The organism is Kocuria sp. KH4 (assembly GCF_053711175.1).
Map to the genome: position 1 here is coordinate 1 of NZ_JBSJYX010000024.1, position 54857 is coordinate 54857.

The 54857-nt window shown below is 75.5% G+C and carries 54 protein-coding genes and 1 tRNA gene (1 of these 55 running past the window's edge); 27 read left to right on the forward strand and 28 right to left on the reverse strand.

Going from position 1 to position 54857, the window contains the following annotated elements:
* Window positions 1-227 precede the first annotated feature (227 nt).
* The 4 genes from ACWCOM_RS15120 (at window position 228) to ACWCOM_RS15135 (ending at window position 4727) form a co-directional block, all read left to right on the forward strand.
* Window positions 228-488, forward strand: a complete 261-nt coding sequence (locus ACWCOM_RS15120; protein WP_047802707.1) for a type B 50S ribosomal protein L31 — start codon at window positions 228-230, stop codon at window positions 486-488.
* A 163-nt stretch (window positions 489-651) separates the two neighbouring features.
* On the forward strand, window positions 652-1719 hold the full coding sequence (locus ACWCOM_RS15125; protein WP_454549578.1) for a lipoate--protein ligase family protein: 1068 nt from the start codon (window positions 652-654) through the stop codon (window positions 1717-1719).
* Window positions 1720-1834: 115 nt separating this feature from the next.
* Window positions 1835-2866 carry an LCP family protein gene (locus ACWCOM_RS15130; protein WP_454549579.1) on the forward strand — a complete coding sequence of 344 codons (1032 nt, stop codon included), beginning with the start codon at window positions 1835-1837 and terminating at the stop codon, window positions 2864-2866.
* 100 nt (window positions 2867-2966) lie between these two features.
* The gene (locus ACWCOM_RS15135) at window positions 2967-4727 is read left to right on the forward strand and encodes a glycosyltransferase (RefSeq protein WP_454549580.1); all 1761 of its coding nucleotides are present in this window, start codon (window positions 2967-2969) and stop codon (window positions 4725-4727) included.
* 78 nt (window positions 4728-4805) lie between these two features.
* Here the strand turns inward: ACWCOM_RS15135 and ACWCOM_RS15140 are convergent, their stop codons facing one another.
* The 3 genes from ACWCOM_RS15140 to ACWCOM_RS15150 all read right to left on the reverse strand — a co-directional run bounded on the left by ACWCOM_RS15140 (window position 4806) and on the right by ACWCOM_RS15150 (window position 7428).
* Complete coding sequence (locus tag ACWCOM_RS15140; protein ID WP_454549635.1) at window positions 4806-5696, reverse strand: oxygenase MpaB family protein; 891 nt, start codon at window positions 5694-5696, stop codon at window positions 4806-4808.
* A gap of 188 nt (window positions 5697-5884) precedes the next feature.
* Window positions 5885-6559: a hypothetical protein gene (locus tag ACWCOM_RS15145; protein ID WP_454549581.1), complete on the reverse strand. Its 675-nt coding sequence runs from the start codon at window positions 6557-6559 to the stop codon at window positions 5885-5887.
* A gap of 167 nt (window positions 6560-6726) precedes the next feature.
* Complete coding sequence (locus ACWCOM_RS15150) at window positions 6727-7428, reverse strand: SDR family oxidoreductase (RefSeq protein WP_454549582.1); 702 nt, start codon at window positions 7426-7428, stop codon at window positions 6727-6729.
* A 224-nt stretch (window positions 7429-7652) separates the two neighbouring features.
* Here ACWCOM_RS15150 and ACWCOM_RS15155 point away from each other — a divergent pair, with 224 nt between their 5' ends.
* The gene (locus ACWCOM_RS15155) at window positions 7653-9047 is read left to right on the forward strand and encodes an aldehyde dehydrogenase family protein (RefSeq protein ID WP_454549583.1); all 1395 of its coding nucleotides are present in this window, start codon (window positions 7653-7655) and stop codon (window positions 9045-9047) included.
* A 75-nt stretch (window positions 9048-9122) separates the two neighbouring features.
* Here ACWCOM_RS15155 and ACWCOM_RS15160 read toward each other — a convergent pair whose 3' ends face one another.
* The 4 genes from ACWCOM_RS15160 to ACWCOM_RS15175 form a co-directional block, all read right to left on the reverse strand.
* Window positions 9123-9830, reverse strand: coding sequence for an AfsR/SARP family transcriptional regulator (locus ACWCOM_RS15160; protein WP_454549584.1), 708 nt, complete (start codon window positions 9828-9830; stop codon window positions 9123-9125).
* A 168-nt stretch (window positions 9831-9998) separates the two neighbouring features.
* Entirely contained in the window at window positions 9999-10946 is a 948-nt protein-coding gene (locus tag ACWCOM_RS15165; protein WP_454549585.1) for a hypothetical protein, read from the reverse strand.
* A 260-nt stretch (window positions 10947-11206) separates the two neighbouring features.
* Window positions 11207-12889: an ABC1 kinase family protein gene (locus tag ACWCOM_RS15170; protein ID WP_454549586.1), complete on the reverse strand. Its 1683-nt coding sequence runs from the start codon at window positions 12887-12889 to the stop codon at window positions 11207-11209.
* Complete coding sequence (locus ACWCOM_RS15175; RefSeq protein ID WP_454549587.1) at window positions 12886-14043, reverse strand: hypothetical protein; 1158 nt, start codon at window positions 14041-14043, stop codon at window positions 12886-12888. Before ACWCOM_RS15175 ends, ACWCOM_RS15170 begins: the two co-directional genes overlap by 4 nt.
* Window positions 14044-14259: 216 nt before the next feature.
* On the opposite strand from ACWCOM_RS15175, the gene ACWCOM_RS15180 reads away from it, so the two are divergent.
* Complete coding sequence (locus ACWCOM_RS15180) at window positions 14260-15672, forward strand: hypothetical protein (RefSeq protein ID WP_454549588.1); 1413 nt, start codon at window positions 14260-14262, stop codon at window positions 15670-15672.
* Window positions 15673-15738: 66 nt separating this feature from the next.
* Window positions 15739-15942 carry a hypothetical protein gene (locus ACWCOM_RS15185; protein ID WP_454549589.1) on the forward strand — a complete coding sequence of 68 codons (204 nt, stop codon included), beginning with the start codon at window positions 15739-15741 and terminating at the stop codon, window positions 15940-15942.
* 221 nt (window positions 15943-16163) lie between these two features.
* On the opposite strand, the gene pepN is transcribed toward ACWCOM_RS15185, so the two are convergent.
* Entirely contained in the window at window positions 16164-18776 is a 2613-nt protein-coding gene (gene pepN / locus ACWCOM_RS15190; protein ID WP_454549590.1) for an aminopeptidase N, read from the reverse strand.
* Between the two features lie 98 nt (window positions 18777-18874).
* Between pepN and ACWCOM_RS15195 the strand changes: the two genes are divergently transcribed.
* Both ACWCOM_RS15195 and ACWCOM_RS15200 read left to right on the forward strand, forming a co-directional pair.
* Window positions 18875-19372 carry a DUF2243 domain-containing protein gene (locus ACWCOM_RS15195; protein ID WP_454549591.1) on the forward strand — a complete coding sequence of 166 codons (498 nt, stop codon included), beginning with the start codon at window positions 18875-18877 and terminating at the stop codon, window positions 19370-19372.
* The gene (locus ACWCOM_RS15200) at window positions 19369-20148 is read left to right on the forward strand and encodes a cytochrome c oxidase assembly protein (protein WP_454549592.1); all 780 of its coding nucleotides are present in this window, start codon (window positions 19369-19371) and stop codon (window positions 20146-20148) included. The genes ACWCOM_RS15195 and ACWCOM_RS15200 overlap by 4 nt, the downstream gene beginning before the upstream one ends.
* A gap of 10 nt (window positions 20149-20158) precedes the next feature.
* Here ACWCOM_RS15200 and ACWCOM_RS15205 read toward each other — a convergent pair whose 3' ends face one another.
* Window positions 20159-20431 carry a hypothetical protein gene (locus ACWCOM_RS15205; RefSeq protein WP_454549593.1) on the reverse strand — a complete coding sequence of 91 codons (273 nt, stop codon included), beginning with the start codon at window positions 20429-20431 and terminating at the stop codon, window positions 20159-20161.
* Window positions 20428-20550, reverse strand: coding sequence for a hypothetical protein (locus ACWCOM_RS15210; RefSeq protein WP_454549594.1), 123 nt, complete (start codon window positions 20548-20550; stop codon window positions 20428-20430). Before ACWCOM_RS15210 ends, ACWCOM_RS15205 begins: the two co-directional genes overlap by 4 nt.
* Window positions 20551-20728: 178 nt before the next feature.
* On the opposite strand from ACWCOM_RS15210, the gene ACWCOM_RS15215 reads away from it, so the two are divergent.
* The 9 genes from ACWCOM_RS15215 to ACWCOM_RS15255 are packed head-to-tail and all read left to right on the forward strand — an operon-like array spanning window position 20729 to window position 32396.
* Window positions 20729-21700, forward strand: coding sequence for a polysaccharide pyruvyl transferase family protein (locus ACWCOM_RS15215; RefSeq protein ID WP_454549595.1), 972 nt, complete (start codon window positions 20729-20731; stop codon window positions 21698-21700).
* A 49-nt stretch (window positions 21701-21749) separates the two neighbouring features.
* The gene (locus ACWCOM_RS15220) at window positions 21750-23387 is read left to right on the forward strand and encodes a carbamoyltransferase family protein (protein WP_454549596.1); all 1638 of its coding nucleotides are present in this window, start codon (window positions 21750-21752) and stop codon (window positions 23385-23387) included.
* Window positions 23384-25012, forward strand: a complete 1629-nt coding sequence (locus ACWCOM_RS15225; RefSeq protein ID WP_454549597.1) for an HAD-IIIA family hydrolase — start codon at window positions 23384-23386, stop codon at window positions 25010-25012. Before ACWCOM_RS15220 ends, ACWCOM_RS15225 begins: the two co-directional genes overlap by 4 nt.
* A gap of 2 nt (window positions 25013-25014) precedes the next feature.
* Complete coding sequence (locus tag ACWCOM_RS15230; RefSeq protein WP_454549598.1) at window positions 25015-26124, forward strand: glycosyltransferase family 9 protein; 1110 nt, start codon at window positions 25015-25017, stop codon at window positions 26122-26124.
* Window positions 26112-27071, forward strand: a complete 960-nt coding sequence (locus tag ACWCOM_RS15235; protein WP_454549599.1) for a glycosyltransferase — start codon at window positions 26112-26114, stop codon at window positions 27069-27071. Before ACWCOM_RS15230 ends, ACWCOM_RS15235 begins: the two co-directional genes overlap by 13 nt.
* Window positions 27068-28927 carry a glycosyltransferase gene (locus ACWCOM_RS15240; protein ID WP_454549600.1) on the forward strand — a complete coding sequence of 620 codons (1860 nt, stop codon included), beginning with the start codon at window positions 27068-27070 and terminating at the stop codon, window positions 28925-28927. Before ACWCOM_RS15235 ends, ACWCOM_RS15240 begins: the two co-directional genes overlap by 4 nt.
* Entirely contained in the window at window positions 28924-30330 is a 1407-nt protein-coding gene (locus ACWCOM_RS15245) for a PfkB family carbohydrate kinase (protein WP_454549601.1), read from the forward strand. The genes ACWCOM_RS15240 and ACWCOM_RS15245 overlap by 4 nt, the downstream gene beginning before the upstream one ends.
* Window positions 30320-31345: a glycosyltransferase family 9 protein gene (locus tag ACWCOM_RS15250; RefSeq protein WP_454549602.1), complete on the forward strand. Its 1026-nt coding sequence runs from the start codon at window positions 30320-30322 to the stop codon at window positions 31343-31345. The genes ACWCOM_RS15245 and ACWCOM_RS15250 overlap by 11 nt, the downstream gene beginning before the upstream one ends.
* Before the next feature lie 49 nt (window positions 31346-31394).
* On the forward strand, window positions 31395-32396 hold the full coding sequence (locus ACWCOM_RS15255; RefSeq protein ID WP_454549603.1) for a UDP-glucuronic acid decarboxylase family protein: 1002 nt from the start codon (window positions 31395-31397) through the stop codon (window positions 32394-32396).
* A gap of 43 nt (window positions 32397-32439) precedes the next feature.
* On the opposite strand, the gene ACWCOM_RS15260 is transcribed toward ACWCOM_RS15255, so the two are convergent.
* Entirely contained in the window at window positions 32440-33372 is a 933-nt protein-coding gene (locus ACWCOM_RS15260; RefSeq protein ID WP_454549604.1) for a glycosyltransferase family 2 protein, read from the reverse strand.
* Window positions 33369-34337: a glycosyltransferase family 2 protein gene (locus ACWCOM_RS15265; RefSeq protein WP_454549605.1), complete on the reverse strand. Its 969-nt coding sequence runs from the start codon at window positions 34335-34337 to the stop codon at window positions 33369-33371. The genes ACWCOM_RS15260 and ACWCOM_RS15265 overlap by 4 nt, the downstream gene beginning before the upstream one ends.
* Before the next feature lie 227 nt (window positions 34338-34564).
* On the opposite strand from ACWCOM_RS15265, the gene ACWCOM_RS15270 reads away from it, so the two are divergent.
* The 3 genes from ACWCOM_RS15270 to ACWCOM_RS15280 are packed head-to-tail and all read left to right on the forward strand — an operon-like array spanning window position 34565 to window position 37973.
* Entirely contained in the window at window positions 34565-36202 is a 1638-nt protein-coding gene (locus ACWCOM_RS15270) for a circularly permuted type 2 ATP-grasp protein (RefSeq protein WP_454549606.1), read from the forward strand.
* A complete protein-coding gene (locus tag ACWCOM_RS15275; protein ID WP_454549607.1) occupies window positions 36196-37122 on the forward strand; it encodes an alpha-E domain-containing protein in 927 nt (308 codons plus the stop codon). Before ACWCOM_RS15270 ends, ACWCOM_RS15275 begins: the two co-directional genes overlap by 7 nt.
* A complete protein-coding gene (locus tag ACWCOM_RS15280) occupies window positions 37119-37973 on the forward strand; it encodes a transglutaminase family protein (protein WP_454549608.1) in 855 nt (284 codons plus the stop codon). The genes ACWCOM_RS15275 and ACWCOM_RS15280 overlap by 4 nt, the downstream gene beginning before the upstream one ends.
* A gap of 54 nt (window positions 37974-38027) precedes the next feature.
* Here the strand turns inward: ACWCOM_RS15280 and glgC are convergent, their stop codons facing one another.
* A complete protein-coding gene (glgC, locus tag ACWCOM_RS15285) occupies window positions 38028-39272 on the reverse strand; it encodes a glucose-1-phosphate adenylyltransferase (protein ID WP_454549609.1) in 1245 nt (414 codons plus the stop codon).
* Between the two features lie 212 nt (window positions 39273-39484).
* Between glgC and glgA the strand changes: the two genes are divergently transcribed.
* Window positions 39485-40678, forward strand: a complete 1194-nt coding sequence (glgA, locus tag ACWCOM_RS15290) for a glycogen synthase (RefSeq protein ID WP_454549610.1) — start codon at window positions 39485-39487, stop codon at window positions 40676-40678.
* Window positions 40679-40805: 127 nt separating this feature from the next.
* Window positions 40806-40891: transfer RNA gene (locus ACWCOM_RS15295), tRNA-Leu, on the forward strand.
* 119 nt (window positions 40892-41010) lie between these two features.
* On the opposite strand, the gene ACWCOM_RS15300 is transcribed toward ACWCOM_RS15295, so the two are convergent.
* The 5 genes from ACWCOM_RS15300 to ACWCOM_RS15320 all read right to left on the reverse strand — a co-directional run bounded on the left by ACWCOM_RS15300 (window position 41011) and on the right by ACWCOM_RS15320 (window position 43854).
* Window positions 41011-41259, reverse strand: coding sequence for a hypothetical protein (locus ACWCOM_RS15300; RefSeq protein WP_454549611.1), 249 nt, complete (start codon window positions 41257-41259; stop codon window positions 41011-41013).
* 140 nt (window positions 41260-41399) lie between these two features.
* Window positions 41400-41687 carry a hypothetical protein gene (locus ACWCOM_RS15305; RefSeq protein ID WP_454549612.1) on the reverse strand — a complete coding sequence of 96 codons (288 nt, stop codon included), beginning with the start codon at window positions 41685-41687 and terminating at the stop codon, window positions 41400-41402.
* 505 nt (window positions 41688-42192) lie between these two features.
* Window positions 42193-42396, reverse strand: a complete 204-nt coding sequence (locus tag ACWCOM_RS15310; RefSeq protein ID WP_454549613.1) for a hypothetical protein — start codon at window positions 42394-42396, stop codon at window positions 42193-42195.
* A gap of 42 nt (window positions 42397-42438) precedes the next feature.
* Window positions 42439-42738 carry a hypothetical protein gene (locus ACWCOM_RS15315; protein ID WP_454549614.1) on the reverse strand — a complete coding sequence of 100 codons (300 nt, stop codon included), beginning with the start codon at window positions 42736-42738 and terminating at the stop codon, window positions 42439-42441.
* Between the two features lie 282 nt (window positions 42739-43020).
* Window positions 43021-43854 (reverse strand): hypothetical protein, encoded by an 834-nt coding sequence (locus tag ACWCOM_RS15320; protein ID WP_454549615.1) that lies wholly within the window; start codon window positions 43852-43854, stop codon window positions 43021-43023.
* 316 nt (window positions 43855-44170) lie between these two features.
* Here ACWCOM_RS15320 and ACWCOM_RS15325 point away from each other — a divergent pair, with 316 nt between their 5' ends.
* Window positions 44171-44398, forward strand: coding sequence for a hypothetical protein (locus tag ACWCOM_RS15325; protein WP_454549616.1), 228 nt, complete (start codon window positions 44171-44173; stop codon window positions 44396-44398).
* A 74-nt stretch (window positions 44399-44472) separates the two neighbouring features.
* Here the strand turns inward: ACWCOM_RS15325 and ACWCOM_RS15330 are convergent, their stop codons facing one another.
* The 3 genes from ACWCOM_RS15330 to ACWCOM_RS15340 all read right to left on the reverse strand — a co-directional run bounded on the left by ACWCOM_RS15330 (window position 44473) and on the right by ACWCOM_RS15340 (window position 46443).
* Window positions 44473-44898 (reverse strand): hypothetical protein, encoded by a 426-nt coding sequence (locus ACWCOM_RS15330; RefSeq protein WP_454549617.1) that lies wholly within the window; start codon window positions 44896-44898, stop codon window positions 44473-44475.
* Window positions 44899-45054: 156 nt separating this feature from the next.
* A complete protein-coding gene (locus ACWCOM_RS15335) occupies window positions 45055-45240 on the reverse strand; it encodes a hypothetical protein (protein ID WP_454549618.1) in 186 nt (61 codons plus the stop codon).
* A 96-nt stretch (window positions 45241-45336) separates the two neighbouring features.
* Entirely contained in the window at window positions 45337-46443 is a 1107-nt protein-coding gene (locus tag ACWCOM_RS15340) for an excalibur calcium-binding domain-containing protein (protein WP_454549619.1), read from the reverse strand.
* A 262-nt stretch (window positions 46444-46705) separates the two neighbouring features.
* Here ACWCOM_RS15340 and ACWCOM_RS15345 point away from each other — a divergent pair, with 262 nt between their 5' ends.
* Window positions 46706-47482: an HAD-IIA family hydrolase gene (locus ACWCOM_RS15345; RefSeq protein ID WP_454549620.1), complete on the forward strand. Its 777-nt coding sequence runs from the start codon at window positions 46706-46708 to the stop codon at window positions 47480-47482.
* Between the two features lie 129 nt (window positions 47483-47611).
* Here ACWCOM_RS15345 and ACWCOM_RS15350 read toward each other — a convergent pair whose 3' ends face one another.
* From ACWCOM_RS15350 to ACWCOM_RS15370, 5 genes are all read right to left on the reverse strand, one after another.
* Complete coding sequence (locus ACWCOM_RS15350; protein WP_454549621.1) at window positions 47612-48169, reverse strand: GNAT family N-acetyltransferase; 558 nt, start codon at window positions 48167-48169, stop codon at window positions 47612-47614.
* 103 nt (window positions 48170-48272) lie between these two features.
* Window positions 48273-49052: an MBL fold metallo-hydrolase gene (locus tag ACWCOM_RS15355; RefSeq protein ID WP_454549622.1), complete on the reverse strand. Its 780-nt coding sequence runs from the start codon at window positions 49050-49052 to the stop codon at window positions 48273-48275.
* Window positions 49053-49183: 131 nt separating this feature from the next.
* Window positions 49184-50323, reverse strand: coding sequence for a PP2C family protein-serine/threonine phosphatase (locus tag ACWCOM_RS15360; protein ID WP_454549623.1), 1140 nt, complete (start codon window positions 50321-50323; stop codon window positions 49184-49186).
* 137 nt (window positions 50324-50460) lie between these two features.
* Window positions 50461-50871 carry a hypothetical protein gene (locus tag ACWCOM_RS15365; protein ID WP_454549624.1) on the reverse strand — a complete coding sequence of 137 codons (411 nt, stop codon included), beginning with the start codon at window positions 50869-50871 and terminating at the stop codon, window positions 50461-50463.
* A 151-nt stretch (window positions 50872-51022) separates the two neighbouring features.
* Window positions 51023-51625, reverse strand: a complete 603-nt coding sequence (locus ACWCOM_RS15370; RefSeq protein ID WP_454549625.1) for a TetR/AcrR family transcriptional regulator — start codon at window positions 51623-51625, stop codon at window positions 51023-51025.
* Window positions 51626-51729: 104 nt separating this feature from the next.
* On the opposite strand from ACWCOM_RS15370, the gene ACWCOM_RS15375 reads away from it, so the two are divergent.
* Window positions 51730-52926 carry a low temperature requirement protein A gene (locus ACWCOM_RS15375; protein WP_454549626.1) on the forward strand — a complete coding sequence of 399 codons (1197 nt, stop codon included), beginning with the start codon at window positions 51730-51732 and terminating at the stop codon, window positions 52924-52926.
* A gap of 140 nt (window positions 52927-53066) precedes the next feature.
* Here ACWCOM_RS15375 and ACWCOM_RS15380 read toward each other — a convergent pair whose 3' ends face one another.
* Window positions 53067-53714: an FAD-dependent oxidoreductase gene (locus ACWCOM_RS15380; RefSeq protein ID WP_454549627.1), complete on the reverse strand. Its 648-nt coding sequence runs from the start codon at window positions 53712-53714 to the stop codon at window positions 53067-53069.
* A 20-nt stretch (window positions 53715-53734) separates the two neighbouring features.
* Here ACWCOM_RS15380 and ACWCOM_RS15385 point away from each other — a divergent pair, with 20 nt between their 5' ends.
* Complete coding sequence (locus tag ACWCOM_RS15385; RefSeq protein ID WP_454549628.1) at window positions 53735-54325, forward strand: helix-turn-helix domain-containing protein; 591 nt, start codon at window positions 53735-53737, stop codon at window positions 54323-54325.
* A gap of 39 nt (window positions 54326-54364) precedes the next feature.
* Here ACWCOM_RS15385 and opgC read toward each other — a convergent pair whose 3' ends face one another.
* Window positions 54365-54857, reverse strand: partial view of an OpgC domain-containing protein gene (gene opgC, locus ACWCOM_RS15390; RefSeq protein ID WP_454549629.1) — the final stretch only. The gene runs 1973 nt beyond the window's last position; 493 of the gene's 2466 nt are visible here — the last part of the coding sequence; its start codon lies beyond the right edge, outside the window; its stop codon occupies window positions 54365-54367.

The window sequence follows — 54857 nt, forward strand, 5'->3', positions numbered from 1 at the left end:
CCGGGCGCCCGCGGGGGGGGGCGGGGGCCCGGGGTGCGGCGGGGCCCGCCGCCGTGCGGGGTGTGACCTGGCGGCCCGGATCCGGTACGCTGGACCGCTGGTGCCTCCCGCACGGGACCGCGCGCGCGTCCCCCGCACGGGACCGCGGCCGGACGACGACGGCGCACCGTCCACCGAGCGAAGCCGTGCCTGGCAAAATCCAGGCACCGACAGAAGGTTTGAACCCCATGAAGACTGACATCCACCCGGACTACCACCCGGTCCTCTTCCGCGACCTGGCCTCCGGCAAGACCATCCTGACCCGCTCCACCGCCACCTCGCAGAAGACCGAGACGTGGGAGGACGGCAACGAGTACCCGATCATCGAGGTCGAGATCTCCTCGGAGTCCCACCCGTTCTACACGGGCAAGCAGCGCATCATGGACTCCGCCGGCCGCGTGGAGCGCTTCAACGCCCGCTTCAAGAACTTCGGCAAGTCCGGCAGCTGACGCCCCTCCCGCACGCGGGACCCCGCAGCGCCGCCCGCAGGCCCGGACCGGTTCGGTCCGGGCCTGCGTCGTGCCCGGGGGCCGGTCCGCGCGCCGGGGCCCCGGGCGCCCGCCGGGCGTAGGCTGGCCCGGGACCGAGGGCACGCGAGACGGGAGAGCACGGATGGACCAGCACGAGCGGCGGCACGGGGAGTTCAAGGTGGTGGGCGGCAAGCTCGTGGTCGCCGACCTCAGCGTCGTCGACGGCCGCCTGGCCGACGTGTCGATCAACGGGGACTTCTTCCTGGAGCCCGACGAGGCCCTCGAGGACATCAACGCGGCGCTCACCGGGCTGGAGGAGGACGCGTCCCCGGCGCGGATCGCCGGGGCCGTGCGGGCGGGCCTGGCGGACGACGTCGTCCTGTTCGGCTTTTCCCCGGAGGCGATCGCCACCGCGGTGCGCCGCGCCCTGGCCCGGGCCACCACGTGGGACGACCACGCGTGGGAGGTCATCCCGCCCACGGTCCGCCCGACCGTGGAGAACCTGGCCCTGGACGAGGTGCTGGCCCGGGAGGTGGGCGCGGGCCGGCGCCGGCCCGCGCTGCGGCTGTGGGACTGGGACGAGCCGTCCGTGGTGATCGGCTCCTTCCAGTCCCTGCGCAACGAGGTGGACCCGGAGGGGGCCCGGCGGCACGGCATCTCCGTGGTGCGGCGCGTGTCCGGCGGCGGCGCCATGTTCATGGAGGCCGGCAACTGCATCACCTACTCCCTCTACCTGCCCCAGACCCTCGTGGACGGGCTGAGCTTCTCGGAGTCCTACCCGTTCCTCGACCAGTGGGTGATGCAGGCGTTCCACGAGATGGGCCTGGAGGCCTTCTACGTCCCGCTCAACGACATCGCCACGGAGCACGGCAAGATCGGCGGGGCGGCGCAGAAGCGCTTCGCCGGCGGCGGCATGGTCCACCACGTGACGATGAGCTACGACATCGACGCCCGGAAGATGACCGAGGTCCTGCGGATCGGCCGGGAGAAGCTCTCGGACAAGGGGCACCGCTCGGCCAAGAAGCGCTTGGACCCGCTGCGGCGCCAGACCGGCATGGCCCGGGCCGACGTCGTGGCGAAGCTGATGGAGGTCTTCACCGGGCGCTACGCGGCCGTGCCCGGAGCGGTGGGCGAGGACGAGCTCGCCGCGGCCCGCGAGCTCGTCGACACGAAGTTCGGCACCCGGGAGTGGCTCACCCGCGTGCCCTGAGCCGCGGCGGCCCCCGTTCCCAGGGATCCCGCAGCGGCGGAGGCCTAGCATGGGCGGCGGGGCGCCGCCCGGCGCGGCGCCCCGCCCGCCGTCCCCGCCGATCCCGGAGCCGTCCATGTCCCTCGCCGACCACGACCGCGTCCCCGCGCCGGTCCCGCCCCGCCCCCGGCACCCCGTGCGGCGGGTGCTGCTCGTGCTGCTGGGCCTGGTGCTCGTGCCGACCCTGGCCGCCGCACTGTTCCTCGGGAACCTCGGGCGGACCTTCGACGCCCGGAAGCAGACCCTGGCGGACGCCTTCCCGGCCGAGTCCACCCGCCCCGCCGCGGGCTCGGCCCAGGACCGCGGCACCACCGTGCTGGTGCTGGGCGCCGACACCCAGCCCGGCGGACGGGCGGACGTGGGCGTGGAGGGGCAGCGGGCGGACACCATCATGCTCGTGCACCTGCCCGAGGACGGCGGCGAGGCCTACGTGCTCTCGATCCTGCGGGACACCTGGGTGCCGATCCCCGGCGTGGGGGAGGCCAAGATCAACGCGGCCCTCGACGTCGGGGGCGTGCCCCTGATGGTCGAGACGGTCGAGGAGCTCGTCGGCACCCGGGTCGACCAGGTCGCCGAGGTCGACTTCGCCGGGTTCCAGGCGCTGACCGACGCGCTGGGCGGGGTCACGGTCGACGTGCCCCAGGACTTCGTCTCGAACGAGGGCATGACGTTCGAGCAGGGCCCCGAGCACATGGACGGGGCGCGGGCCCTCGAGTTCGTCCGGGAGCGCAAGGCCTTCGCCGACGGCGACTTCCAGCGGGTGGCCAACCAGCGCACCTACGTCCGGGCGGCGCTGGAACGGGCGCTGGCCCCGCAGACGCTGCTCAACCCGTTCCGGCTGCACGCCGTGGTCGACGACTTCTCGCCCTACCTGGTGGTCAGCGAGGGTCTCGACGCCCGGTGGGTCGCCGGGCTGGCCCCCGACCTCCTCGGCCTCTCCGGCGGGAACCTGCACATGGCCACCGCCCCGCAGCTGGGCCTCGGCTGGTCCCCGGACGGGCAGTCGGTGGTGGTGCCGGACCTCGAGGCGATGGCCGGGGTCGGCGAGGCCATCGGGGAGGGCCGTCTGGGCGGATATCTTGCTACGCTGAGCCCCGACGATCAGTAGTGCCCCGCCGGGTTCCCCGCTCCGGCGGGTTTCCCTTCCCCGCCCGCAGCACGCCCCGTGATCGACCGGGACGGCCCCTCTTGACCCCCGCGAGAGAGCCATGCCGCACACCCCCCGCCCCTTGTCCCCGGACGACGCGACCGCGCCCCCGCGGCCGTCGCCCGCCCGTCTGCTGACCACCCTCGCCGCCCGGCCCGCCGCCCGGGTGCTGCTGCGCAGCCCGTGGCCCCAGGCCGGTGCCGCGGTGGCCCGCGGCCCGGCCGCCGGCCCGGGCATGGACCGGCACCTCGCCGCCCGGCTGCGGCGCGCCGAGCACGCCCGGCCCGGCCCCCGCACGGCCCACCGGCTCGCGGAGCTCGCCCTCGCGGCGGGCAGGGTCGCCGAGGCGGACCGCTACCTCGCCCTCGTGCCCCCCGGCACGCGGGGCCTCGCCGGGACGCGCGCCCGGCGGCACCGGCACGTGGGACGGGTCTCCGAGGCGGTGGTCGGGCTGCGCCGGGCGGTGTCCGCCGGCCGGGCCACCGCCCGCGAGCGCCGGCAGCTGCACCGCTACGAGGAGGAGCTGCGGCTGCTCTCGGGCTGGCGTCCCGCCCTGACGCCGGTGGTCGGCTACCGGCCGAACCCGGCCTCGGTGCTGCACGTGCTCGCCGGGGCCCCGCCGCACCGCCGCGCCCCCCGGGCCCACTCCCTGCTCTCCGCGACCGCGGCCTCGGGCTGGGCCGTGACCGCCGTCGTGCGCCCCGGCCCGTCCCCGGACGCCGCGCCCCGGCGTGCCGCGACCGGCTGGACCGTGGACGGCGTCGCCTACCACCGCATCCTCCCCGCGGACCGGACGGGCACGGTCACGGGCCGGCTGCAGCAGGAGGCGCAGGCGCTCCTGGAGCTGGCGCTGCGGGCCCGTCCCGCGGTGCTGCGCACCACCAGCCACACCGGCAACGCCCTCCTCACCCGGGCGGTCGCGGAGGCCCTGGGGGTGCCGTGGGTGTACGAGGTGGGGGAGCTGCCCGCCGACCGGTGGGCGGCCACCCGTCCCGCCGAGGCCGCCGTGAGCGAGCGCTACCGGATGTCCAGCGCCCGGCAGGCGGAGCTGCTGTCCGCCGCGGACGACGTGGTCGCCCCGAGCCGCGCCATGCGGAACCGGGTCCGGGACCTCACCCGCGCCCTGCCGACCGGCCCGGTGCCGGCCCGGGTCGCGCCCCCGGCCGTGGACGGGCCCTACCTCGCCGACCCGCGCCCCCGGCGGGAGGCCCGTCGGGTCCTCGGGCTGCCCGCGTCCGTCCCGGTCGTGGGCGCCGTCGCGGACCTGGTCGGGCGCGAGGGCCTCGACGACCTGCTGCGCGCCGCGGCGCTGGTGGCCGAGCGGGTGCCCGAGCTGGTCGTGGTGGTCGTCGGCGACGGTCCCGCCCGGACCGAGCTGGAGGCGCTGGCGCAGCGGCTGGGGCAGGCCGGGCGCGTGCGGTTCACCGGGCCGCTCGCCGGCGAGGAGGTGCTGCTGCACCACCAGGCCTTCGACGTGTTCGTGGCCCCGCGCCGGGACGAGCCCGCCACCCGCTCCGCGGTCCCGGTCGCGGCCGTGCAGGCCCTGGCCACCGGCACCCCGGTGGTCGCCTCCCGGCTGCCGGCCCTCGCCGAGACGGTGGCCGACGGGATCACCGGGCTGCTGACCCCGGCGGGAAACCCGGAGACCCTCGCCACGGTCCTGCAGATGCTGCTCGAGTGCCCCGCGGTGCGCCGCTGCCTGGGCGAGGAGGCGCGGCGCCGGACGGTCCCGGCGCGGACCTGGCAGGCCGTGGCGGCCGAGGCCGCCGAGGTCTACGACCACCTGACCGGCCGGGCCGGGCCGCAGGAGGCCACGGCCTGAGCCGCGGCGCTTCCGGGGTCGCGGCGGAGGAGCCCGGCGGACGTCACGGGCCGCGGCGGGCCCGGAGCCACGGCGCGGTCAGAGCAGGCCCAGGCGCCGCAGCCGCCGCCGGGCGGCGGCCTCGCTCGGCCCGGTCCGCCCGAGGGCGCGGCCGACGACCGCGAGGGTGAGTCCCGCGGCCCCCCGGGTGGGCAGGGGCACGGGGCCCAGGCGGGGACGGCGCAGGCCGAGCAGCTCCCGCCGCTCCTCGGGCAGGGCGTCCACGACGGCCGCGAAGAGCGCCCGGTAGCCCGGCAGGAGCATCGGGTCCAGGGGCGGGCGGCGCAGGAACCCCACGACGTCGTCCACCCGCGCCCCGCCCGCGAGCTCGGGGCCGAACGCCCGCATCCGGGCGGCGAGCGCCGCCTCGGACCGCGGCGGGTCGGCCACGCCCATCAGCCGCCCGGCCACCGCCCACTCCCGCACGTAGGCGTCCGGGCCGCCCGGGATCGGCCCGCCCCACCGCTGGTGGGAGCGCAGGAACGCGTCCGTGAACGCCAGGTGCACCCACTCGGTGAGGTCGGGGTCGTTGGCGCAGTAGGGCCGCCGGAGGCCGTCGGCCCCGGTGTAGGTGCCGCGCACGCTCTCGTGCAGCCTGCGCACGTGGGCGGAGGCGCGCTGCGCGGCGCCCGTGTCCCCGTAGGTGACGGTGAAGATCCAGCGGATGGTCCCCGCCAGGCGTCCCAGCGGGTCCCGCCGGTAGTCGGAGTGCTCCACCACGCCCGCCAGCGCGCCCGGGTGGAGCGCCTGGGTGAGCAGCGCCCGCACCCCGGCCGGGATGGTGGCCATGGAGCCGTGCACCGCCCACACCGCGGAGCCCGGCCGGAAGTGGCCGGCGTCCTCGCCGTCGGCCAGGGCCAGCTCCCACGCGGGAATGCCGTCCGCCTGCCCCGCGAAGGTGGTCCGCAGCCGCTCCTGCAGCGGCGCCATCAGTCCCACGTGCCCGTCCTCCCGTCCCGTGCGGTGTCCCGGCCCAGTATGCGCACCGGCTCCGACACCCGGTGCGCCGGGCCCGGGCGGGCGCCGGGGCGGGCGCCGGGGCGGGCGCACGGTGCGGCACCGGCGGGTCCGGTTCCGTCGGCGGGCGTCCCGCCCGCACCGACGGGCGGGACCGGCGCTCAGTCCCGGTCCGGGTCCGCGCCGCCGAGCGGCGGCGCGCCCTCCAGGAAGCGCAGCAGGGCGGGGGAGCGGGAGACCACCGACTCGTGGTACCGGCCCAGCATCTCCGGGTCCCGGCCGATCACCAGCCGTTCCACGTCGTCGTCCAGGAACATGGCCAGCACGCCCCGCAGCGACTCGAGGGCCTCCTCGTCGCACAGCAGCGTGCGCACGGCCGCGGGCACGCGCACGGTGCGCACGCCGTCGAGCACGACGTCGGCGAAGTCCGGGTTGTCGCCGTCGCTCCACCGCGCCGCGGCCGCCGAGGAGAGCACCCCCAGGATGTCCACGGCGCCGGCCACCACGAGCGCCGCCTGCGCCAGCGCGCGCTGGCTGTCCCGCGCGCGGTCCCGGGCGCGGCGCCGGCCGCGGAGGCCGCGGTGGCTCCGGGTGCGGTCCACCACCAGGTACTCCAGCTGCAGGCTCCCGTCCTGCTCCTCGAGGAAGGACACCGTGACCTCCTCGGTGGGCGCGTCGCCGCGGACGCCGGCGTAGGCCCTGCGGAGCAGCTCCTGCAGCTGGGTGGAGGAGCGGCTCAGGGTGCGCCCGGAGAGGCTCACGGGACGCCCGTGGGCGTCGAGGCAGCGCACGATGCGCGGCAGGCCGGCCAGCGCGGTGGCGAGGGGAGTGTCCACGGTGGGATCGCGCCTTTCTGCCGGGACGGGGATCGACCCCCATTCTAGATGCGCATGCATCCGATGTGCCGTGGGATCTGTGGTCGGTTGTGGGGACAGCACCCCCGCTCATCAGCGGCGATGCGGCGGCTCCCGGGGACCGGGGGCCGCCGCATCCGCTCAGCCGGTCACGGCCAGGAGCCCTCCTCGGCGTGGGCGATGAACAGCTCGCGGATCTCGCAGCCGGCCGGCTGGGCGAGGGCGAACAGGACCGCGTTGGCCACGTTCTCCGGGTCGTTGAGCTGGGAGTCGTCCTGGGGCTTGTACTGCTCGTCGCGGTCGTCGAAGAACCGGGTCTTCATCCCGCCCGGGATGAGCTGGGTCACGCCCACCTCGCCCTTGAGCTCGGCGGCCAGGGCCTGGCTGAAGCCGAGCACCCCGAACTTGGACGCGCAGTAGGCGGTGGCGTCCGAGACGCCCTTCAGCGCCAGGGTCGAGGCGACCGTGATCACCCGTCCGCGCGACTCCCGCAGCGCGGGCAGCGCCGCCCGCACGGTGGAGACCGTGCCGAAGAGGTTGACCTGCACGACCTTCTCCCACTCGGCGGTCTCCACGTCCTCGAGCCGGCCGCAGCGGTCGATGCCGGCGGCGGTGACGACCGCGTCCAGGCCCCCGGCCTCCTGCACGGCCCGCCGGACCGTCTCGGTGACGGCGGCGGTGTCGGCGACGTCGACCTCGTAGGCGCTCACGCCGCTCAGCGCGCTGATGTCCCGGTCCAGGACGATGGGGGTGCCGCCGTTGTCGCGGACCGCCGCGGCCACCGCGGCGCCGAGCCCGGAGGCACCACCGGTGATCAGGACGCGACCGGGGTTGGTGGGCTGGAAACTCATGCAACTTCCTCTCTGCTGGGCACTGCTCCGCCCGCGGACGGCGCCGCGGGCGGACGTGCTGCTCCTCGTCGGAACAGGGGGCAGGCCCCCGCGGGTGCGGCGGCCTGGTCACTGCTACCGTAACCGCTCCCGGGCCGTCGGTAAGTATGCTCATCGGGACAGCCCCGGACCTCCCGGCTCCTTCTCGCGGCCGGAGGGCGTCCTCCCGACGGAACAGGAGATCCATGACCACCGCAGCACCGACGACCGACCCGACCACCGAGCTCACCGTGCTGGACCCGCGGGACGGGTCCGTGGTGGGCACCGTGGCCGCGGCCGGCGAGGACGAGGTCCGCGCCGCGGTCGCCGCCGCGCGCGCCGCCGCCCGGGACTGGGCGCGCACGGCCCCCGAGCAGCGCGGCAGGGCCCTGCGGGCGGCCGCCGACCGCCTGGCCGAGCACGCCCGGGAGCTCGCCGAGCTCAACACCCGCGAGACCGGCAAGCCCTTCGAGGAGGCCCTCGGCGGGGTCGAGGCCGGGATCGGCACCCTCTACCAGTACGCCGAGCTCGGGCCCGTGCACCGGGGCCGCAGCCTGCGCGGCGACGTGCTGGCGTCGGACTACACCGTGGCGGAGCCGCGCGGCGTCGTCGTCGCTCTCACCCCGTGGAACGACCCCGTCGCGGTGGCCGCGGGCCTGCTCGGGGCGGCCCTGGTCTCGGGCAACACCGTGGTGCACAAGCCCAGCGAGCGCTGCCCGCACGTCGGGGCCCGCCTCGGGGAGGTCCTCGCCGAGGCCCTGCCCGCCGGGGTGCTGGGCACCGTGAGCGGCGGGGCGGCCGTCGGCGAGCTGCTCACGGGCCTGCCCGACGTCGACGTCCTGGCCCACGTCGGCTCCACGGCCACCGGGGAGGCCATCGCCCGCGCCGCCGTGGGCACGGGCGCGCACGTCATCCGCGAGAACGGCGGCAACGACGCCCTCGTGGTCGACGACGACGTCGACCCCGCCTGGGCCGCCGAGCAGGCGGCCCTGGGGGCCTTCGCCAACGTGGGGCAGATCTGCGTGGCGGTCGAGCGCATCTACGTCCACCGCGCCGTGGCCGAGCCGTTCCTGGCGGCCCTGGCCGAGCAGGCGCGCCGGCGCAACGCCGAGGGCTCGCTCGCGCCCCTGGTCGACGAGCGGATGCGGGAGGAGGTCCACCGCCAGGTCGCCGACAGCGTCGCCGCGGGCGCCGTCGTGCTGGAGGGGGCGCGGGTGCCCGAGGGCCCCGGGGCCTTCTACCCGGCCACCGTGCTGCGCGAGTGCGGCCCGGGAATGACCGTCATGGCGGAGGAGACCTTCGGGCCCGTGGCCCCGGTCCAGGTGGTGGACAGCTTCGCGGAGGGCCTGCGGCTGGCCGCGGCCGACCGCTACGGGCTGGCCGCGACCGTCCTGACCGGGCGGATCGCCCATGCCCAGCAGGCCGTGGCGGAGCTGCCGGTGGGCACGCTGAAGGTCAACAACGTCTTCGGCGGCGCCCCGGGCGGGGCGGCGCAGCCGCGGCGGGCCAGCGGCGCGGGCTTCGGCTACGGGCCGGAGCTGCTGGACGAGATGACCCAGGTCAAGGTCGTGCACATCGAGATGCCGCCGACCCGCGGCTGAGCCCCCCGTGGCGGTCCGGCCCCCGGGCCGGGACCGCCACGACGGCGCCCCGGGCGGGTCCGGGGCGCCCGGGCGTCAGCCCCGGTGCAGGGGCTGGAGCAGCCCGCGCACGCGCTCGGAGGGCTGCTCGCCCAGCTCCTGCGCCACCAGGGCGCGGAAGCTCTCGAACGTCCGCCGCGCCTCGGCACCGTTGCCCAGCCCCAGGTGCGCGCGGATGAGCAGGCACACGGTGCTCTCCCGCAGGGGCGCGGCGTCGCGGACGGTGCGGGCCAGGGCCAGGGCGTGGTGGATATCGCCGTGGGCCAGGCAGAACTCGGCGCGCTCCTCCACGGCGTTGACGTAGAGCTCCCGCAGCCGGGCCTGCTCGGTGAGGACCCAGTCGTCGTACCACCCCGGCAGCAGCTCCACGCCGGGGCGGTCCAGCACCCACGCGTCGTCCCGCGCCGTGGACCAGGACGCCACCGGGCGCACCACCAGCTCGAGCAGGCGGTGCAGGTCCACCTCGACCGCCTCGGACAGCGCCAGGGTGCCTCCCCGGCACACCACCGCCCCCGGCAGGCGGCGGGACAGCGTGAAGACGGCGGCCCGCAGACTGCCCAGCGCGTGGTCCTCCGGGACCTCCGGCCACAGCAGCCCGGCGAGGTAGGCCCGGGAGCGGGGGCCGTGGACCGCCAGGGCGGCCAGCAGCCGCTGCTGCCGCGACCCCGTCGGCACCCGGGTGCCCCGCACCGTGGCGTCCCAGCATCCCAGCAGCCGCAGCGCGATCGTCGCCCGCTCGCCCATGACCTGCCTCCCCCCGGCTGACCAGGCACGATGTCCGTACCATGGGCTCACCGCCATGCTGGGCCGCGGCCCCGGGGAAAGTCAACGACATGTCGCCCCCGCACCGGGTGCGACCGCCCCGGCCCGGACCCCGACGGCGGGATCCGGGCCGGGGCGGTGCGGCGCGGGTCAGTCCCACCGCTTGTGGTAGAGCCGGTCGTCGCTGCCGATCGCGCACACGTCGATCCGGTCGCGGGCCCAGGAGACCGCCGAGGGGTTGTGCTTGACCCGCCCGCCGAGGCTCTCCCAGCCGCTCCAGCCGCGGTCGTACCACCGGTGCCACACGGCGTCGTCGGTGCCGACCACGAAGCAGTCGAGCCGGCCCCGGGCCCAGGACGAGGCGCCGGTCCCGCCCCGGCAGACGCCGCCGAGGCTCTCCCAGCCGCTCCAGCGGCGGCCGTTCCACCACGTGTGCCACAGGGCGCTGTCGGTGCCGATGCCGAAGCAGTCGATCCGGTCCCGGTCCCAGGACACCGCGGAGGGGTTGTACCGCAGTCGGCCGCCGAGGCTCTCCCAGCCGCTCCAGCGGCGCCCGTTCCACCACTTGTGCCACAGGGCGCGGTCCGTGCCGAGCACGAAGCAGTCCAGCCGGTCGCGTGCCCAGGAGGAGACCCCCACGCCGCCGCGGCACCGCCCGCCCAGGCTCTCCCAGCCGTTCCAGCGGCGCCCGTCCCACCACCGGTGCCACAGGGCGCCGTCGGTGCCGATGCCGAAGCAGTCGATCCGGTCCCGGTCCCAGGAGACGGCCGCGGGATTGGACCTCAGCCGGCCTCCGAGGCTCTCCCAGTCGCTCCAGCCGCGGTCGTACCACTTGTGGTAGAGCGCCTCGTCGGTGCCGACGACGAAGGCGTCGAGCCGGCCCCGGGCCCAGGAGGACAGGCCGGTGCCGTACCGGCAGACCCCGCCCAGGTCATCCCACCCGGACCAGGCGGTGGTGGTCACGGGGGCCGCGGTGCCGGCCGGGGCCGAGCCCAGGGCCGCCCCGGCGCCCAGCACCGCCCCGGCCGTGATGAGGTTCCTCCGGGAGACGCCGCCGGGGGCGGCGGCCCGGTCGTGCGGAAGGTCGCGTGTGGTCATGGTGCGCTCCTCGACGCGGGGCGGGACCGGCCGGTGGCACGGTGCTCCCGCCGCGGTGGACGGTGGCCGCGACCGGGGCGGGACGTCGAGCCCGTCCGCCGGGGCGGGTCCCGGGCCCGCCGGTCGCACGGCCATGATCCGGCCCGCGGTGTGACCCCGGTGTGACTACCGCCGGGACACTTCGCCGGACCCCGTCCGGGGCCCGGTGGGGGCCCGTTCGGACGCGGGCCGGCGGGCGGCCCGGCGGCGACCGGCGGTGCTCAGAAGCGGCGGCGGACGCGGATGGTGCGGGCCAGGCGCCGGACCTTGGGCACGTTGGTGGAGAGCACCAGGTAGCCGGTGAGGGTGCCCACGGTGGTCGCCCCGCCGGCGATGAGCGGCGTGTGGTACCGGCGCCACCGCTCCGGGTCCGAGGCCAGGATGTGGGCCAGCCCGTTGATGGACGCGGCGATCACCGCCCCGGCGACCACCTGGTGGCCGATCTTCTCGCCGCGCTTGAGCAGCGGCTCGAACTCGTCGGCGCGCAGGTGGACGTCGAAGCCGCCCCGTTCCAGGACCACGATCAGCCGGCGCAGGTACTCCGGGGCCTCCACGCCCATCTGCACGGCGTCCTCCACGGTGTCCCGCAGCCGCTTGACGAGGACCTCGGGGGAGAGGCGGTGCAGGACGAAGCGCTGGGCGTAGGGGGTGAGGACCGTGACCAGGTCGAAGTCCGGGTCCAGGCCCGTGCCCACGGACTCGGCCGTGACGAGCATCCGCAGGAACAGGGCGGACTCGCGCGGCAGGTGCATCCGGTAGCGGCGCAGCAGGCCGATGAGGTCGCCCATGAGGTGGCCCACCCGCACCTCCTGCAGCGGCTTGTTGGCGTAGCGGCCCAGCATGATCCCCACGTCGCGGTCCAGCTCCCGCTTGTTGACGTCCTCCTCCTGTGACGTCATCCCGAGCAGCCCGGCCGCCGCGCGCCGGGGGTTCTGCTGCACCACCCCGAGCATGAGGGTGACCAGGTGGTCGCGGAACTCGTCGGTCAGGGTCCCCATCATGCCGAAGTCGATGATGCCGATCCGCCCGCCGGCCTCCACGAAGAGGTTGCCGGGGTGGGGATCGGCGTGGAAGAAGCCGTGCTCGAAGATCATCCGGCAGATGGCCTCGGTCGAGTCCACGGCCAGCAGGTGCCGGTCGAGGCCGGCCGCCTCGAGCGCGGGGTAGTCGTTGATCTTGATCCCGCGGATCCGCTCCATGGTGAGGATCCGGGAGGTGGAGGCCTCCCAGAAGATCTCCGGGACGTGCACCCGGGGGTCGCCCCGGAAGTTCTCCGCCATCCGCTGGGCGTTGCGGGCCTCCGTGAGGTAGTCCAGCTCGTCCCGCAGGGACTGCGCGAACTCGTCCGCGAGCCCGGCGAGGTCGAAGTGCTCCACGGCCGGCCAGTAGGTGGACAGCAGCTTGGCCAGCTCCGCGAGGATCTCCAGGTCCCGGTTGACCTCCTCGACGACGCCGGGCCGGCGCACCTTCACGACCACGTCGACGCCGTGGTAGACGGCGGCGTGGGCCTGGCCGATCGAGCCGGTGGCCAGCGGGGCGGGGTCGATCTGGGCGAGGATCTCCTCGGCCGCGGAGTCGGGCTCGGACTCGATCATCGCGCGGATCTGCTCCGGCGGCACCGGCGGCGAGTTGTCCTGCAGCCGGGTGAGCTCCTGGACGTAGCGCGGCGGCAGGAGGTCCGGGCGCGTGGAGACCAGCTGCCCCAGCTTCACGAAGGTGGGGCCCAGCTCCTCGAGGGCCTGGCGCAGGTGCACCGGCTGGCTGTAGAGCTTGTTCGGGTCGATCAGCCGCACCCGGGCCAGCGGCGCCCGCCACTCCTCCTTGATCCCGCCGAGGGCGAAGCCGAAGCCGTGCTTGGAGAGCACCTCGAGGATCTGCAGGAAGCGTTCGCGGCGGCTGATCATCGGCCGGCCACTCCGGTGCTCATCCGGGCCAGGTAGAAGGACATGAAGCCGGTGGCCACCGCCACGATGAAGCACAGCGCGCTGACCAGCGGCTCGATCCCCAGGAACACCGCCCCGACCCCGGCCAGCAGCACGGTCACCGCCAGCAGCGCCCAGACGGCCACGCCCACCCGCCCGGGGGCGCCGGGGCGGGGCCGGGCGGAGGAGCGCTGGGCGGAGACGTCCTCGTCCTGCCCCGCGCGCTCGGCGCCGGCGGCGCCCGGCCCGGTCACGGTCAGGCCCTTGCGCCACTTCTTGGCGTTGCGGGAGCGGTCGGCCTCGGCGGGGACGTAGGCGTCCGGCACCGGGTAGCTGTCGGCGGGCGGGAGCAGCTCGGGGACGTCGTTGGGCAGGCGCTCGAACCACTCCGCCGGGATCTCCTCCGGGCGGGCGGCCTGGATGGTCATCGACACCTCGAAGGCGGAGCCGCGGACCGTGCCCCACACCGCGGTGAGCAGCTCGTGCTGGAACGCGTGGTTGATGATCGGGATGAACTGCTGGGACATCTGGGTGGAGAGCCGGCCCACCTGCCGGCGCTCGTAGAGCACGTCCACGGTGTCCACGACCTGCCCGTGATGGTTCTTGACCTTGTTCGCCTCCAGGGTCAGCATCACCCGGCCCTCGCCCGACGGCGGCACCACGCTGTGCAGGTACTCGGCGAACTCCTGCTCGTCCAGGACCTTGATCGAGGGCCCCTGCGGCAGCACGGTCGCGTGCGTCGGGGGCGTGTTGAGGGGGAACAGCAGGTCCGGGGCCGCGATCGACAGCCGCGCCGTCGCGTCGACCTCCGCCTGACCGTCCTGGCGCAGCACGGTGGCGTCGAGCTTGAGCGGGGCCACCGGCGTGAACCCGGAGGCGATCACCCGGGCCAGGTAGGGCCAGTACCGCTGCGCGTCCTGCTGGGCGAGGTGGCCGACCTTGTTGGGGCCGATCCGCACCGAGACCGTGTGCGGGTCGAAGGGGTTGTCCGGCTCCGGCACGAGCGCCGCATTGCCCGTCCAGGTCCGCAGCTTGCCGAAGGACAGACCGCCGAACACCCGCATGATCTCGGTGTCGTAGAAGTTCTCCGTGACGATCTCCAGAGAGCCGCGGTCGTTGAGCGCGTAGTCGGTCATGGTCTCCCTCGGTGGAGCTGGGGCGGCAAGTCGTCAATAGCTTCTCACGATTCCCCCACCGGCCCGTTCAGGCCCGGCCCCCGCCGGCCCGGTCCCTACGGTGTCCGGGCCGGCTGGTGCAATGGGCACCGATCAGGACGCCGGGGCGGGCCCCGGGGCCCGTCCCGGTGCCCGCCCCGGGACGAGAGCCGGACCGGGGCCGGAGAGGAGGTGCGGATGCCCCAGGGCCAGGTCCCCCCGCCCGAGCCCGACCGCCCGGCCGTGGACGTCGACGTGCTCCGCACGCTGTTCCTCAGCCCCCGCGGCTGGATCCACCGCCGTGTGGAGTCCGTGCTCATGAGCCCCGACGGCGTCACCCGCCGGAAGGTCTCCCTCGACGTGGACCTCGCCGCCCACGACCCGTGGCCGGCCGACGCCGCCGGCCGGCTGCTGGTGCCGGTCACCATCCAGGCCAAGCAGCCCCTGCGCAACTTCGACGCCGAGTGCGAGGGGGAGCCCGCCCCCGTGCTCGGCACCGAGGACAACGGGGCGCTCGCCGAGCTGCTGCTGCGCGGGCTCATCCCGGAGCAGCTGCCGCCGGCCGAGGCCGCCCTGCTGGCCGAGCGGCACGTGCCCGCGATCGTGCACGCGCCGGAGCTGCGCGTGGAGGACGCCCTCGACCGGTTCTGGGCCCACTGCGAGCACCTGCGCGCGGTCGTGGCCGGGCTGATCGCCCGAGGCCGGCTCTCGGCGGAGGACGCCGAGGACTGGGACGGCGACTTCGCCCTGTTCACCACGGTCGCCGACCAGCTGGCCCGCGGGTTCCTGCTGACCTTCGCGCTGCCCGCCGAGCTCGCCGGCCGGCGGCTGGTGCTCAAGTACGCCATGGACGAGCAGTACGCCGCCGGCCGCCGGCCGCGGGCGCAGGACCGGCTGCGGCACTGCTGGAAGCCCTGGGTCGGCCGGGTGGGCCTGCACGACCTCGCCTCCTGCCGCAGCTTCCACCTGGAGCTGACGGTGCCCGCGGAGGTCCGGCTGCACGAGTTCACGGTCCTCTCCGCCGAGGAGGACCGGACCGGCCCGGACCGGGCGCTGGACCGCGTCCTCGCCGAGGACCGGACCGTGCAGCGGTGGCCCGGCGCCGTCCGCGGCCACCTGGCGCTGCGGCCCACGTCCCGGTTCGACGACGCCTTCTGCGAGATGGTGATCCTGCCGGCCCGGCAGGGCATCACGGCGTTCGCCTCCGTGGCGGTGAGCCTGATCACCGCGGTCCTGCTGCTCGTGGGGCTCGTGGCGGCCGTGCCCGACCGGGTGCTGGGCCCGGGCTGGCAGGTGCCGTCCGCGGCGGCGTCGATCGTGATGTCCGTGGTCGCGGTGCTGCTGTCCTGGATCAACCGGCAGCCCGAGCACGACCTGTCGGTGCGGGTGATGCGCCCGCTGCGCTACGCCCTGAACCTGGAGGCGTGCGTGATGCTGATGCTCGCCGGCGCGGCGTCGGTGCCCTTCACCCCGGGGGCGGCCGCGGCCTACTGGGCGCTGCTGCTGCTCCTGCACGCGCTGTCCCTCGTGCTGGTCGCGCGCACCTGGTGGGTGCGCCGGGCCGTGGACCGCGGCCGCTACACCGCCCGGGCGCGACGGCGCGGGCCGTGACCGGCGGCGCCCTGTTCAGCGGGACGGTGGCCTCCTACACTGGAGGGGTCACGGAAAGGATCCACCATGGCCTACGACGCACGGACCGGCCCGCAGGAGCCCCAGCCGCGCCGCCAGCGCCCCAACGACACCACGGTGAACGTGCTGCAGATGGGCAACTCCTCGATGTCCCTCGGCCAGAGCCTGGACCGGCGGGTCTTCAAGTCCAACGAGGACGCCCAGCGCGCGGTGGAGCGCGTGCTGCGCCGGGCCGCCCGCCGCGCCGGCTGAGACGGCGCCGCCGGACCGGCCGCCCACCGGGCGGCGGGCCTGCCGGCCGCTGCCCGCCGGGATCCTGACCCCACGACCCCTCCGCCCCCGGGACCCGACCCGGGGGCGCTGCCGTGCCCTCGGGGGCGCCGGCACCGCGCGGCGTCCCCGGCCACGGGCCGGCCCCCGACGGCGCCGGGCGGACCGGGCACCCGGAGGACGGCGGCGTGCGGCCGGGCGCGTCAGGGGCGGGCCGCCGCCTGGGCGCGCAGGGCCCGCAGCAGGTGGTCCTGCTCCTCGACCAGGATCCGCCGCAGCGCGGCCGGCGCCCCGGCGTGGTTGCTCAGCCACAGCTCCGTGCGCGCCACCACCGGGTGGTGCCGCGGGTCCCGCCCCGGCTCCAGGTCCGCGTCCGAGGGGTAGAGGCCCTCGACCGTGCGGGTGGCCATCCCGATGGACCGGCGCGCCCAGACCTCCTCCAGCATGGCGAAGTAGGGCTCCCGGTACGGTGCCAGCAGGTCCTCCGGGCCGAGCCGGAACCCGGCGATCGTGGCCGTCAGCAGGTCGTTGGACAGCCCCTCGCCGGTGATCGCCTCCCACGCCTCGGCCTTGGCCTCCGGGGTGGGCCGGGCGGCCCGGGTGCGGGCCCACCCGATCTGCCCGGTGCGGGTGCGGTCCGCGGCGTGCTCGCGCTGCACGGCCGCCTCCAGCTCCGGGTCCGCGCCGTGGGCCGTGGCCACCAGCGCGGTCCACAGCCTCCAGCGCAGCTCCGGGCCCAGCGCCAGCCCGGGCAGGGCGTCCGCCCCGGTGAGCAGGTCCCGCAGCCAGCTGTCGTGGGAGCGGTCGCGCCGGGCCAGGCGCGCGGTCTGCCGGGCGAGGGCGAGCTGGCGGTCGCTGCCGGGGTCCGCCCGGCGCAGCTCGCGCACGGCGGCGTCGAGCAGCCGCCCCCGCAGCCGGTCCCGCCGCGCCGGCGGGGTGTAGCGCTCCACCGCCAGCACGGCGTGCTCCACGGCGTTGGCGAACATCCCCGGCTGCGGCTCGGCGAACCCGTGGTCCAGGACGGCCCCCACCCAGTCGCCGGGGTCCAGCTCGGCGTCACGGGCGGCGTTCCACAGCCCCGACCACAGCTGGGCCCGGGCCATGGCGTCCTCCACGGAGGACAGGGAGCTCAGCGCCGTGGTCAGCGACAGCGGGTCCAGGCGGGTCTTGGCGTAGGTCAGGTCCTCGTCGTTGACCACGAGCAGCGGGGCGGTCGAGCCCACGAGCTCCGGGACCTCCACGCAGGCCGCCGCGGGCAGGTCCACGCCGACCGTGCCGGTGCGCACCAGCACGTCCCCGGGCCCGCGCTCGTAGCCGCCGAGCAGCAGCCGGTGCGGCCGCAGCGCCCCGGCGCCGGGCTCCTGCAGCAGCGCGGCGAAGGTCACCACCCCGTCGTCGTCCCGGGCGAGGTCCAGGCTCAGGGTGGACACCCCCGCGGTGGACAGCCAGGAGTCCGCCCATCCGCGCACGTCCCGCCCGGAGGCCTCCTCGAGCACGGCCAGGAAGTCCTCCAGCGTGGTGGACCCGTAGGCGTGGCGGCGGAAGTAGGCGCGGCACGCGTCGACGAACGGGCCGTAGCCCACGAACGCGACGAGCTGCTTGAGCACCGCCGCGCCCTTGGCGTAGGTGATGCCGTCGAAGTTCTGCCGGGCGGCCTCGAGGTCCGGGACGTCGGCGACCACCGGGTGCGTGGTCGGGAGCTGGTCCTGCTGGTACGCCCACGCCTTGCGCCGGTCGGCGAAGGCGATCCACGCCTCCTCGAAATCGGTGGCCTGCACCGACGCGTGGGCGCCCATGAACTCCGCGAAGGACTCCTTCAGCCACAGGTCGTCCCACCAGCTCATGGTCACCAGGTCCCCGAACCACATGTGGGACATCTCGTGCATCAGCGTGTTCGCCCGGCCCTGGTACTGGGCGCGGGTCGCCCCGTCCGGGAACAGGTACTCCTCGGTGAACGTGACCAGCCCCGGGTTCTCCATCGCCCCGAGGTTGTACTCCGGCACGAACGCCTGCTCGTACTTGCCGAACGGGTACGGGTGGTCGAACAGCTCGGTGAAGAACGTCAGCCCCTGGCGGGTGAGGTCGAACAGCTCCCGGGCGTCGAGGTGCTCGGCCAGCGAGGCCCGGCAGTACAGGGCCAGCGGCACGGTCATCCGGCTGCCGTCCTCGAAGGAGTGCCGCCACTCGCCCGTCACCCGGTGGTAGGGACCGGCCAGGACGGTGGTGATGTACGTGGAGATCCGCTCGGTGGGGGAGAACTCGTGCCGCAGCGCCCCGCCGCGCTCCGCCTCCGGGGCGGGGGAGCTCGCCATCCGCACCCCGTTGGACGAGACCTCCCAGCCCTCCGGCGCCAGGACCGTGAACCGGAACGACGCCTTGAGGTCGGGCTGCTCGAAGCCGGCGAAGACCCGGCGGGCGTCCGCCGGTTCGTACTGCGTGTAGAGGTAGGTGCGCCCGTCGGAGGGGTCCACGAAGCGGTGCATCCCCTCGCCCGAGCGGGAGTAGCGGGCCCGGCCCGCCACCGTGACCTCGTTGCGCGCCGCGAGCGGGGGCAGCCGGATCCGGGAGCCCTCCACGACGTCGTCCGGGTCCAGGGCCACGCCGTTGACCGTCACCGACTCCACCGCGTGCGCGATGAAGTCCAGGAACGTCGGCGCGGCCTCCGCGGCGCGGAAGCGCACCGTGGTCACCGACCCGAACGAGTCCTCCGCCGGATCCTCGGCGGCGGAGAGGTCCAGCAGCACCTCGTAGTCCTCCACGGTGATCAGCGCGGAGCGGTCGGCGGCCTCGCGGCGGGTCAGGTTGTCGTTGCGCACGGTGCCATTGAACCATCCGGCCCCCGCCCCGGCCTGGACAGCAGGCTGACGGTGCCTAGGCTGGAGACGACCGCCGCCCTCGACGCCAGGAGGCCCCCATGGCCGACGCCGCCGCCCCCGGCGGGCGCGCCCCCGCACCGGTGGGCCCCGCAGGGCAGGACCGCCGCACCGTGCTCGCCGGCGCGCTGCTGGGGGCGGGCATCGCCGCCTCCGTGGTGGACCTCGCCGTGTTCCACCTCGTCCTGCACTGGCACCACTTCTACGACCTGTCCACCACCGGCGTCGCGCTGTTCTCGGACGGCCTCTTCCACGCCTTCGGCTGGTTCGTGACGGTCGGCTCGCTCTTCCTGCTCGCCGACGTGCGGCGCCGGGGGGCCCTGTCCCGGGGGCGCTGGGCCGGGGGCCTGCTCAGCGGCCTGGGCGCCTTCCAGCTCGTCGACGGCGTGGTGCTGCACAAGGTGCTCCGGATCCACCAGGTCCGCTACGACGTGGACCTGCTGCTCTACGACGTCAGCTGGATCGGCACGGCCGCGCTCGCGCTCGCGGCGGGGCTGGCGGTGCTGCACCGCACCCGGCCCGCCCGGGCCGTGCGGTGAGCCCGCACCACGGCGGCCCGGGCTGGGCCACCGTCGAGGCCGGGGCCGTGCTCGTCCTGGTGGTGGGCGCGGCCGGGTACGCCGCGGCGCTGTGGGCGGCGCGGCACCGCACCCCGTGGCCGGTGCGGCGCAGCGTCCTGTGGTTCTCCGGGCTCGGCTGCGCCGGGGCGTCCCTGCTGGGCCCCCTGGCCGCCGCCGCCCACGGCAGCTTTCCCGCCCACATGCTGGTGCACCTGCTCCTCGGGATGGCGGCGCCGCTGCTGCTCGTGCTCGGCGCCCCCGTGACCCTGGCGCTGCGGGCGCTGCCCGTGACGGCCGCCCGCGTCCTGACCCGGCTCCTGCGCAGCCCACCGGTGCGGGTGGTGAGCCATCCGGTGGTGGCGGCGGCCCTCAACGCCGGGGGCCTGTGGGCCCTGTACGGCACCGGCCTGTACGCCGCCGCGCACGCCTCGGCGGCCGTGCACGCCGCCGTGCACGCTCACGTCCTGGTCGCCGGGTACCTGTTCACCGCGGCGGTCGTCGGCGTGGACCCCGACCCGCACCGGGGATCCCTGCGTCAGCGCGCGGCGGTGCTGGTGGGGTTCCTGGCCGTGCACGCGGTGCTGGCCAAGCGGCTCTACGGTCACCCGCCCGCCGGGGTGGACGCCGCCGACGCGCGACTGGGGTCGCAGCTCATGTACTACGGCGGGGACGCCGTGGACGTGGTCCTGCTCGTGGTCTTCTTCGCCCAGTGGTACGCCGCCGGCCGGGTGAGGCCGGCCCCGGCGGCGGTGTGACCGGCCGGGCTCAGCCCGCCGGCGCGGACCCGCCCCGGGCCTCCAGCTCGGCGACGAGCTCGTCGTGCCGGTCCTGGGTGACGGGGTGCGGGCCGTCCGGGCCGGTGAGGTACTCGTGCTCGAGCTGGCACGCGACCCGGCTGTGCAGCACCTGCAGCTCCACCAGGGACAGGGCCGAGAGCTCGCCGGGGAAGGCGCCGTCGGGCCCCAGGCACGTCTCGCAGCCGGGCGTGCCCCCGGCGGCGGGGCCGGCCGGCGACGGGACGGTGTCGAGGCCGCTCATGCCGCCACCTCCTCCGGGGCGGTGCCGCCGGAGGGCCGGGGGGCGGGGACGGGGGCGGCTCCGGTGCGGCACCGGGCGACCGGGTCGACCTGCACGACGACGGTCAGCTGGGAGTCCATGGCGGATTCCTTCCACAACAGGATGGCGCGGCCGGCTGCTTGACCCGTGAGGTCGAGCTTAGACCGGCGCGCCGCCCGCCACCAGGGGCGACGCCCACCCGTGCCGGGGGTCGGGAAGGGGACCGGCCCGCGGTCCGGCGTGCCGGACGGGGGCCCGCCGCCCGGTAGCCTCGGGGGCATGCGCACACTCGTGGTCGGTTGGTCCAGCGTCCTGCACGGCGAGGCGACGGCCGGTGACGTCCTCGCCATGGACGCCGTCGCCGACGCCCTCGGCGCGGCCGGCGTCCCGCACGACGTCGCCTGGAGCGCGGTGATGTGCCCGCCCGGCGGGCTGCGGCTCGACGACGCCGACCCGGGCCGGTACACCGACCTCGTGTTCGTCTGCGGTCCGGCCACCGGCCGCTCGATCGCCGAGCTGCACGAGCGCTTCGCCCACTGCCGCCGGATCGCGGTGGGGGTCAGCGTGCTCGACCCCGGCGACCCGGTGACCGCCGGCTTCCACCGGGTGATCGCCCGCGACCGCCCCGGGACCGTGGCCCACCGCGACCTGGCGGCCCGCCCGGCGCCCCGGACGGTGCCCGTGCTGGGGGTCTACCTCACCTCCGGGCAGCAGGAGTACGGCGCCCGCCGGCGGCACGAAACGACGCGGGCCGGTCTCGAGTCGTGGCTGGGCGGTCTGGACGCGGCCCGGCTGCCGCTGGAGACCCGGCTGGACCCGCGCGACTGGCGGCTGCCCGCCACCGCAGCGCAGGTCGGCTCGGTCGTCGCCCGGCTCGACGCCGTCGTGACCATGCGCATGCACGGTCTCGTCCTGGCCCTGCGGGCGGGGGTCCCCGCCCTGGCCGTGGACCCCGTCGCCGGCGGCGGGAAGGTCACGGCCCAGGCGCGGGCCTGGGACTGGCCGGCCGTGCTCGGGCCCGAGGAGCTCGGCCCCGACCGCCTCGAGGAGCAGCTGGCCTGGTGCCTCTCGGAGGACGGCCGGAAGGCGGCGCAGGCGCGCTCCGTGAAGGACCCCAGCGGGACCGAGCAGCTGTACGACCTCGTCCGGGAGCTGGGCGGCACGCCGCGCCCCGGCCCCGCCGGCCGGCCCGGCGCCGAGACCCCCGACGAGCTCCTGGAGAGCGCCGGACCCCCCGCGCACCAGCGGTGACACGCCCCCAAGATCAGCCGCCTGATCAGTCTGTGTAATACTCCGCACTATGAACTACCTGGGCATCAACGCGATTTTTCACGACCCTGCGGCGGCTCTCGTCGTGGACGGCAGAGTGGTGGCGGCGGCGGAGGAGGAGCGGTTCTCCCGGCGCAAGCACGGGAAGCGGCCCGTGCCGTTCTCCGCGTGGGAGCTGCCCGAGCAGGCGATGCGCTGGTGCCTCGCCGAGGCCGGGCTGACCCCGGCGGACCTGGACGCCGTCGGCTACTCCTTCGACCCGGCGATCGCCGCCGAGATGCCCGACGACCCGTACGACCCGGTCCGGGTGGACTACGCCCGGCGCGCCCCGGGCTTCCTCGCCGAGGCGCTGCCCGGCCTGGACCGGGACAAGGTCCGCTTCGTCGAGCACCACGTCGCCCACGCGGCGTCGGCGGGCCTGGCCGCCCCCTCCCGCACCAGCAGCGTGCTGGTGGTCGACGGCCGCGGCGAGGCGCACTCGCACCTGGCCGGCCGCTACCGCGACGGCGAGCTGGAGATCCTGCACCGCCAGGCCCTGCCGGAGTCCCTGGGCCTGCTCTACGAGTCCCTCACCGACCACCTCGGCTTCCTGCGCTCCTCCGACGAGTTCAAGGTCATGGCCCTGGCCTCCTACGGCGAGCCCCGCTTCCTGCCCGAGCTGCGCGAGCTCGTCCGCGCCACCGGCGACGGCGGCTTCACCGCCCAGGCCCCGGACTGGACCCGCTTCGCCACCCGCCGCATCGACGACGGCACCTGGGGCGGCAACCACGCCGACCTCGCCGCCTCCGTGCAGGCGGTGGTCGAGGAGGTCCTGGTGGACCTCGCCACCTGGCTGCACGGGCAGACCGGCGACCGGGTGCTCACCATGGCCGGCGGCACCGCCCTGAACTGCGTGGCCAACTCCCGCATCTGGCGGGACACCCCCTTCGAGGAGGTCTGGGTCCAGCCCGCCTCCGGCGACTCCGGCACCGCCCTCGGCGCCGCCCTGCACCTGGCCCAGGAGGCCGGCGACCTCGGGGCGCCGCAGCCCACCGCCGCGCTCGGGCGCAGCTGGTCCGGCGAGGAGCTCGCCCAGTGGCTGCGCACCGCCCAGGTGCCCTTCACCACCCCCGAGGACCTCGCCGGGGAGGTCGCCGACGTCCTCGCGGACAACGGGGTCGTCGCCTGGTTCGACGGCCGCAGCGAGTTCGGCCCCCGCGCCCTGGGCCGCCGGTCCCTGATCGCCAACCCGATGCACCCGGACAACCTCGAGCGGCTCAACGACGTCAAGGGCCGGGAGCAGTTCCGCCCCGTGGCGCCGATGGTCCTCGAGGAGCGCGCCGCCGAGATCTTCAGCGGCGGGCCGATGCCCAGCCCGTTCATGCTCTTCGTGCACGACGTGGCCCCCGAGTGGCGGGAGCGGATCCCCACGGTCACCCACGTGGACGGCACCGCGCGCATTCAGACCGTCACGGACGAGGACAACGCCGGGATCGCGGCGCTGCTGCGGGCCTTCGACGAGCGCACGGGCGTGCCCGTCGTGGTGAACACCTCGCTCAACACCGCCGGGCGCCCCATGGTCGACGACCCCCGCGACGCCCTCGAGCTCTTCGGCTCCGCCCCCGTGGCCGCGCTCGTGCTGGGCCCGCACCTGGTCCGCCGCGCCTCCTTCTTCCAGGAGGCCCGATGACGCCGGCGCCCACCGAGCCCGCCACCTACGCCGTCGTCATCCCCTCGGTGGGCCGGCCCACCCTGCAGTGGCTGCTGGACACCCTCTCCGCCCAGGACGTCGACGCCCGCCACCCCGGCCCGCTGGAGGTCGTCGTGGTCGACGACCGCCGCGGGGACGTGGCGCCGCTGCGGCTGAGCGTCCCGGACACCGTCGCCTGGACCGTGCGCACCGTGCGGGGCTACGGACGGGGACCCGCCGCGGCCCGCAACCGCGGCTGGCGCGCCGCCCGGCGCTCGGGCGCCGAGTGGATCGCCTTCCTGGACGACGACGTCGAGCTGCCCGCCGGCTGGGCGCAGCGCCTGGCCGAGGACCTCGCCGCGTGCGGGCCGGAGATCGGCGCGACCCAGGGCCGCATCGACGTCCCCCTGCCGGACACCCGCCGGCCCACGGACTGGGAGCGCAACACCGCCTCCCTCGAGGACGCCGACTGGGCCACCGCCGACATGGCCTACCGCGTGGCGGCCCTGGACGCCGTCTCCGGCTTCGACGAGCGGTTCCCGCGCGCCTACCGCGAGGACGCCGACCTCGCCCTGCGCGTACGCCGGGCGGGCTGGCAGCTCGTGCGCGGCGCACGCCGGATCACCCACCCGGTGCGCCCGGCCGACGACCTGGTGAGCCTGCGCGTGCAGGCCGGCAACGCCGACGACGCCCTGATGCGCCGGCTGCACGGGCCGGACTGGCGAACTGCGGCCGAGGCGCCCCGCGGCGGCTTCGCCTGGCACGTCGCGACCGCCGGCGCCCTGGGGGTCACCGCCGCCGGGGCGGCAGCCGCCACCGGGGCCGCGGCCCTGGGCCGGCATCCGGGCGCCCGCACCGCGCTGGCCGTGGCCGGCACCGGCGCCGCGGCCTGGGGCTGGCTCACCGGCCGGTTCCTGATGCTGCGCATGGGGCCGGGCCCGCGGCCCGGGGACCCCGAGTTCCTGCCCGAGCTCAGCCGCATGGCCCGCACCAGCGCCGCGATCCCCGTGGCCGCCGTGCGGCACCACCTGCGCGGCCGGTGGCGGCATCGGGGCGCCCCGCCCTGGCCGCTGCCGGTGCGGGCGGTGCTCTTCGACCGGGACGGCACCCTGGTGCACGACGTGCCCTACAACGGCGACCCGGCGAAGGTGGAGCTCGTGCCCGGGGCGGAGGAGGCCGTGGCCGCTGTGCGCGCGGCCGGGCTGGCCGTGGGCGTGGTCTCCAACCAGTCCGGCATCGGCCGCGGCCTGCTCACCCGCGCGCAGGTCGACGCCGTCAACGCCCGCGTGACGGAGTTGCTCGGCCCGTTCGACACCTGGCAGCTGTGCCCGCACGCCCCCGAGGACCGCTGCGCGTGCCGCAAGCCGAACCCCGGCATGGTGCTCGCCGCCGCCGCGGAGCTGGGCGTGGACCCCGCCGAGTGCGTGCTGATCGGGGACATCGGCGCCGACGTCGAGGCCGCCCAGGCCGCCGGGGCCCGCTCCGTGCTGGTGCCCACGCCGGTGACCCGCGGGGAGGAGGTCGCCGCCGCCCCGGCCGTGGCCGCCACCCTGACCGAGGCGGTCGCCTCCGTGCTCGGCGCCGTGCCGGACCGCCCGGTGGTGCCGGCCGGGGCCCGGGGCTGAGCGTGGGCCGCATCCTCGCCGTCCGCCTCGACTCGGACGGGGACGTCCTGCTGACCGGCCCCGCGCTCCGGGCCCTGGCCCGGACCGGGCGCCCGGTCGACCTGCTGGCCTCGCCCTCCGGGGCGGCCGCGGCCCGGCTGCTGCCGGACGTGGAGCACGTCCTCGAGCACGCGGCGCCCTGGTCGGGCTTCCGGCCGCCGCCGGTGGACCCGGAGGCCACCCTCGGCCTCGTCGGAGAGCTCGCCGCCCGCGGCTACGACCTCGCCGTGATCTTCACGTCCTTCCACCAGAGCCCCCTGCCCATGGCGCTGCTCGCCCGCCTCGCCGGGATCCCCCGGGTGGTGGCCACCAGCGAGGACTACCCGGGCTCCCTGCTCGACGTCCGGCACCGCCGCGCCGACCCGCCCGGCGGCGGGCACGAGGTCGAGGCGGCCGTGGAGCTCGCCGTCGCGGCCGGCGCGCCGCCGGCCGCGGGGGAGGAGCTGCGCCTGGCGGTGCGCCGCCCGCTGCCCCCGCTGCCGCCGGAGCTCGCGTCCGCCGGCCCGGCCGGCGGCTACGTGGTGCTGCACCCGGGGGCGTCCGTGCCCTCCCGCGGTCTGACCGCCGAGCACGCCGGGTCCCTGGCGGCCGGGCTCGCGACCGCGGGGCGCACCGTGGGCCTCACCGGCGGGCCGGGGGAGCGCGAGCTCACCGCGGCGACCCGGGCCGCCGCGCTGCGCACGGTGCCCGAGGACGCCGTGCTGGACCTCGCCGGGCGCACGGACCTGGCGGGCCTGGCCGCCGTGCTGGACGCCGCGGCCTGCGTCGTCGTCGGCAACACGGGCCCGGCCCACCTCGCCGCCGCCGTGGGCACGCCGGTCGTGTCACTCTTCTCCCCGGTGGTCCCGCCCGAGCGCTGGGCCCCCTACGGGGTGCCGGTCGTGCTGCTCGGGGACCAGGGCGCGGCCTGCCGCGGCTCCCGGGCCCGCGACTGCCCCGTCCCCGGGCACCCGTGCCTGTCCCAGGTCCCGCCCGCGGCGGTGCTCGCCGCCGTCGAGGACCTCGTACGACGGTCCGAGGACGCCCCCGCCCCTGTTCCCGCACCGGAAGGAGGACCCCGATGCGCGTCCTGATCTGGCACGTCCACGGTTCGTGGACGACCTCGTTCGTCCACGGCGCCCACACCTGTCTGCTGCCCGTGGTCGAGGACCGCGGTCCCGACGGCCGGGGCCGGGCCCAAACGTGGGACTGGCCCGCCTCGGCCGTGGAGCTCGGCCCGGCGGAGCTGTCCGACGCCGACGTCGACGTCGTGGTGCTCCAGCGCCCGCACGAGCTCGAGCTCCTCGAGCGCTGGACCGGGCGCCGGGCCGGGACCGACCTCCCGGCCGTGTACGTGGAGCACGACACCCCGCGCGGGCCCGCCGTGGCCACCCGCCACCCGCTGGCGGAGCGCTCCGACATCCCTGTGGTGCACGTGACGCACTTCAACCGGATGATGTGGGACAACGGACAGGCGCCCACCGAGGTCGTGGAGCACGGCATCCTCGACCCCGGCCCGCTCTACACCGGGCGCACCGCCAGCCTCGCGGCCGTGGTCAACGAGCCCGTCCGACGCGGGCGCATCGCGGGCACCGACCTGCTCACCGCCCTGGCGCGGGAGCTGCCGGTGGACGTGTACGGGATGGGCATGGACCGCTTGGCCGAGCACGCCCCCCACATGGCCGGGCGGCTGCACGAGAACTATCCTCAGGAGAAGCTGCACGGGGCCCTCGGCGAGCACCGGGCCTACTTCCACCCCTACCGGTGGACGAGCCTGGGGCTGGCGCTGCTCGAGGCCATGACCATCGGCATGCCGGTGCTCGGGCTCTCGACCACCGAGGCCCCGCGCGCCGTGCCGCCGGGGGCGGGGCTGCTCTCCAACGACCCGGAGGCCCTCGCCGCGCAGGCCCGGCTCTGGCTGTACGACGCCGACGCGGCGGCCGCGGCGGGCACCGCCGCCCGCGAGCACGCCCTGAGACACTACGGCCTGGACCGCTTCCTGGCGGACTGGGACCGCATCCTGGAGAAGGTGACAGCATGAGAATCGCAATGGTGTCCGAGCACGCCAGCCCCCTGGCCGCACTCGGCGGGGTCGACGCCGGGGGGCAGAACGTCTACGTGGCCGCCCTCGCCGCGGGCCTGGCCCGCCGCGGCCACGAGGTCGTCGTCTACACGCGGCGCGACGCCGTGCGGCTCCCCGACGTCGTGGAGCTCGCCCCCGGCGCGCGCGTGGTGCACGTCCCCGCCGGGCCGGCGAGCACGCTGCCGAAGGACGACCTCGCGCCCTACATGGACGAGTTCGGCCGCTGGCTGGCCCGGGACTGGGCCCGCACCGGCGCCCCGGACCTCGTGCACGCGCACTTCTGGATGTCCGGGATCGCCGCCCGCCGGGCCGCCGAGGCCCTGCAGATCCCGGTGGTGCAGACCTTCCACGCCCTCGGCGCCGTCAAGCGCCGGCACCAGGGCGCGGCGGACACCAGCCCGGTCGGCCGCCTCGCCGCGGAGAACGAGATCATCGCGGCGGCGGACCTGGTCCTGGCCACCTGCCGGGACGAGCGCGCGGAGCTGCTCGCGCTGGGCGGGGACGACTCCCGGATCGACGTGGTGCCCTGCGGCGTGGACCTGGACGCCTTCGTCCCGGCCCCGCCGCCCGCGGGCCGGCGCCGGCCCCGGATCGTGGCCCTGGGGCGGCTGGTGGAGCGCAAGGGCGTGGACGTCGTCGTGCGGGCCCTGGCCGAGCTGCCCGAGGCGGAGCTCGTCGTGGCGGGCGGCCCGGACCGCGCCGACCTCGACCGCGACCCGGAGGCGCTGCGGCTGCGCGCCCTCGCCCGCGAGCTCGGCGTGGACGGCCGCCTGGAGCTGCGCGGGCGCGTGGACCACGACGACACCGCCGCCCTGCTGGCCACCGCGGACGTCGTGGCCTGCACCCCCTGGTACGAGCCCTTCGGCATGGTCCCGCTCGAGGCGATGGCGTGCGCCCGCCCCGTGGTCGGCACCGCCGTGGGCGGGCTGCTCGACAGCGTGGAGGACGGCGTGACCGGCCTGCACGTGCCCCCGCGCGACGTCGCCGGCACCGCCGCCGCCCTGCGCGCCCTGCTGGAGGACCCCGGGCTGGCCGCCCGGATGGGCCGCGCCGGCCGTGAGCGCGTCGAGCGGCTCTTCGGCTGGGAGCGGGTCGCCGAGGAGACGGAGCGCTCCTACGCCCGGGTGCTGGAGCGCCACCGGCGGGAGCACCCGCCGCTGCGCGAGCGGACCGGGCGGTGGCTGGACACCCACGCCCAGGAGCTGGCCGTCGCGGCCCGCGAGGCCGCCCGGCACGCCGACGTGGTGGACCGCTGGGGCGCCCGCCTGGCCGCGCTGCTGACCGGCGGCGGGCGCGTGCTCGCCGCCGGCAACGGCGGCAGCGCCGCCGAGGCCCAGCACTTCACCGCCGAGCTGGTGGGCCGCTTCGTCGACGAGCGCCGCCCGCTGTCCGCCCTGTGCCTGTCCGCCGAGACCTCCAGCCTCACCGCGATCGGCAACGACTACGGCGCCGAGGAGGTCTTCGCCCGCCAGGTCGGCGCGCACGGCCGGGCCGGGGACGTCCTGGTCGTGCTCTCCACCAGCGGGCGCAGCCCCAACGTGCTGGCCGCCGCCGAGCGGGCGCGCGAGCAGGGGATGCACGTCTGGGCGCTCACCGGCCCGGGCCCCAACCCGCTGGCCGAGCGGGCGGACGAGGTCCTCACGGTGCCCGCCGCCAGCACCTCGGTGATCCAGGAGGTGCACCTGATGCTGCTGCACGCCGTGTGCGCGGCGGTCGACGCCAGGCTGGTCCCGGCCGTGGAGGAGCCCGAGGGCGGGTACGAGCGGACCGGCGAGCTCACGGCGCGCGACGCCGTGCGGGCGGGGGTCGCATGAGCGCGGCGCGCATCGTGGTGGTCGGCGACGCCCTGCTGGACCGGGACGTGGCCGGCACCTCGACCCGGCTCAGCCCCGACGCCCCGGTCCCGGTGGTGGACGTGGACGCCGTCTTCGCCAGCCCGGGCGGGGCCGGCCTGGCCGCCCTGCTGTGCGCGGAGCCCCCGGCCGTCGGGGCCGTCCCGGCCCGGGTGACGGTGACCCTGCTGGCGCCGGTGGCCGAGGACGACGCCGGCCGGCAGCTGGCCGAGGCCCTCGGGGACGTCCGCCTGGAGCGGCTCGGCCACGAGGGCGGGACCCGCACCAAGACCCGGGTCCGCAGCGCGGGCCAGACCCTCGTGCGCGTGGACGAGGGCGGGCCCGGCACCCCGGTCGGCGTGACGGCCGCCCACGTGGCCGCCGTCCTGGCCGAGGCCGACGCCGTCCTGGTCTCGGACTACGGGGGAGGCGTCACCACCGACCCCGCGGTGCGCGCGGCGCTCGAGGAGCACGCCCGCACCGGCGTGGTCGTGTGGGACCCGCACCCGCGCGGCGGCGCTCCCGTGCCCGGCTGCACCCTCGTCACCCCCAACGCCGCCGAGGCCGCCGCCGCCCTCGGGGCCCCGGGCACGCCCCGGGACCTCGCCGGCGGGCTCCGCCGGCAGTGGGCCGCCTCCGCCGTGGCCGTCACGGCCGGGGCGGACGGCGCGTACCTGGCCACGGCCGCGGGCGTGGAGCTGGTGCCGGCGGCGCCGGTGCAGAACACCGACCCCTGCGGCGCGGGGGACCGGTTCGCCTCCGCGGCGGCGCTGGCCCTGGGCGGCGGCGCCCACGTGACGGCGGCCGTGGAGACCGCCGTGGAGGCCGCGGGGCAGTGGGTCGCCGCCGGCGGCGCGGCCACCTACCGCACCCGCCGGGCCGCCGGGGTGCACACCCGCCCGGCCCTGCACCCGGGCGCCGAGCGGCTGCCCCGGGAGGTGCAGGAGCTGCTGAGCGAGGTGCGCGGGCGCGGCGGGACCGTGGTGGCCACCGGGGGGTGCTTCGACGTGCTGCACGCCGGGCACATCGCCTCCCTGGACGCCGCGCGGCGCCTCGGCGACGCCCTCGTGGTGCTGCTGAACGCCGACGACTCCGTGCGCCGGCTCAAGGGCCCGGGCCGGCCGGTGGTCGGCGAGGCCGACCGCGCCCGCGTGCTGGGCGCGCTGCGCAGCGTCGACGCGGTCGTGGTCTTCGACGAGGACGACCCCCGCGCCGCCCTGAACCTGCTCCGCCCCGACGTGTGGGTCAAGGGCGGGGACTACACCCCGGAGCAGCTGCCCGAGGCCGCCGACGTGCGCGGCTGGGGCGGGCGGGTGACCGTGCTGCCCTACCTCTCGGGGCGCTCCACCACGGCGATCCTGCAGAAGGCCGGCCGTGAGGGCTGAGCCGGCCACCGCACGGGACCTTCCCGCGCAGGACCTTCCCGGCCCGGAGCGGTGGACCGTGGACCCGGCCACGGTCGGGTCCGGGGACGTGCTCGTGCTGCGGGCCCTGGGCCTCGGGGACCTGCTGACCGCGGTGGCCCCGCTGCGCGGTGTGCGCCGGATGCTGTCCGACCACCGGCTCGTGCTCGCCGCCCCGGAGCCCCTGGGCACCTGGCTGGCCGGGCTCGGCGTCGTCGACGGGGTGCTGCCCCTGTCGGGGCTGGTGCCGCTGCCGCCGGTGCGCGGCGGGCACGTGGCCGTGAACCTGCACGGGCGCGGCCCGCGCAGCCACGAGCTGCTCCTGGCCTCCGGGCCCGAGCGGCTCGTCGGGTTCGCCGCCCCGGAGGCCGGGCACACCGGCCCGGCCTGGCGGCGGGACGAGCACGAGGTGCGCCGCTGGTGCCGCCTGCTGGGCGAGGCCGGCGGCCCGTGCGGACCGGAGGACCTGCTGCTGCGCCCCCACCGCCCCGCGCCCGCCGGTGCTCCCGTGATCGTCCACCCGGGTGCCGCCTCCGGCTCCCGCCGCTGGCCGGCCGCCCGCTGGCGGGAGGTCGCCCGGGCCCTCGTCGCCGACGGCCACCGGGTCGTCGTCACCGGCTCCGCGGCCGAGTCCGGGCTCGCCGCCGCCGTGGCGGACGGCGTCGACGGCGTCGAGGACCGCTGCGGCACCATGAGCCTGGCCGGGCTGGCCGCGGCCGTCGGGGACAGCGCCGCCGTGCTGAGCACCGACACCGGCGTGGCGCACGTGGCCACCGCCCTGGCGGTGCGCTCCGTGGTGCTGTTCGGGCCGACCCCGCCCGCGTGGTGGGGCCCGGCCGTGGACCCCGGGCTGCACACCGTCCTGTGGCACGGCGACCCGTCCGCACCGGCCTGGGGGGACCCGCACGCGGCGGAGCTCGACGAGCGCCTCGCCGCCGTCACCCCCGACGAGGTCCTGGCCGCGGCCCGGGCCCAGCTGGCCGCCGCCCGCCCCTGAGCCGGGCCGGCGCCGGCCCCACCCTTTCCTGTCGACCCAGAGGAGCACCGTGAACCCCACGTCCCACGTGACCACCCGCCCGATCCGCCGCGCCGTCGTGACCGGCGGCGCCGGCTTCCTCGGCAGCCACCTGTGCACCGAGCTGCGCCGCCGGGAGGTCGAGGTGGTGTGCCTGGACAACTTCCTGACCGGCTCCGCGGCCAACATCGAGCACCTCGTCGGCGACCCCGGGTTCCGGCTCGTCCAGTGCGACGTCACCGACTACGTGCACGTGCCCGGCGACGTGGACCTCGTCCTGCACTTCGCCTCCCCGGCGTCCCCGATCGACTACCTCAAGCTGCCCATCCACACCCTGAAGGTCGGCTCCATCGGCACCCACCACGCCCTGGGGCTGGCCAAGGACAAGGGCGCGCGCTTCGTGCTCGCCTCCACCTCCGAGGTCTACGGCGACCCGCAGGTCCACCCCCAGCCCGAGAGCTACTGGGGCCACGTCAACCCGGTCGGCCCCCGCGGGGTGTACGACGAGGCCAAGCGCTTCGCCGAGGCCCTCACGGTCGCCTACCGCGCCGAGCACGGGGTGGACACCGGGATCGTGCGCATCTTCAACACCTTCGGCCCGCGCATGCGGCCCTTCGACGGCCGGGCCATCCCCACCTTCATCCGGCAGGCCCTCGCGGGCGAGCCGCTCACCGTGGCCGGGGACGGCGAGCAGACCCGCTCCGTCTGCTACGTCTCCGACCTGGTGCGGGGCATCCTCGCCCTGGCCGGCAGCGGGCACAGCGGGCCGATGAACATCGGCAACCCGCACGAGCTGTCCGTGCTGCAGATCGCCCGCGACGTCATCGCCGCCACCGGGTCCTCCTCGGCCGTGGAGTTCGTCGACCGCCCGGTCGACGACCCCAACGTGCGCCGGCCCGACACCACGCTGGCCACGGACGTCCTCGGCTGGACCCCGGAGGTGCCCTGGAGCGAGGGCCTGGAGCGCACGGTCGAGTGGTTCCGGCACAGCGCCGCCGCCCGCCCGGTGCCCGCCGCCCCGGGCCGCGGCTGAGCCGCGCCCGGGCCGGCCGTGCGGACCGGCCCGGGGGCGTCCCTCAGCTGACGTAGCGGCGGGCGGCGCTGTGGCGCTGGGAGTCCTCGAGGGCCAGGAAGCGCCGCTCCACCCGCTCGGGCAGGGGGCGCCGCTCCCGCAGCACCCACGGCGCTCCCCGCAGCGCGTCGAGCAGGGCCAGGGCCGTCACCCGGTCCCGCGGCGCCCCGGCCACGACGTCCCGGGTGCGGCGCAGCGCGGACCGCAGCGGCCGGCGCAGCCAGATGAACCACAGCGTGTTGCGCAGCCCGTGCCGGCGGCGCAGGTGCGGGTCCCGGACCGTCGAGGCCTGGTGGTGGACCACCACGTCGGGCAGGTGCACGAGCTCCCAGCCCGCGGTCGCGAGGTCCGCGGCCAGCAGCTCCTCCTCGCCGCCCAGCCACAGCCGCTCGCTGAAACCGCCGACCTCCTGGAACGCCGTGCGGCGCACCACGGAGGCCCCGGCCAGGAAGCTGCCCAGCGCCGGGCCCGGCAGCCAGTCGGGGCCCTCCACGGGGGAGTGCAGCAGCTCCGCGTTGATCGCGTCCTCGCGGGCACCGGGCTCCACCAGGATCTTCCCGGTGACCACGCCCAGGCGCGGATGGGCCGCCAGGGCGTCGGCGGCCCGGCGCAGGGCGCCCGGCTCCCACCAGGTGTCGTCGTCGCAGAACGCCACGAACGGGGTCCGGACCCGCTCCATGGCCACGTTGCGGCCCACCGCCCCGAGGTTCACCGGGCTCGCCACCAGCTCCGCCCAGGGGTGGTGCTCCCGGATCGCGTCCGCGGTCCCGTCCTGGGAGCCGTTGTCGACCACCACCACGTGCGGGCGCTCCGGCAGCTCGCGCAGCCGCGCCAGCGCCAGCAGCGCCTCGTCCCGGCGGTTGTAGGTGATCATCACCACCGCCACGCGCTCGTCGGGGTCGGCGCCGGTCGCGGGGCTGGGGGCGGTGTCGGTCACGGGCTGTCCTCCGGTGCGGTGGGTTCGGTGGTGGCGGGGCGGTCGGTGGGACGGATGTCGGGGTGGCTAGTCGCCGGGCCGGTCCGGCCGGGGCCGGCCGGCTCGGGGGCGGCCGGGGCGTGCAGCAGCGCGAGGGCGGTCTCCGTGGCGGGGGAGACGCGGCGGCGGGCCCGCAGGGCGGCCGGGGCCCGGCGCAGCGCCCCGAGCGCGCCGCGGCGCCCCGTGCGCCCGGCGCGCAGGGCGTCCCGCAGCTCGCGGCCCACGACGCGCCAGGGCCGGCGCATCAGCGCGGTGAGCAGGCGGCTGCGCACGAGCTCGGTCCGGCGGCGGTCGCTGGTCTCCCGGTGCGGGGAGGGGTGGTGGTGGGCCCGGATCTCCGGGACGTAGGCCAGCCGCCAGCCGGCGTCGAAGAGGTCCAGGGCCACGCGCTCCTCCTCGCCGGGGAAGCGCACGACGTCGTCGAAGCCCCCGACCTCCAGGAACGCCGAGCGGCGCACGATCGCCCCGCAGCCCACGAAGCCGAGCAGCGCCGGGCCCGGGCAGCCCGGGGGGATGCCCAGCGGGGACGCCGCCAGCACGGCGTTGAGCGGGTCCGGGCGCTCCTCGGGTCCCACGGCGATCGACCCGGCGAGCAGGCCCAGCCGGGGGTGGGCGTCGAACACGGCGGCCGCGCGGGCGAGCGCACCGGGGGCCCACCAGGAGTCGTCGTCGGCGAAGGCCACGTAGGGGGTGCGGGCCAGGCGCACGCCCACGGTGCGGGCCACCGCGCCGGCGTTGCCCGGCAGGGGGACGACGCGCACCTGCGGGTGCGCCGCGCGCACCGCCTCCACGGAGCCGTCCGTGGAGGCGTTGTCGACCACGACCACGGGCCCCTCGTGCCGTCCCAGGTGCTCGACCAGCTCCTCCCGCCGGTTGCGGGTCGCCACGACCACGGTGACGCGGTGCTGGGGGTCCGGGGCGTCCATCGGTTCCTCTCCGCTCGGGCCCGCCGCACCCGGCGGCCGGGGCGGCGTCGCGCCCGCGTCGGACGGGCGCGCCATCCCATCGTAGGGGTACGTCCTGCCGGGTTCCGCGGCGCGGCGCGTGACAGAATCGGAAGCACGACCGGCCCCCGGTTACCACTGCGAAATACGGCGCGTCCATACTGCGGGGACAGACCCCCACGATCCCGAAAGGCGTGTGATCGTCCGACATGCCCCACCTGCCCGACTCGCCCGACCTGTTCGTCCACTACGCCGCCGACATGTCCGGTGCCGCGGCCTACGACGAGATGTTCACCGAGGACCAGCGGGCCCGGCCCGGCTACGAGCAGGTCGGCGGCGTGCTGGGGGACCTGTCCCTGAGCGACGTCAACACCCGGGCGGACTCGATGGCCCGGTCCTTCCTGGACCGCGGCGTGACCTTCGACTTCGCCGGGGAGGAGCGGCCCTTCCCCCTGGACATCGTTCCGCGCGTACTCACCGCCGACGAGTGGGACGTCATCGAGCGTGGTGTGAAGCAGCGGGTCCGGGCGCTGGAGTGCTTCCTCGACGACGTCTACGGGGAGCAGCGCGTGGTGGCCGACGGCATCGTGCCGCGGGCGCTGATCACCTCCTCCGCGCACTTCCACCGCGCGGTGTGGGGCTTCCGGCCGCCGGGCGGGGTGCGGATCCACGTGGCGGGCATCGACGTGGTCCGCGACCAGCAGGGCGTGTTCCGGGTGCTCGAGGACAACGTGCGCGTGCCCTCCGGGGTCTCCTACGTGATCGAGAACCGGCGGGCCATGGCCAAGGGCCTGCCCGAGGCGTTCATGTCCCAGCCCATCCGCGCCGTGGAGGCCTATCCCCGACACCTCTACCGGGCGCTGCGCGCCACCGCCCCCGAGGCGGCCGAGGACCCGGTGGTCGTGGTGCTCACCCCGGGCGTGTTCAACTCCGCCTACTTCGAGCACACCCTGCTGGCCGGGCTGATGGGCGTGGAGCTCGTGGAGGGCCGCGACCTCGTGGTGCGCGGGGACAAGGTCTACATGCGCACCACCGACGGCGAGCAGCGCGTGGACGTGATCTACAAGCGCATCGACGACGACTTCGTGGACCCCCTGCACTTCCGCTCGGACTCCGCGCTGGGCTGCTCCGGGCTGGTCAACGCCGCCCGGGCCGGCAACGTGACCATCGCCAACGCGATCGGCAACGGGGTGGCCGACGACAAGCTGACCTACTCCTACGTGCCCGAGCTGATCCGCTACTACCTCGGCGAGGAGCCGGTGCTGCCCAACGTGGACACCTACCGGCTGGAGGAGGACGAGGCCCGCGGCTACGTCCTGGAGCACCTGGACGAGCTCGTGGTCAAGCCCGTGGACGGCTCCGGCGGCAAGGGCCTCGTGATCGGCCCGCAGGCCACCGCGGCCGAGCTCGAGGCGCTGCGCGCCAAGGTGCTCGCCGACCCGCGCGGGTGGATCGCCCAGCCCGTGCTGCAGCTGTCCACCGTGCCGACGTTCGCGGACGGGGAGTTCAGCCCCCGCCACGTGGACCTGCGCCCGTTCGCGGTCAACAGCGGCGAGGACGTCTACGTGCTGCCCGGCGGGCTGACCCGCGTGGCGATGCAGAAGGGCTCGCTGATCGTGAACTCCTCCCAGGGCGGGGGCTCCAAGGACACCTGGGTGCTGGGCCAGCCGCAGACCCAGGACCTCGACCCCGGCCAGGCGCCGCCGCCGGACGTGGACTCCTCGGTGCACACCTGGCCGGTATCCGCGTCCTGGCAGGACGAGGCGGACGGCGGTCAGCAGCAGCAGCAGCAGCAGGGGCGGGCCGCCGCCCCCACGACCCGCTCCGGGAAGGAGCCCTCATGCTGAGCCGGATCGCCGAGTCCCTGTTCTGGATCGGCCGCTACGTCGAGCGCGCCGACGGCGTCGCCCGCATCCTGGACGTCCACCTGGAGCGCATCACCCAGCTGCCCGTGGGCGAGCAGGAGGCCGAGGTGCGGCGCATCATGGCGGTGATGGGCGTGGAGCCCGCCGACGGGGACTACAGCGTCCGGTCGATGATCCACGAGCTCGCCTGGAACAAGGACTGCCTCACCTCCATCTCGGGGTCCCTGCACGCCGCCCGGGAGAACGCCCGCCGGGCCCGGGAGACCGTCTCCTCGGCCATGTGGGAGTCGCTGAACTCCACCTTCTACGGCCTGGGCCAGCACCGGCGGGACGTGGTCGGCACCTTCCGCGTCTGCCACTGGACCGTGGAGCGGATGGCGACCGTGCGCGGGCAGGTGCAGATGACCATGTCCCACGACGAGTCGTGGATGTTTCTGTCCCTCGGCGCCGCGATCGAGCGGGCGGACATGACCTCGCGGCTGCTGTGGACCCGCTCCACGTCCGCCTCGGGCATGTCCTGGGTGTCGATCCTGCACTGCGCCGGGGCCTACGAGGCGTTCCTGCGCACCCGCTACGGGACGTTCAGCGACGAGTCGGCCACGCAGTTCCTGCTGCTGGACCGGCTCTTCCCGCGCTCCATCCTGCACGCCCTCACCACGGCCGAGGAGATCCTCGTGAACCTGGAGCCGGGCATCCAGCGGGTCGGGTTCAAGGACGACGCCCGGCGGATCATCGGCGAGGCGCGCACGGCCCTGGAGTTCCACCACGCGGAGGACCTCATCGCGGTGCTCCCCGAGCACCTGAACAACGTCCAGGCCGCGTGCGCGAGGGCGTCGGAGTCCGTGGGCGCCAAGTACTTCTCGCACGCCCTCGAGGCGTCCTGGTTCGGAGGCATGCTGTGACCCGGCTCAAGATCGACCACGTCACCCGCTACGACTACAACGACAGCGTCTCGAAGTCCTACAACGAGGCCCGGATGACGCCCATCACCGACGACGAGCAGATCGTCCTGGAGGCGGAGCTGACGCTGAGCCCGGGCATCGCCACGGTCAGCAACTACCGGGACTACTGGGGCACCCGGGTGGCCGCCTTCGACATCCAGGGCCGGCACCGGCACCTGGAGATCCGCTCCTCCGCCACCGTCGAGGTCAACCGCCGCCCCGGGGACGAGTCCGCCGACGGGCTCAGCTGGGAGGAGCTGGCGGTGCCCGAGGTGCTGGACGCGGTCTCCGACCACGTCCAGCAGACCGCCCTGACCCGGATCGGGCCCGAGCTGGAGAAGATCGCCGAGCGGATCCGGGAGGAGGCCCCGGACCCGGCGGCGGCGGCCGCGGCGGTCTTCGCCGGGATCGCCTCGCACATGCAGTACGTCCCGGGCGTCACCGGGGTGCACACCGACGCGGAGGCCGCCTGGCGGGAGGCGAAGGGCGTCTGCCAGGACCTCGCGCACGTGGCCATCGGCATGATGCGGCACATCGGGATCCCCGCCCGCTACGTCTCCGGCTACCTCCACCCGGACTACGAGGCCGGCATCGGCCGGACGGTGCCGGGGGAGTCCCACGCCTGGGTCGAGTGGTGGAACGACCGCTGGTACGCCTACGACCCGACCAACCACACGCGGCTGACCGACTTCCACGTCACGGTCGCCCGCGGCCGCGACTACACCGACGTCACCCCGCTCAAGGGCATGGTCACCGGCGGGGGCGGGACCTCCGGGCTGCACGTCACGGTGGAGGTCACCCAGACCGCCTGAGCACGGCGCGGCCGCCCGCCCCCACGGGGACGGGCGGCCGCGCCGTCGCCGGCCCTACTGCTCGAAGCGGAAGTTCTTCGGCGCGACCGTCAGCCCGGACGGCGTGACCGTCAGGCCGCGCGAGCGGTCCAGGTCGTGGTCCACGCCCACCTGCACACCCGGGGGCACCACGACGTTCTTGTCGAGGATGCACCGGTCGACCACCGCGCCCTCGCCCACCTGGACGTTGGGCAGCAGCACCGACTGGTTGACCGTGGCGTCGTTGTTGACGAGGACCTTGGGGGAGAGCACCGACTCGGAGACCCGGCCGCCGGTGACCAGGACCCCGGCGGAGAGGATGGAGTCGTTGGTCAGCCCGCCCTCGCCGTGGGGGCCGCGCACGAGCTTGGCCGGCGGGGCCTGCAGCTCGTGCGTGTAGATCGGCCACGCGTAGTTGTAGAGGTTGAAGACCGGCAGCGGGCGGATCAGGTCCATGTGCGAGTCGTAGTAGGAGTCCAGGGTGCCGACGTCGCGCCAGTACTGGCGGTCCCGGTCCGTGGAGCCGGGGACGTCGTTGTGCGTGAAGTCGTAGACGGCGGCCTCGCCGCGGTCCGCGAACCACGGCATGATGTCCCCGCCCATGTCGTGCTTGGTGTCCTCCTTGACCTCGTCAGCCCGCAGCGCCTCGACGAGGGCGTCGGTGTCGAAGACGTAGTTGCCCATGGAGGCCAGGAACGCGTTGGGGTCGTCCGGCAGGGGCGCGGTGGTCTCCGGCTTCTCCACGAACCGGGTGATCCTCGTGACGTCCTGCGGGTCGGTCTCGATCACGCCGAAGGAGGTGACCATCTCCATGGGCTGGCGCACGCCGGCCACCGTGGCCCGGGCGCCGGAGCGCACGTGGAAGTCGACCATCGCGGAGAAGTCCATCCGGTACACGTGGTCGGCGCCGACGACCACCACGATGTCCGGGCGGGCGTCGTCGACGAGGTTCATCGACTGGAAGATCGCGTTGGCCGAGCCCAGGAACCAGTCCTTGCCGCGGCGCTGCTGTGCGGGCACGGTGGCCACGTAGTTGCCCAGCTGCGTGGACAGCCGCCAGGTCTGGGAGACGTGCTGGTCCAGGGAGTGGGACTTGTACTGGGTGAGCACCACGACCTGCAGGTAGCCCGAGTTCACGATGTTGGACAGGGCGAAGTCGATGAGCCGGTAGCTGCCCCCGAAGGGCACCGCGGGCTTGGCGCGGTCCTCGGTCAGCGGCATGAGGCGTTTGCCCTCGCCTCCGGCCAGGACGATGGCGAGTACCTTCTTACGGTGGGGCATGGAGGACCTCTCTGACTTCGACGGCAACGGGCGCAACCTCTCCGCCTCGCGGTGCGGAACCACTCGACAGGCGCCTTCATTGTGTCTTAACACACGGGATGCCGTGCGATCCCGGCCACAGGCGGTCCGATGTGTCCTCAGAACTGGGGATGTCGCGCCCGCGCGGCGCCGTGCCCGTGGCAACGCGGCGATCCTGCAGTACGCTCGGGACCGTGCGAGTCGATATCTTGTCCAAGGAGTTCCCGCCCGAGATCTACGGCGGCGCCGGAGTCCACGTGTCCGAGCTCTCGCGGGTCCTGGCCCCGCTGGTCGACCTGAAGGTGCGGTGCTTCGGTGCGCCGCGCGAACCCCGGGTCAACGGCGCCGAGGTCCGGGCGTATCCGGTGCCCGCGGACCTGAGCGGCGCCAACGCCGCGATCCAGACCCTCGGGGTGGACCTCGCGATGATCGACGACATCGCCGGGGCGGACCTGGTCCACTCGCACACCTGGTACGCGAACATGGCCGGGCACCTCTCCTCGCTGATGTACGGGATCCCGCACGTGCTCTCCGCGCACTCGCTCGAGCCCCTCCGGCCGTGGAAGGCGGAGCAGCTCGGGGGCGGCTACGCCGTGTCCTCCTTCGTGGAGCGGACCGCCTACGAGGCCGCCGCCGCGATCATCGCCGTATCGGACGGCATGCGCAACGACATCCTGCGCTCCTACCCCGGAGTCGACCCGGACCGCGTGCGGACCGTGCACAACGGCATCGACGTCAGCCAGTGGGTCCCGGACGAGGGCACCGACGTTCTCGAGTCCTACGGCATCGACCCCGCCAAGCCCTCCGTGGCCTTCGTGGGCCGGGTGACCCGGCAGAAGGGCGTGCCCTTCCTGCTGCGCGCCGCCGCCCAGCTGCCCGACGACGTCCAGCTCGTGCTGTGCGCCGGCGCGGCGGACACCCCGGAGCTCGGGGCCGAGGTCAACGCGCTGATCGACGAGCTCAAGGCCACCCGTTCGGGGGTGGTGCTCATCGAGAAGATGCTGCCGCGCCGCGAGATCGCCCAGATCCTCTCCGGGGCCACGGCCTTCGCCTGCCCCTCGGTCTACGAGCCGCTGGGCATCGTCAACCTCGAGGCCATGGCCTGCGGCACCGCCGTGGTCGCCTCGGCCACGGGCGGCATCCCCGAGGTCGTCGTCGAGGGCGAGACCGGCCGGCTCGTGCCGCTCGAGCAGGTGCAGGACGGCACCGGCACGCCCCTGGACCCGGAGAAGTTCGTGGCCGACTTCGCCGCCGCGCTCACCGACGTGGTCACCGACCCGGCCCGGGCCCGCGAGATGGGTGCGGCCGGTCGGCGCCGCGCCGAGCAGCACTTCTCCTGGGGGTCCATCGCCGAGCGGACCGTGGAGGTCTACCGCTCCGTCCTGTGAGCCGCCCGGACGGCTCCGGCGCCCCCGGCGCCGATGTGAACTGCGGGCCGGCATGTGGTAAATTATTTCCTGTTGCGTTCAGGAAAGAACGGCCGGAAACGGCGGGACGTTCCTCCTGGATCCACTCGCGCGGGTGGCGGAATAGGCAGACGCGCTAGCTTGAGGTGCTAGTCCTCGTATTAGAGGGTGGGGGTTCAAGTCCCCCCTCGCGCACAGGAATCGGCCGCAACAGGCCGAGGACGACAGCCCCGTCGTCGGCAGGAACACGAGTTCCTGCCGACGACGGGGCTTTTGTCATGAATCGCCCCGCACGACGGCGAGCGGGCGGCGTCTCAGCGGTTCAGGAAGAATCCCCAGTCGGCGGCCTGGTGCAGGTGCACGTCGGTGAAGTCGGGGTGGTGCTCGCGCAGCTGCCGGATCTGCCGGCCGTCGTCGTCGGGGGAGTACGCGCAGGTCCACCCCTCCTCGATCAGCGCGCTGGAGCGGGCCTTCGCCGCCTCGATCTGCTCGGGGGTGTAGAGGTCCCCCAGCGCCTCGATCAGGCTGATCGACCCCCAGTCCGGACTCCGGAGGGCGTCCATCGTCCGGGGCCTCGGCCACGAACGCGGCGCGGTGGTGGAGTCGTGGGGACTCCCGGGGGCGGCGACGAGTGCTGCCTGCGTGCACGCCGCCGGGCGATGTGCCGGCCGATGCCGGCGCCCATGCACGCGCCGGCGGCGCGTCACCGGAGCACCTGCTGCAGGGAGCGGACCAGGGTCGCGGCGGCCACGGCGGTGATGGCCATCAGCGTGATGAAGCCGTACATGCCCGGTGCCAGTTCGCGAAAGATGACGATGACCACGCCGGCCAGGCACGCCCACGAGCCCCACATGGCCCGGCGCCGGCGCCGGGCCGTGGCGGGCCCGCCGGCCAGGACCAGCCGGGCCGTGACCGTGAGGGCGACCAGGCAGATGATCAGCCCGGCGGGGACGACGGGCGGGGTCTCGGTGAGGATCCGGTCAACGCCCATGGCGGCCTTCCGGTCGGTGAGCGCTCGGGGCGCTCCTCGTCACAACCTAGCGCCGGTGCGGGCCCTTCCGCCGGAAGGGAGGGCTCCGGTGTCCGCGCGCCCGGCCCGGAGCAGCCGGGCCGGCGTGCGGGGGCCGCGACGGCGCCCACGGCCACCGAGGGGCGCGGGTGGGCGCGGGCGTCCGGACGACGTCGACGAACCCGCTCGTGTCCCCGCCGAGCGGGATGCGCTCATCCCGATCACCGGGTCGTCGACGGGGGCGGCGGGCCAGGCGTCGCGTGCGGACGCACGGCGCTGCTCGGGTGCGGTCGTCGGGGAGGCGGAGACGCCCCAGGACACCTCGGGGCCTTCCACCTCAGCCGCCACGGTAACCACCGTCTCCGGCGGGGCGTCCTCGGAGGCGCCGAAGCGCAGGATCGTGGTCACCGGGGAGCCCGCGCAGTCGCCGTCGCCGTAGGACCCGTGCTCACTGCGCACGCTGATCCGTTTGGGGACCTGTACGGCGTCAGCCGGTGCGCCCGGTGTGGTGCAGGGCGTGCAGGCAGGCCCGGGCGCGGCGGGCACCACCGATGTGGAGCACGGCGAAGGCGGCGCGGACGATCGTGAGCGAGGTCCGGACGATCTCCTCGCGGGTCAGGAGCAGCGCCAGGACGGCGAGGACCGAGCCGTCGCCGCCGACCGCCGCCTCGGTGCGCGCCCAGGCGTGCACGGCAGCGGCGCGCCCCCGCCCGGGGACGCGCCGCTGCCGTGCTCAGGGAGCGGCCGGCGTCTCCACGGCCACGATCTCCCCCTCCGCCGGCTCGGGGCCGAGGTCGGCGGGGCCGGTGAGGCCGGCGATCGCCCCGGAGGCGGCGGTCACCGCGGTCCGGGCGGTGTGCGAGGTGGCGGGCGGGGAGATGATCGCCACGCCGGCCACCAGGACGACGGCGCCCAGGGCGACGAAGCCGCGGCGCCGGCGGCCGGCGATGATGAGCAGGCCGGCAGCGGCCAGGATGGTCCCGGTGGCGGCCAGCAGGACGGGGACGGCGGGTTCGAGGACCGGCAGGATCATCGGGGGCCGCCTGCGGGGCAGGAGTGCGGGTCGGGGACAGCGGGCACGGGGAACCTCCGGGGGAAGAAGAGGCCGACGGGGGAGGGGTGGTGAGGGCGCGATCGGTGACGCTTCTCGAGGACCATTATCGGTGCCCGGGGCGCGGAAGCACACACGGCGCGCCCCGGGTCGGGAGCGTGCCGCGACGGCCGCGTGGAGCGGCTTGGGCGCCCGTCCGCAGCCGGGTGGTTCCCCGGGGACGGACGGTTCCGCCGGCGGTGCGCCCGGCGACCAGCCGGCGGCTCACCGCGGCAGGTGGCGCTGCAACCACATCGTGCACCACAGCTTGACCCGCATCTCGTCCCAGTCCGGGGCGTCGACGACGAGGGCCGCCGGCCCGTAGCGGTGGACCGATGCGACGCCGTCGCGGCCGGCGAGCTCGGCGACCAGCTGCTCCACCACCTCCGGATGGGACCGGGCGATGTCCTCGCGCAGACCGACGTCGAAGCAGTCGATCTCGGCGACCACCGTCACCGGGGGCTCTTCGACGGCAGCGGCCTCCGGGCCCTCACCGCGCAGGCCGGTGATCGTCCGGCGGGTGTGGGCGAGCATCTCGGTGCCGCTCATCGGGGGGCGTCCGTGGGCGGACTGGTAGGCGCTGTAGAGCGGCATGCCGGGCAGGAAGATCTCGTGGCCGGCCCCGGCGAGCACCGGGTGGTTGAGCGCGGGGTAGTCGCTGATCCGGTGCTCCCCGACCCGCCAGTGGGCGGTGGGCGCCTCGCGCTCGAGCACCTGCCCGAGATAGGCGGCGTAGCCGTCGACGAGCGCGATGGTGGCGGCCGGAGGGTGCGGGTCCACGAGCTTGCAGCGCCGGGCCCAGCTGGGCCACGAGCCCCGGGTCGGGTCCTCGGCGAGCGGGTGCGGGTCCACGCCCCGCTCGGCGGCGCGGGCGCTGATCCAGGCCCACAGCGGGGAGACGGAGTAGACCGACCGGTCGAGCATCTCGTCGGGCTCCAGGCCGTGGCCAGCCAGGGCCTCGCCCAACCGGCGCAGCGCGGGTGTCCGCTCGGCCAGGTACTCGTCGAGGGCGCCGGCGGCCTGGCGCGCGTCCATCACCTCGTACGGCAGCTCCACCATGGGCGTGACTCTACTGCCGTGCCGGCGGCACGGGGAGGGATGCGGGGCGGGGCCGTCGTCCCTGCCGGGGATCCCGGCGTCACCTGTCGGGTAGCGGGGGCGACTCCCGGCGCAGTCCGCGGTGCACCACGGGCCGGGTCGCCCCCGTCGCTGCGGTGGTCGGGCGGGCGGTCTTCCGTCACCGGGGCGGGCCGGTGCACCATTGGATCATCCGAGGACCTCGTGAGCGCTGCGCCCCAGCGCGGCGGGGTCCTCGGCCGATCGCATCGACCGCCCAGCCGCTGGGGTCGGGGCGGAGCCGTGGTAAGGAGCCGTCATGAACCCGAACGAGTGCCCGATGTGCGACATCGGCGTCGTCGCCGCCTGGCGGGTGACCGCCACGAACGAGACCGTCCTGGTGTGCGACGAGTGCGACTGCGTGTGGGAGTCCGCCGAGGAGCTGCCGGGCCCGGCGGCCACCACCGTCGAGCAGTACCTGGAGACCCGCGGGCGGCCGCCGCTGTGGAGCGAGCTGCAGCGCCTCGACGCGGCCTCGACCGCCTGAGCGAACGGGTGCCCGCCCCGCGGCCCGGGTCGTAGCAGCGGACCGGTCGTGGTGGCCCGGGCGGGTGGAGCTGCTCAGGGGCCGGTCGTGCGCCGGCTCGGCGCCGGCACGCCGCGCAGCCTGCGGAGGCGCCGGGCGCGGACCTCCGCCCGGGTCAGGCGGCCGGTGTGCAGGGCGAGGGCCAGGGCACCGGCGGACAGCGCCAGCGCTCCCCACAGCGGGTCCTGTCCCCGGGAGGCGGGGACCACCGCGAGGGCCACGGAGAACACGGCCACGGCCACGAAGAAGACGGTCAGGACGGCCATCCCGGGGGCACCGGTGACCGTGACGCCCGACCCGGCCGGGACGATGCCGACCTCGTCGCGGGCGTAGCTGTGGAGCTGTCCCTCCTCGGTGCGCATCAACAGTCTCGTCTCGCCGGCGGCCAGCGCCTGGGCGTGCCGCGCTCGCACCTCGTCCTCGACGCCCTCGAGGCGCTGGTCCGGGATCTCCTGGGGCACGGGCGGGTCCTTCCGGTCGGGCGGGAGCACCGGGCAGGTGTCGGGGTCGCGGGGAAACCCGGTGAGCCACGGGGACTTCATCGGGGGGACCGCGACACGGAGGCGTTCCCAGCGTATCCACGGCGTGGGCGGACGCCCGGGAGGCCGGGGACCCGGTCAGTGCGTGCCGCGAGCGCGCAGCCCGCGGCTGCGCACCCACGAGCCGACGGCCACGCCCGCCAGCGCCCACAGCGCGCCGGCGCCCACTCCGGCGAGCACGATCCAGAACGGCACACGCAGCTCCTCGGCGGTGGAGGACTGGTGGTGAGCGGGGGCCGTCATGTTCTTCCTCTGGTGCGTCATGCGGGCATGATGGCACGCGCCGAGGGAGTGATCCAGATGCTGCCGGTTCGTGACCTGGACGGGGGACAGCGGGGCTCCGGGCCGAGGGAACCGGGCTCAGCTCTCGCAGGCGACCCCGTCGCCGTCGCGGTCCAGCCTCGGGGCGTAGCCCAGCGAACCGGCCCGGAGCGGGGCCGCGCCCGCAGCTCTGGCCTCGGCGCAGGTGGCGAACCCGCTGGCCGGGGCCGACGGTGCGGCCGGCACGGGCTCCGGGGCCGGCGCCGCGGGCGCGACCGGCGCGGGCGCCACCGGGATGGGCTCCGCGTCCTCCTCGACCGGGGCCGGTTCGGAGGCGTGGTGCACCGGCGTGGGAGCTGCCGCGACCGGCTCCGGGGCGCTGACGGCGACGTCCTCCGGGGCCGCGCCGACGGGCACGTCCTGCTCCGGGCAGCGGGCGAGCACCTCGGTCATCGCCGCCTTCTCCGGGGCGGTGACCCACAGGTCGTACTTGGCCTTGACCGCGATCTGGAGGGCGACGAACTCGCACCGGAAGTTCACGTTCGGCGGCAGCCACCCGTCGGCGGCCTCGTCCGACTTCGCCTGGTTGGTCGGCCCGTCCACGGCCAGCAGGTTCAGCGGATCGTTGGCCAGCTCCACGCGCCGGTCCGGGGCGAGGCGGCGGGCACCGGTGATCCAGGCGTTGCCCAGCGAGACCACGTGGTCGATCTGCACGTCGGAGGAGGTGGCCGGGCCGCGTACGAAGTCGATGGCGGTGGCGGTGTAGGGGTCCGGGTCCAGGACCCCGGAGTCGACGGTGCACCCGTCGGCGGAGACGACGTCGTCGAGGTCGTGCTGGAGGATCTCCTGGCGGGTGTCCTGGCAGTCGCCGTCGGCGTCGATCCACCCGCCGAACAGGCCGTCGCGGTCGTAGTCGGACATGGTGCCGCGGGCGGCGACCGTCAGCTCGTTCAGCGCGGTCAGCGCCCCGGAGGCGGCGACCGCCGGCGGTGCCGTTGTCGGCGCGGCCGCCGTGGCGGCGGTCCCGGTGGGAGTGCCGGAGGGCGCGGCCGTGGTGGTGGCCTCCTCGGTGGTGGCGGAGCTGCCGCCCGGGTCGGCCGCCGAACTGGCGCATCCGGTGAGCAGGGCCAGGGCCGTGGCCGCCGAGGCCCACGCCGCGGCGGTCCGACCGCCGACGCGGCGGCGAGCGGGGAGGAAGTGGGTCATGTCGCTCCAGGGGGAAGTGCGCCGGGCGTTGAGGGAGTCGCGGGGGGCCGGCGCGGGGGATCGAGATGCGTCCCATCCTGCTACCGGCCGGTCGCCGACGCGAACGCGGGGCCGATGTGACGGCTCGGCCGGGCATCCGTCACCACCGTCCGCCCCGCCGAGGTGGAGGGCGTGGAGGTCGACCCCTGCCTCGGCCGGCGCCCGGGTCGGCAGTAGGATCGTCACGGGCTGCCGACGAGAACGAGGGGATCGAGGTGTGGTGATGGACCGGTCCCACCCGGAGTGCTGGTTGACGGACATGGACGGGGTGCTCGTCCACGAGGACAGGGCCCTGCCGGGCGCCGCGGATTTCCTGCAGCGTCTCGTCGACCGGGAGCGCCGCTTCCTGGTCCTGACCAACAACTCGATCTACACCCCGCGCGATCTCGCGGCCCGGCTGGCGAAGAGCGGCCTGACCGTCCCCGAGGAGTCGATCTGGACCTCGGCGCTGGCCACCGCGGGCTTCCTCGCGGACCAGGTGCCGCGGGGCTCGGCGTACGTGGTCGGTGAGGCGGGCCTGACCACCGCGCTGTACGAGGTGGGCTACACCCTCACCGACGTCAGCCCCGACTACGTGGTCCTGGGCGAGACCCGCACGTACTCGTTCGAGTCCATCACCAAGGCGATCCGGCTGATCGACTCCGGATCGCGCTTCATCGCGACGAACCCGGACTCCACCGGACCCTCGGCGGAGGGCCCGCTGCCGGCGACCGGGGCGGTCGCGGCCCTGATCACCCGGGCCACCGGCGCCGTCCCGTACTTCGTGGGCAAGCCCAACCCGATGATGTTCCGCAGCGCGATGAACCGCATCGACGCCCACTCGGAGTCCACGGTGATGATCGGTGACCGGATGGACACCGACGTCGTCGCGGGCATCGAGGCCGGGCTGGAGACGATCCTGGTGCTGAGCGGGTCCACCCGGGCCGCGGATGTCACCACGTATCCGTATCGCCCCGGCCGCGTGCTCGACTCCATCGCCGACGTCATCGATCTCGTCTGACCACCCGGCCGCCGCAGCGGTGCCGGCTCGTCGCCGCGGCCGGCTGCCCGGCCCCGGCTCCGCCCGGCCGTCGCGGGCGTCCTGGGCCCTCACTCCCTGTTCCGCGGCGTCGGCGTCGCGGCACCCCGATCAGCGGGCGCCGGGGACCGGGGCGTCGACCTCCAGCGGCCGGATGACGTGGTCCGGACGGGAGACCACGCTGCGGCCGAGCACGAGGGCGTTCGTGAGCCCGCGGGTGAGCCGGTGCCGCAGCGGCACGAAGCCGGCCGCCCCGTAGAAGGCCAGCAGCTCCTCCCAGCCCTTGCGCGGATCGGCCGGCACCGGCCGCAGGACCACCCAGGTGGTGCCCGCCGCGCACGCGGCGTCCAGGAACCGCCCCAGCAGGGCCGACCCGACGCCGTGGCCGCGGTGCGAGGAGCCCACGACCAGGGTGTCGAGGTAGCTGCACCGCCACTCCACCGGCGGCTCCGGCTCCACGACGAAGCTCTGCCAGGTCGCCGAGGTGTGGTTGCCGTGGCACAGCCCGACGACGTCCCCGTGCGCGACCGCGACCGTGGTGGTGTCCAGCCACGCCGTGGACTGCGCGCGGGACAGCTCCCGGCCCGGGGCGACCTGACCGTAGAGCGCGGCGGCGGCCGGGAGGTCGTCGGTGGTGGCGGGGCGCAGGTCGATGCCGGGGGAGGACATGGGGCGATCGTAACGGCACCGGCCGCTGACCTGTAGGGGCGCCGAGCCCGGCGGAGCGGCGCGCGTCAGGGCCGGCTGATCCGGGCGAGCGCCGCGGCGCCGCTCAGCGGCGGGCCCGGACGTCCTCGTGGATCGCCGGGCGCCGGCCGCCGGGCACGCGCAGCTGAGGGCCGTGGCCCGGGGCCAGCACGTCGAAGTCCGTCCCGGCGAGGAGCGTGCGCGCCGCGTGCCCGGCGACGGCGGGGTCGTGGTGGAACGGCGCGGGCAGCAGGTGCGGAACCCCGTGCGCCGCGGTGGTCCGGTGCCCGGTGACCACGGCGTCCCCGGCGGCGAGGATCCCGGTGTCGCCGATCAGGTAGGCGGTGTGCCCGGAGGTGTGTCCCGTGGTGGCCACCGGCCGCGGGGACCCGGGCAGGTCCAGCACCGCGGTGGCCGGGCCGAAGGGGACGACGGCGCTCTCCGCCACCGTGACGTCCTTCAGGCCGCCGGCGCGCAGGGCGTGGGCGCACCACGCAGCCCAGCCCGGCGAGCGCGCGGCGCGGGGCAGGGACTCCTTCGGGCCGATCTGCTCGCGGGCCGTGCCGGTCAGATTCGGGACCTCGGCGGCCGCGCAGTGCACCGGGACACCGGCGGCGACGTAGCGGTCGAGCGTGCCGATGTGGTCGCCGTGGGCGTGGGTGACGACCACGGCCTCGGGCAGCCCCGTGGCGCCGGCGGCGTGGACGGAGGCGTCCACCAGACTCCGGTCACCGGGGTAGCCGCAGTCGATCAGCGTGTAGGACGCGCCGTCGCGCAGGATCAGCCAGTTGGATCCCGGGCCGGTGACCAGGACGGTGCCGGATCCGAGGTCGTGGGTGTTGTCGGCGGTGGACCAGCGGGTCATGCGGTTCGGGGCTCCTGGGGGGACGACGGCGAGTTCCGGGTCCAGTCTGCGCCCCGTGCGTTGCTCCCGGCCGGAGGGCGCGCCTGCCTCCCGGCGCCGGGGCGAAGCGGAGCGCTGGGCCCCGCCCGGGCTCAAGCCGTACGCCGCAGCGCCAGCACGGTGGAGTCGTCGTCGAGGCCCGCGGACCGGGCGTAGCCGGCGCACCGCTCGACCAGCTCGGCGGCCGAGGCCGCCGAGGCGTTGGCCGCGGCGGCCTTGCCGATCGCCTCGTCGATGTCGGTGAAGTAGTCGAGGAACCCGTCCGAGACCACCAGCAGGGTCGCCCCGGCCTCCAGCGCCGTGGTGTGGATCCTCCACTGCACCCCGGGCACCGCGCCCAGGGGCGGCCCCGAGGTCTCCAGGCGCCGGGGGGTGCCGTCGGAGCCCAGGACGAGCGCCAGACCGTGACCGGCGTCCACGTACTCGAGCACCCCGGTCGAGGCGGACAGGCGGGCGGTGAAGACGGTGACGAAGGCGCCGGCCTCCTCCAGCAGCGGGTCCAGGGCCCCGCTGGCACGGGCGATGGCCTGGGCCGGCTCGTTGTACTGGAAGGTCCCGCGCAGCACGGCGCGCACCGAGGCGGAGAGCAGGGCCGCCGGGATGCCCTTGCCCATCACGTCGGCCAGCGTCAGCTGCAGCCGGTCCCCGGTGCGGAACCAGTCGTAGAAGTCTCCGCCGATCGACTGCGCGGCGGTGCACCGCCCGGCGATCTCCCACCCCGGCAGCGCCGGGTCGGTCTTGGGCATGAGGATCTGCTGGATCTGCTCGGCGCGGTCGAGCTCTCCCTGGGCGGCGAGCTCGCGCTCGACCCATCCCGCCAGCTCGGCGAGCAGGTGCCGCTCCCGGTCGCTGAGCTGCCGGGGCCGGTGGTCGACCAGGCACAGCGAACCCACGGCTTCCCCACCGGGGGCGTGCAGCGGCTGACCGGCGTAGAAGCGCACCGGCGGATCGGCGGTCACGAAGGGATTGCCGCGGAACAGCTCCTCGGCGGTCGCGTCGGGCACGACGAGCGGCGCGTCCCGGGCGACGGTGTGGCTGCACAGGGAGTCGGCGCGCGGCGTGTGCACGAGTCCCGGCAGTCCGGCCTCTGCCTTGGTGAACTGGCGCTCCGCGTCGATCAGGTTGACCGCGGCGGCCTCCACCTGGAAGACCTCCCTGGCGATGCGCACGACACGGTCGTAGCGCTCCTCCCGCGGCGTGTCCAGCACCTTTAGCTCGTGGAGGGCAGCCACCCTCGCGCGCTCCTGCTGTTCCGTGTGCATCTGCATACAGTCCACGGTACCGACCATCGCCGCGTGCGCCACCCCGCCACGTCGGGGGACCTCGACACAGGCCGGTGCCGACTCGGACCGGACGTCAGGCCGGGGCGTCACCCGTCCGCGCCGGCGACGATGAGCCCGGCACCGGCGGCGAGCAGTCCGACGGTGAGGACGACACCGCCGGCGGTGATGAGGTGGCGCAGCCGGTTGGGCTTCTCCGGGTCGCGGCCGAGGACGCTGAGGAAGAACCCGGCGGGCATGAGGACCGCCGCCCACAGCACCCCGTTGGAGAGGTGTGCCAGCACAGGAGGGACCTGGGCGTGCGCGAGGTACAGCTGGATGACTAGGCCCAGGATGACGAGCACCCCGGCGTGGGCGTGACCGGCCCGGTAGTAGGTCCTCTGCAGGTCGTTGGCGGGCGCCGTGCCGTTGACGACGCGCAGCAGGAAGGAGCCGCCGTAGGCGATGGCCACGACCGTCAGGAGGATCGTGCCGGCCGAGATGAGTTGTGCGTCGTCCATGTCGTTCACCTTGTCGTCCGGGGTGTCCGGGGCCGCCGGGGAAGCGGCCCCGCCGTGAGAGCCGTGATGTTCGTCAGCGCGAGATGGACCTGGAGGCCGGCGCCCGGCACACCGGGAGGCGCCACGGCCGCCGGGCCCGGCAGCCGGCCCATCACGCACCGTCCGGGCGGGACGGGGAGCCGTAGAGCATGCCCGCCGCACGTCGGGTGATGGCGGAGAGGTCACCCCCGGCGACCAGGTCGCGGATGCGGGCCCGGTCCAGGTTGCCGGTCAGGGCGAGCGTCGCCAGCCCGTGCACCAGCGACCAGGCCGCGATGACGGCCGCCGCCGCGTCCTCCTGCGCGTGCGGGGACGCCAGGGTGTCGACGCCGATGCGCAGCTCGGCGAGGGCGGCGTCGGAGGCCGCCACGAACGCCGGGTCGTCGGTGTCCAGCAGCCCGGGGTCGAACATCACCGCGAAGTGCGCCGGGTGGTCCAGGGCGAACTCCACGTACGCCACCCCCAGCTCCAGGAACGGCGCCCCGTCCTCCCGCAGGCGGGAGAGGCGCTCCCGCAGCGTTTCGAAGCCCTCGGTCGCGATGGCCGTCAGCACTCCACGGCGGCCGCCGAAGTGATACCGCGGAGCCGTGTGACTGACACCGATGTCCCCGGCGATCGCCCGCAGGTTCAGCGCCGCGGGGCCGTCCTGGGCCACCACCTCCAGGGCCCGGTCCAGCACCGCCCGTCGCAGGTTGCCGTGGTGGTATGCGTCCATGCCCGAACTTTATATCGGAAAGTTTCCACTGTATAGATGCCACGGAGCGGACCCACTGCTCCGAACGTGCGCGGCGGGGCGCGGCGGACCCTAGTCTGTGAGTCATGCCCCTGCTGCGAAAGATCGTGCCGTCGGCCCGCGTCTCGGACGAGTCCCACCGTGTCACCACCTTCGAGTTGTTCTTCGACCTGGTGTTCGTGTTCGCCTTCACCCAGGTGACCGGGTTCATGGCCCACGAGCACTCCGTTCCCGGCGTGCTGCAGGGCATGATCATCCTCGGGCTGCTGTGGTGGTCGTGGGTGTCCTTCTCGTGGCTGGCCAACCAGACCCACGTGGACGAAGGACTCATGCGGTTCGGCCTGGCCGCCGTGATGGTGGCCGTGTTCATCGCCGCCCTGGCCATTCCGGAGGCCTTCGCGGACTTCGAGGGCGGGCTCGACGGCCCGCTGGTGCTGGCGCTGTCCTACGTCGTCGTCCGCGTCCTGCATGTCACCCTCTACGCCCACGCCGCCGAGAGCGACCGGCCCCTGCGACGCCAGGTGGCCAAGCTGACCGCCGCGATGACGCTCGGCTCGGCGCTGATCATCGCGGGAGCGGTGATCGGCGGCCCCGCCCAGCCCTGGTTCTGGCTGGCGGGGCTGGTCGTCGAGTGCGGGATCACGTTCTTCACCTCGCGGCGAGGCGACTGGCGGGTGCACTCGGCGGCGCACTGGACCGAACGGTACGGGCTGATCATCATCCTCGCCCTGGGGGAGTCCATCGTGGCCATCGGCGTGGGGGCGTCCCGGGAGCCCGTGAGCATCCCCATACTCCTGGGGGCCGCGGCCGGCATCACGCTGTCCCTGGGCCTGTGGTGGCTCTACTTCGACGTCACCGCGATCGCCGCGGAGCACCGCTTCGCCGCACTGCGGGGGTCGGCCCGCGCCTCCGCCGCCGTGGAGGCCTACACCTACCTGCACCTGCCCCTGGTGGCCGGCATCGTCCTGTCCGCACTGGGTGTGGAGGACGTCCTGGCCCACGTGGAGGACACGGACGCCTTCGGCGCCCTGGGCGCCGCCGCGCTCTTCGGCGGGACCGCGCTGTACCTTCTGGGCAGCACCGCTTTCTGGCGCCGTGTCGGCGGCGAGTGGGCGACGTGGCGCCTGGGCGCCACTGCACTGCTGCTCGCGCTCGGGCCGGTGGCCGCCCGGATGGCGCCGCTGGCCGCCCTGGCACTCGTCGCGCTCGTCGTCTCCGCTCTGGTCGCCGTCGAGAGCCTGCACCATGCACAGCGCAGGGCCGCGATCCGGACTCCTCACTGACGGGTCCCGCACCTGACGACCCGCAGGGTCCCCCGCCTGCCGGGCGTCGCGGCACCCCTCCCGCGGGCACCCGACGGGGAGCGCATGGGCGCCGGCCGTCACGATGTCGAACCGGGCTGTCGTCGCGATGTCGACGGCGGTCACGGCTCCTCCGTGGGCTGCGGGCCACCCGGCGTCTGCGCCCTCGCAGCGCCCAGGTCGTGGTCGGCGCGGACCTTTCCCGTGTCGCTGCGGGCCGCTGCGGCCACCCGTTCCGATGCCGCGGCGACCACGGACGTCACGGGGCGGGTCTCCACGTGCATGCCGCGTTCCTCGAGCACGAGCCGGTCGAGCTCGGGGACGGGGCCCGCGAGCGCGGCGAACACGGTGATGTCGTCGGAGTACGAGCGCAGCAGGTGCGCCTTGTGCAGTCCCGCCAGGGAGCCCGCCAGCACTCCGATCGCGCGGCCGGTGGCCTCGTGGCCGTCGCAGTACGGGCAGGCCACGACGCCGCGACCCCACTGCTGGGCGAGGCCCGGGATGTCGGGCAGTTGGTCACGGGCCCCGGTCGCGACGATGAGGCGACGTGCGGTGGCGCGCGCCCCGTCGTCGGTCACGACCTCGAACCCCTCGGCGATCGCCTGGGTCTCCGCGACGCGGGCATCGACGATCACCCCGGCGACGGCTCGCACCTCCCGGTAGCCGTTGGAGACGAGTTCGAGCGGGGAGTAGCCGTCGCGGCTGAGCACCCCGTGCGTCGTGCCTTCCGCGTTCTTGATTGCTACTGTGTTGGCAAACAACAGTGCCAACACGGCAAGGAGAAGGCATCGTGCCCGACCAGTCCCTGGCCCTGATCGGCCCACGCCTCAAGAGCTGGCGTGAGAAGCGCAGCATGACCCTCGCCGAGCTCTCCGAGGCCACCGGCATCTCCTCGAGCACGCTCTCGCGCCTGGAGGCGGGCAAGCGCGCGCCGAACCTCGAACTGGTGGTGCCCATCGCGCGGGCGCTGCGGATCGGACTCGACGAGATCGTGCCGCCCACGGCACCGGATCCGCGGGTGTCGCGCACGACGAAGGTCCACGACGGTGTCCGGTTCGAGACCCTCTCGCCCGAGTCCAGTCCCGTGCAGACCTACAAGGTCACGCTTCCCGCCCAGCCGGCGGGGATCACCGCCGTTCCCGACCCGCAGGTGCACGACGGCCACGAATGGCTCTACATCCTCTCCGGGCGCCTGCGCCTGGTCCTCGGCGAGCAGGAGGTGACCCTCGGGCCGGGAGAGGCCGCCGAGTTCGACACCCGCCTGCCGCACTGGATGTCGGCGACCGGCACCGGGCCGGTGGAGATGCTGTCCATCTTCAGCAAGGAGGGCAAACGCATCCACCTGCGGGCCCGGCCCGCGCGACGCCCGGGCGTGCGGTGACACGGCGGCGGACGTGTCCGCCACCGCGGCTGCGGGACCTCAGCGGGGGATGACGCGGAACAGGAACCGTGTGCGCACCATCACCCACAGTAGCCCCAGGACCACGACGTAGGCGCCCGAGTTGAGCCACAGGTTCCCCTCCCGGAGGGCGGGGATGTTGGCCGCGGCCAGGATGAGGAACACGTGGAGGATGAACACGTAGAGGGTGGCCTGGCCCAGGGGGACGAGGAACCAGCCCAAAGCTCGTTCCAGGGGTTTCCAGTAGGCGCTGAGCAGGGCATAGCCGGTGATGAGCACGAGCAGGACGTTCACCAGCCGGCCGGGCCCGAGAAAGGTGCGCTCGAAGAAGCCGTCGTAGACGGTGCGGAAGGTGGTCTCCGGGAGCAGGGCGAGCCGGACGTCGTAGGCGTTGGTGAAGTACGGGCTGGACCAGGAGAACACGGCGAGAGCCACGGCCCCCAGCACGCACGCGACCAGCAGCCCCCGCCGTGATCGAGCGCCGAACCAGGTCACGATCGGGGACCGGTAGTAC

What these genes read in the sequence shown, in the direction of transcription:
- ACWCOM_RS15155 (WP_454549583.1), top strand. Translation starts at nt 7,653, where the DNA reads ATGACCACCGCAGCACCGACGACCGACCCGACCACCGAGCTCACCGTG.
- ACWCOM_RS15235 (WP_454549599.1), top strand. Translation starts at nt 26,112, where the DNA reads ATGCGCGTCCTGATCTGGCACGTCCACGGTTCGTGGACGACCTCGTTC.
- ACWCOM_RS15370 (WP_454549625.1), bottom strand. Translation starts at nt 51,625, where the DNA reads ATGGACGCATACCACCACGGCAACCTGCGACGGGCGGTGCTGGACCGG.
- ACWCOM_RS15195 (WP_454549591.1), top strand. Translation starts at nt 18,875, where the DNA reads ATGGCCGACGCCGCCGCCCCCGGCGGGCGCGCCCCCGCACCGGTGGGC.
- ACWCOM_RS15130 (WP_454549579.1), top strand. Translation starts at nt 1,835, where the DNA reads ATGTCCCTCGCCGACCACGACCGCGTCCCCGCGCCGGTCCCGCCCCGC.
- ACWCOM_RS15220 (WP_454549596.1), top strand. Translation starts at nt 21,750, where the DNA reads ATGAACTACCTGGGCATCAACGCGATTTTTCACGACCCTGCGGCGGCT.
- glgC (WP_454549609.1), bottom strand. Translation starts at nt 39,272, where the DNA reads ATGCCCCACCGTAAGAAGGTACTCGCCATCGTCCTGGCCGGAGGCGAG.
- ACWCOM_RS15175 (WP_454549587.1), bottom strand. Translation starts at nt 14,043, where the DNA reads ATGACCGACTACGCGCTCAACGACCGCGGCTCTCTGGAGATCGTCACG.
- ACWCOM_RS15375 (WP_454549626.1), top strand. Translation starts at nt 51,730, where the DNA reads ATGCCCCTGCTGCGAAAGATCGTGCCGTCGGCCCGCGTCTCGGACGAG.
- ACWCOM_RS15315 (WP_454549614.1), bottom strand. Translation starts at nt 42,738, where the DNA reads ATGATCCTGCCGGTCCTCGAACCCGCCGTCCCCGTCCTGCTGGCCGCC.
- ACWCOM_RS15365 (WP_454549624.1), bottom strand. Translation starts at nt 50,871, where the DNA reads ATGGACGACGCACAACTCATCTCGGCCGGCACGATCCTCCTGACGGTC.
- ACWCOM_RS15215 (WP_454549595.1), top strand. Translation starts at nt 20,729, where the DNA reads ATGCGCACACTCGTGGTCGGTTGGTCCAGCGTCCTGCACGGCGAGGCG.
- ACWCOM_RS15340 (WP_454549619.1), bottom strand. Translation starts at nt 46,443, where the DNA reads ATGACCCACTTCCTCCCCGCTCGCCGCCGCGTCGGCGGTCGGACCGCC.
- ACWCOM_RS15275 (WP_454549607.1), top strand. Translation starts at nt 36,196, where the DNA reads ATGCTGAGCCGGATCGCCGAGTCCCTGTTCTGGATCGGCCGCTACGTC.
- ACWCOM_RS15335 (WP_454549618.1), bottom strand. Translation starts at nt 45,240, where the DNA reads ATGACGCACCAGAGGAAGAACATGACGGCCCCCGCTCACCACCAGTCC.
- ACWCOM_RS15245 (WP_454549601.1), top strand. Translation starts at nt 28,924, where the DNA reads ATGAGCGCGGCGCGCATCGTGGTGGTCGGCGACGCCCTGCTGGACCGG.
- ACWCOM_RS15180 (WP_454549588.1), top strand. Translation starts at nt 14,260, where the DNA reads ATGCCCCAGGGCCAGGTCCCCCCGCCCGAGCCCGACCGCCCGGCCGTG.
- ACWCOM_RS15300 (WP_454549611.1), bottom strand. Translation starts at nt 41,259, where the DNA reads ATGGACGCCCTCCGGAGTCCGGACTGGGGGTCGATCAGCCTGATCGAG.
- ACWCOM_RS15320 (WP_454549615.1), bottom strand. Translation starts at nt 43,854, where the DNA reads ATGGTGGAGCTGCCGTACGAGGTGATGGACGCGCGCCAGGCCGCCGGC.
- ACWCOM_RS15185 (WP_454549589.1), top strand. Translation starts at nt 15,739, where the DNA reads ATGGCCTACGACGCACGGACCGGCCCGCAGGAGCCCCAGCCGCGCCGC.
- ACWCOM_RS15125 (WP_454549578.1), top strand. Translation starts at nt 652, where the DNA reads ATGGACCAGCACGAGCGGCGGCACGGGGAGTTCAAGGTGGTGGGCGGC.
- ACWCOM_RS15350 (WP_454549621.1), bottom strand. Translation starts at nt 48,169, where the DNA reads ATGTCCTCCCCCGGCATCGACCTGCGCCCCGCCACCACCGACGACCTC.
- ACWCOM_RS15265 (WP_454549605.1), bottom strand. Translation starts at nt 34,337, where the DNA reads ATGGACGCCCCGGACCCCCAGCACCGCGTCACCGTGGTCGTGGCGACC.
- ACWCOM_RS15165 (WP_454549585.1), bottom strand. Translation starts at nt 10,946, where the DNA reads ATGACCACACGCGACCTTCCGCACGACCGGGCCGCCGCCCCCGGCGGC.
- ACWCOM_RS15160 (WP_454549584.1), bottom strand. Translation starts at nt 9,830, where the DNA reads ATGGGCGAGCGGGCGACGATCGCGCTGCGGCTGCTGGGATGCTGGGAC.
- ACWCOM_RS15240 (WP_454549600.1), top strand. Translation starts at nt 27,068, where the DNA reads ATGAGAATCGCAATGGTGTCCGAGCACGCCAGCCCCCTGGCCGCACTC.
- ACWCOM_RS15140 (WP_454549635.1), bottom strand. Translation starts at nt 5,696, where the DNA reads ATGGCGCCGCTGCAGGAGCGGCTGCGGACCACCTTCGCGGGGCAGGCG.
- ACWCOM_RS15205 (WP_454549593.1), bottom strand. Translation starts at nt 20,431, where the DNA reads ATGAGCGGCCTCGACACCGTCCCGTCGCCGGCCGGCCCCGCCGCCGGG.
- ACWCOM_RS15210 (WP_454549594.1), bottom strand. Translation starts at nt 20,550, where the DNA reads ATGGACTCCCAGCTGACCGTCGTCGTGCAGGTCGACCCGGTCGCCCGG.
- ACWCOM_RS15150 (WP_454549582.1), bottom strand. Translation starts at nt 7,428, where the DNA reads ATGAGTTTCCAGCCCACCAACCCCGGTCGCGTCCTGATCACCGGTGGT.
- ACWCOM_RS15305 (WP_454549612.1), bottom strand. Translation starts at nt 41,687, where the DNA reads ATGGGCGTTGACCGGATCCTCACCGAGACCCCGCCCGTCGTCCCCGCC.
- ACWCOM_RS15355 (WP_454549622.1), bottom strand. Translation starts at nt 49,052, where the DNA reads ATGACCCGCTGGTCCACCGCCGACAACACCCACGACCTCGGATCCGGC.
- ACWCOM_RS15325 (WP_454549616.1), top strand. Translation starts at nt 44,171, where the DNA reads ATGAACCCGAACGAGTGCCCGATGTGCGACATCGGCGTCGTCGCCGCC.
- ACWCOM_RS15270 (WP_454549606.1), top strand. Translation starts at nt 34,565, where the DNA reads ATGCCCCACCTGCCCGACTCGCCCGACCTGTTCGTCCACTACGCCGCC.
- ACWCOM_RS15120 (WP_047802707.1), top strand. Translation starts at nt 228, where the DNA reads ATGAAGACTGACATCCACCCGGACTACCACCCGGTCCTCTTCCGCGAC.
- ACWCOM_RS15170 (WP_454549586.1), bottom strand. Translation starts at nt 12,889, where the DNA reads ATGATCAGCCGCCGCGAACGCTTCCTGCAGATCCTCGAGGTGCTCTCC.
- ACWCOM_RS15135 (WP_454549580.1), top strand. Translation starts at nt 2,967, where the DNA reads ATGCCGCACACCCCCCGCCCCTTGTCCCCGGACGACGCGACCGCGCCC.
- ACWCOM_RS15225 (WP_454549597.1), top strand. Translation starts at nt 23,384, where the DNA reads ATGACGCCGGCGCCCACCGAGCCCGCCACCTACGCCGTCGTCATCCCC.
- ACWCOM_RS15345 (WP_454549620.1), top strand. Translation starts at nt 46,706, where the DNA reads ATGGACCGGTCCCACCCGGAGTGCTGGTTGACGGACATGGACGGGGTG.